The sequence below is a fragment of the Nostoc sp. DedSLP04 genome, assembly GCF_034530775.1.
Lineage (GTDB): Bacteria > Cyanobacteriota > Cyanobacteriia > Cyanobacteriales > Nostocaceae > Nostoc.
Map to the genome: position 1 here is coordinate 1 of NZ_JAVRCL010000054.1, position 57,671 is coordinate 57,671.

Sequence of the window (57,671 nt, forward strand, 5' to 3'; positions counted from 1 at the left end):
ATTTTTATTTCTGTATCATTTTTCCATAACTTTTGTTTTAAGGACATGTCTAATGATTAAGAGTCCAGAGAAACTTGCAGATACGACAATTCAGTTTTCGGCTCCTGTGAGAGCAAACTCGCCGGAACTCCAGCAGCTTTTTGATTTCATTGCTATAGGAGCAAGTGAGCGCGATCGCGATCGCATCCTTCCTTATAATGTGGTTGAATTAATCCGGCGTTCTCGGTTGGGTGCATTGCGAATCCCCGTAGCTGAAGGTGGTAGTGGTAGCACCGCACGCGAACTATTCGAGGTCGTGATTCGGCTGGGAGATGCCGATCCAAACGTCGCTCACATTGTACGGAATCATTTCTCTGTGACAGAGCGAATTTTGCGTTCTGAGCGCACTCAAAGGAATCAGCGATGGCTGAAAGCTGTGGTCGATGGCGCGATTATTGGACTTGCTACGACCGAATTAGAAGTCAAGCGATCTGGTGGTGGTCAAGTCGCGAATACAAAATTAACACCCGATGGCGACGGCTATCGGCTGAATGGAACCAAGTATTACAGCACTGGCAGCCTTTATGCAGACTTGATTTTCGTGCGTGTGCTAGTACCCGATGGCACTAAAGCGTTTATCCTCATTCCCACCAACCGCGAGGGGATTGACCTTGTGGATGACTGGGATGGCTTCGGACAAAGACTTACAGGTACAGGAACAACTACATTCACTAATGTACGTGTAGAGGCAGATGAAGTAATTTTTGAGACAGACACAGACAAAGACAACCTGCCATATAACATCGTTCCGCAACTATTCCTGACAGCAATCAACGCCGGCATTATTCGCAGCGTTCTGCGCGATGCTACAGCCCTCGTCCGTACCAGACCCCGGACTTTCTACCATGCCGTAAGCGAGCAGGCAACAGAAGATCCAATTATACAGCAAACTGTTGGACAGATTGCCGCTAATGCTTTTGCTGCCGAAGCGATCGTTTTAGCGGCAGCTGATGGTCTCGATCGCCTCCCTGCTGCCCAAGCTCAGGGTGAAGAGGCAGAAACGGCTGTGGCACTGGCAACTTCTTTGAGTGCAGCCAAAGCCAAATTGATTGTTGATGATTTGGCTCTACGTTCGGCCACCTTGCTGTTTGAAGTGGGTGGGGCTTCCACAACAAAGAAAAGCTCCAACTTCGATCGTCATTGGCGCAACGCCCGTACCTTATCCTCACACAACCCAAATCATTTTAAGGCTCGTGCGATCGGTGACTACGAGATTAACGGTACACCATTGCCGCAACGAGGATTTTTCTAATTTTGTTCAGACCCCTGACTTCTAACATCCGGGAAACGACTTTATAGACATCTTGCAAAAGCAACTTTTGCAAGATGTTGGGAAAAGGTTAAAGGTAAAGGGGAAATTCCATCGCTTTTCCCTTTACCCCCGCCCCTTATCCCCTTCTTGGGACCCCACCTTCCCCACAAATGCCAAGAAGTCTTATGAGTATGTATCAGAAATCGAGGATCTTGCAGCCAACCGAAACCGTTGAGAGTAACTATGAGTACAATTAACACTTAGCAACTAATGGTTTAATTAAATTAAAAGAAAACGAGTTTATTTTCTCACTACTTGAGTGTAGATTCACCTAAAAATACCTGCACTAAATTCTCATAGTCAAAGATAAAGAAATATTGATTAGATTTGAACAGTTCATCAAAAGGTGGTATCTTCTTTCTTAATACTACGGTAAATCAATCGGCTTAACGTATTTTACTCGTTATCGTCATAGATATGGCTGCTTAAACTCCTAAAAATTGATATCAAGGAGTCAATTGTGGTGAATTCTTTAAAAGAATATTGCTTACAGTACAAACAAAAATGTTCTGCCAGTAGAATCTTTGCGATCGCAACGTTTTTTCTTGGTTTGATAGTTTCTGGTTGCAGTCAACAAAAAGCTATCAATGTCGTAGCTAACTCAGATTCTTCTTCAAAAACTCTCACTACTAAAACTACAGAGAAAAACAATGTGATTCGCTTGGGCTACCAAAAAGGAGGGATTATTCCCATTGCACGACAGCGGGGTGAGTTAGAGCGTCAGTTAGTAGCCCAAAATATTAAAGTTGAATGGAGTGGGCCATTTGACCGTTGCGCTACGCTTTTAAGTTCTCTCAATGGTAATCGGGCAGATATTGGTGGATGTGGTGATATTCCTTCCATCTCTGGAATTGCTGCCAGACAACCTCTTTGTATTGGCTCTGTACAGCGTCCTAGTCCAGATTCTTTGAGTAGTGCTATCTTAGTTCGTGGCGATTCTCCCATTCAAAAACCGACTGATTTAGTCGGTAAAAAAGTTGCAGTTAATCAAGGTGGCGCGGGCGAATATCTGTTATTAAAAGTTTTGGAAAAAGAAAATATTCCTTCATATAAAGTTCAGCGAGTTTATCTATCACCAAATGACGCTGCACCTGCTCTATATCAAAATTCTGTTGATGCGTGGGCAGTTTGGGAACCTTATATTTCCATTGCCCAATTAGAGCATAAGGCGCGAAGAATTACCACTAAACACCCTGCTCCTACCTACGGCATTATGATTGTTCGTACTGATGCAGCTAAAGAAAATCCTGTAGCTGTGAAAGCTGCTCTTACTGCTTTGAGTGAGGATGGTGAGTGGTTAAATCAACATACTAATGCTGCATCAGATTTTCTAGTTAAAGAGCTAAAAGTCTCTGATGCGGTAGCCAAGCAGGTGACTAAAAATCGAGGCCCAGAGTCTTACGTATTTCCTAATACTGAAGATATCGTCAAGCTTCAGAAAACAGCTGACTGGTTACTAGAGCAAAAAATTATTCCGCAACGAGTAGATATTGCTACAGCAGTATGTCCGTTAGAAACTACCGCTGTTAGGTAGAAAAGATGACAATAATATACCCAAAAATAACGTGTCTATCAATTTGCAGCAAAATTTTTCCTTCTCTTTGGGTTGCTTGTTAGTAGCAACAACAGCTTGCTCAGAGGTTAAGTCTACCAGTCCGGCAACGATCGCTACTAATCCTAGTGCGTCCCAAGTCGCACTATCGAATACAACTCAACTGCATGTTGCTAAATTTAAAGGTGGCTGGGACTTAAATTTAAAGTTAGCTAAATTAGATAATTTCCCTTATCAAACTCAATTTACTGAGTTTACTGGGGGTAATTTGATGGTGCAGTCAATCAATGCTGGTGCGATTGACTTGGGTTCAGCTAGTGAAATTCCGCCGATTTTTGCGATTGAATCGAAAGCAGCTGTAAAAATTATTGCCACTCTCAAAGGGCCTACAGTTGCTCAAGTTGTACTCGTACCCAAAAACTCGACTGCCAAAACGATCGCTGACCTTAAAGGTAAGAAAGTGGGTTACGTTAAAGCTACAACTGCCCACTACTTCCTGATTAAGATGTTGGAAAAAGTCGGGCTAACGATGAAGGATATCAATGCAATTCCTTTATCGATACCCGATGGACTAGCCGCTTTTCGTAAAGGACAGCTTGATGCTTGGGCTACCTACGGTTACTCCATTCCCCAAGCCAAAAAAGAAGGGGCGCGGGTGCTGGAATCTGCAAAAGATATTTTGAGCGGTAACTTCGTAATTATTGCTTCACCGAATGCGATCGCCGATCCCCAAAAGAAAGTTGCGATCGCAGATTTTCTCTGTCGTTTGCAGAAATCCCAAAATTGGCGGGAATCTAATCTCAAGCAATGGTCGAAGAATTATGCAAAGACCATTGATGTTGATGAAGGCATCGTTTATCAAGATGCTAAACAAGGACTACAACAGCGTCGTCAAGAATTACTTCCTATTTCTGACGAAGCTATTGCTTCTCAGCAAAAGGTTGCTGATACCTTTTTTCAAGCGGGTGTAATTTCTACAAAAGTTGATGTTAAACAACTTTGGGACAGCAGTTTGAACCAAGATATCGCCAAATGCCAATAATTGCAGCAATAAGTAAAAAGCTAAATGTCAAAATCACCTGATTTTTAATCATGGTAAAAATGATGTTTCATGGAATAGAAAGAGAATTATTAAATGGAGTACCTTGGTTATTTGAGCAACAGTCTCAATTACCACATCATCTCCAATTAACAGATCGGCAAGAACATGAGATCCGTGATATTTGGGAATTACCACCACAAGAATCTCCTCATCGCGAGCCTGTTGTTAAGCAGGAGATAAAACAGTTTGGGATTTTTAGCAAACTAAAAAGTTTTTCTTTAAAGGCGATCGCCAATAAATAAAGATCAGCATTATCAGCCACTCAAACTAATAGAAAATTTCAACTAATTTGCAATGTGCAGTACACCTTTAGAGATGATTTATAAAGTAAAGCTTAAATTGTAGGGTGCGTTATAGCAACGCTTAACGCACCGACAGATATGATGCGTTACGGCTAATCCTGATTTTCTGAAACTCCCAAATCCTTACATAGCCGTAACACATCCTACTTAATATTTACTTTATAAATAGGCTCTTACCGGGGTAGCTTCTTTGTAAGAATTCAGGAATCAGAATTCAGAATAGTTAAAGAATCAGGAAAACATTTGATGACTCTCATTTCATCCTCAAATACCGACATGACAACAACGACTGACCTCGATTTTGCTGCACGTGAGGCGTTGCGCCTACTCGGCCCCGATCCCGAAAACTGGGTAAGCGATCGCTCAGACATTGACCACAATGTAACCATAGTAGGCGGTAGTGGCAGTGGCAGCACTTTTGCATTTGCCCTGCGGCGTGTCGGCATTGGCCGCGTGACAGTCATTGACGAAGCCCATGCAGGCGTGTGGCTGACGCGGGCGCGGATGAAAAAGCTACGCACACCGAAAAACCTGCCAGGGCCAGAACTGGGCATTCCGGCGCTGTCATTTCAAGCTTGGTACGAGGTGCGGCACGGTGTTGAGGCATACGCAGCCCTTGACCACATTCCCCGAGTGGCCTGGGCTGAGTATCTCAGCTGGTATTGACATTTTCTGGGCATTCCAGTTCGGTATCAGACGAAGTTGGTGCGGATTGAGCCGGACGCAGATTTCTTTCGTCTACACCTAGAAGTGAACGGTGTCGCCCAAGTGGAAACCACACGTAAAATTATCTTCGCCAATGGTGTAGCTGGCACTGGTGGCCCAAATATACCGCCTGTATTGGCATCTCTGCCACGCACCTTATATGCACATACTGCCGATGCAATCGACTTCAATAATCTGCGTGGTAAAACAGTAGCAGTGCTGGGTGCTGCGGCCTCGGCCTTTGATGCGGCAGGAGTGGCACTTGAATCAGGCGCTAAAGCAGTACATTTGTTTGCACGACGGCCAGCGATCGCATCTGTACCAGTGAATCGCGTGCGAGGTTATCCTGGCGCTTACTATAACTATCCACAACTACCTGATGCAGCTCGCTGGTTCCAAGCTTGGCGGTTTAATCAAGTTGGCTCTACACCACCACCAGATGCAATCGAGCGGGTAATAGCGTTCTCTAACTTCCACCTGCATCTATCCGCACCGTGGAAATCTGCTCACAACCAGGGGGATCGCATCGTCGCTCAGGTAAATGATCATGTTTTCGAGTTTGATTTTGCGATCGCTGGTACTGGCTACTTTGTTGACCCGACAAAGCGCCCGGAACTCGCAGAATTTGCACATCATATCGCACTTTGGCGCGATCGCTATGAAGCCCCAGCTGACCAACGTGACGAGCGACTCAGCACCCACCCTTACCTTGGCAGCGCCCATGAATACCAAGAGAAAGTACCTGGCAATGCCCCCTACCTGAAAGATATCCATGTGTTCAATCCTGCTGGCTTCGTCAGCTTCGGTCTGCCCATCGGCGACGTACCCAGCATCCGACGCGATGTGCCAGCAATAGTGGCCCGCATCAGCCATGACTTGTTCTTTGCTGACTGGTCATTACACGAAGCCCGGATCGCTAACGGCAACATTTCGCCGGACTTCGACACATTATTGTATGCAGACGCGGTATGGCAACAGCAAGCCAAGGTGGCAGTCAGCTAAATCTGCGTAGCGTTTATAATTCACGCCTAATATGAATTAAAACGCTCTGCACCGAATGGCACTAATGAAAAGCTATAAGCTTTACAGAATAAGGACTACAGCTTTAATGCTCTTGCTTATCGAGGATAATGTACAGTTGCCTAAAAAGTTTTTGGAAATAGAAAAAGCTTACTCGTCGATGAAATAATTTTTTTGAGACGAATAAGCCGAAAACATAATTACTACTGTGATACTGCGAGTACAAATTCTCAAGCATAAATTTAATCAAAGTCTGGGGCTATCTTTTAAAGAACTGTTAAGCTAATCAGCATTAAAGTTGCTCCCATCAGGGCGCTCATATTGCCCACCCCACAAGACATTGAGAAAATTGTCTGCTGCCAACAGCTACTTTCCCTCTAAAAGTAGTAATTACGAATTACGAATTACGAATTACGAATTATCTCAATGCTTCCACTTCTTCAGGAACCTTCATTTGGTCGAGAATTCCCCAGATTTCTTGTAACATCGGCTCTAACCCGGTGCGAGTAACTGCTGAAATCACAAAAACCGGCGCGTAGGAAAGATGATTAAGTTGGGTAGCTAATGCTTCCAAATCGACAGTTTCGCGATCGACTGCATCAATTTTATTCAGCGCCAAAATTTGCGGACGTTCTGCTAAACCCCGTCCATAAGCTTGTAATTCTTCCTTAATTGTGTTGTAATCTCTAATCACATCATCACTAGTAGCATCAATTAAGTGAAGTAATACTCGCGTGCGCTCAATATGGCGCAAGAAATCGTGTCCCAGTCCTGCACCTTGAGACGCGCCCTCAATTAGTCCGGGAATGTCGGCGAAAACAGTACCATCACCTGTAGGTTTTTGCACTACACCCAAATTTGGAATCAGGGTAGTGAAGGGGTAGTCTGCGATTTTCGGACGTGCTGCTGATAAAGATGAAATTAAAGTGGATTTACCAGCGTTTGGTAAGCCAATAATCCCCACTTCTGCCAAAAGTTTTAACTCTAGGCGCAACTGCTTTATTTCTCCTGGCAATCCTGGGAGGGCATATTCTGGGGCGCGGTTACGGTTGCTCAAGAAATGCTGATTTCCCAGTCCGCCTTTACCACCTTGGGCAATCAGCAAAGTTTGCTTAGGTTCAATTAAATCCCCCAGCAGTTCGCCAGTTTCAGCATCATAAATGGTTGTACCGCAGGGAACTTCGATAATTAAATCCTTTCCTGCTGCCCCAGTGCAGTTATTTGGCCCGCCACGAGTACCCTTTTCTGCCTGAAAGCGATGGTTATATCTGAAGTCCAGCAACGTTTGTAGGTTTTCTTCGGCAACGAAAAATACCGAACCACCTCGTCCCCCATTACCACCAGAGGGACCGCCAGTCGGCACGTATTTCTCTCGCCGGAAAGCGACAATACCATCGCCGCCCTTACCAGCTTCAACTTCAATTTTTGCTTGATCGATAAATTGCATCTTTCTAGAGTCCTGTTAGCGGATAGCTGGCGTTGAGCCAGTGCTGAGTTATAGGCGAGTTATAAATTATAAGTTTTAAAATCTTATTCCTCACTATTTACTTGTAACTCACACTCCCTACTCCCCCTGCTCCTTTTGCTCAAGATGTGGGAATATATAAAGAAAGTTGTACCTAACCGCCTACGTAGAGGTTTAAAGTGGATACCATTGCAATTCCTGCTCTGAATCGGCCAGTGGATGCCACGGTAGAAATTCCTGGTTCTAAAAGTCTTACCAATCGAGCGTTGCTTGTCGCAGCTTTGGCGCAAGGTGACTCCATTTTAGAAAATGCTTTATTTAGTGAAGACAGCGAGTATTTTGCTAAATGCGTAGAGCAATTGGGCATTCCCATTACTTTGAATCCTCAACTGGCACAAATTAAAGTGGCGGGAAGGGGAGGCGAAATTCCAGCTAAACAGGCAGATTTATTTGTGGGTTTGGCAGGTACAGCAGCACGGTTTATTTCGGCGCTGGTGGCACTGGGGAATGGTGAATATCGCCTAGATGGCGTTCCCCGGATGCGAGAACGACCGATGGGCGACTTGTTGACGGTACTACAAACGGGTGGAGCAACCATTAACTTTGAAGGAAACTCCGGGTTTATGCCTTACACCCTCTATAGCCAGGGATTCGCTGGCGGAAATTTTCGCTTGAAAGCCAACCAAACAAGTCAGCAACTTTCGGCATTGCTGATGATTGCGCCTTACGCTCAACAGGATACGATTTTTGAGGTTGAGGGTACGTTGGTTTCTCAGTCTTACATCAAAATGACCTGTCGTCTGATGGCAGACTTTGGGGTGGAGGTGATGCAAATCGGCGATAATCAGTTTCAGATTAAAGCAGGTCAACGTTACCAAGCTCGACATTACACTGTAGAACCCGATGCATCAAATGCTTCTTACTTTTTTGCCGCCGCCGCCGTCACGGGTGGACGGGTGCGGGTAAAACATTTGACCAAACAATCTTGTCAAGGTGATATTCTCTGGCTGAATGTTTTAGAACAAATGGGTTGCCAAATTAAGGATGCGGATGATTACACCGAAGTGACGGGGCCGAAGCAATTGCAAGGCATCGATATTGATATGAATGATATATCGGATCTAGTGCAAACATTAGGAGCGATCGCACCCTTTGCTAGTTCACCGATTACCATTCGGAACGTGGAACATATTCGATATAAAGAAACTGACCGAATTAAAGCTGTGGTGACAGAGTTACGGCGGCTAGGAGTTGAAGTTGAAGAATTTGCAGATAGACTGAAAATTGAGCCTGGCCCCATTACCCCAGCAGCAATTGAAACTTATCACGATCATCGAATGGCGATGGCTTTTGCTGTCACTGGCTTGAAGGTTCCAGGGATTGTAATTAAAGATCCTGGTTGCACAGCGAAGACTTTTCCAGATTACTTTACCCGATTTTTCCAAATGTTAGAGCAATAAGAGCTATTTTCGTTAAATGTATACCAATTCAATTAATGATTGCAACACATTTTTGGGTGAAGACGCGATGAATCGCGTCTCTACAAATGGTCTATTTGTCGCATTGTTTTTTTAATTGGTATTACTTTTTCAATGCCAGAGTTAAGCCATCTGCGATCGCTACTACACTAAGACTAACTCGCTGGTCTTGATGCAGTTTTTGATTAAAAGCACGAATTCTTTTCGTTCTATTATCTTGCACCTGGGGATCGGCAACCCTACCTGACCAGAGAACATTATCGATCGCAATCAATCCCCCCGGACGCACTAATTGCAGCGATCGCTCATAATAGCCATCATAGTTGCTCTTATCTGCATCAATGAAGGCAAAATCAAAAGTTTCTCCTTCTCCTGTTGTCAGTAACCGATCCAAAGTCTGCAAAGCTGGGGCAATGTGCAGTTGAATTTTATCTGCCATTCCTGCTTGTTGCCAATAACGTCTAGCGATCGTTGTAAATTCTTCACTGATATCACAGGCTACCACTTTACCGTCCGTCGGTAACGCCAATGCCACCACCAGGGAACTATAACCTGTAAATACCCCAATATCCAAGGTTTTCTTTGCTCCCAACAATTGCACCAGTAATGCCAAAAATTGCCCTTGTTCGGGAGCAATTTGCATTCTACCTATGGGATATTGGGCTGTTTCCTGTCTCAGTTGGGTTAAAATTTCCGGTTCTCGAAGAGAGACTGACAGTAAATAGTCGTGGAGGTTTTGTTCGAGTCCTAGTGTTTTAGTTGTCATGGGTATTGGGCATGGGGCATGGGGCATTGGGCATGGGGCATTGGGCATGGAGAATAGGGGATGATTTCATGTCCGCTTGATTGCTTATTAAACCCGAAGAACCCCACCCCGCCAAAGCTGTGCTTTGTCTCCCCTCCCCGCAGGCGGGGAGGGGTTGGGGGTGGGGTTCTTTTATTATGGGTAATTTGGCGGACATGATATGAGTCTTTGATACTCGTGGATGAGTCTTTGATACTCGTGGACGAATCTTTGATACTCGTGGATGAGTCTTTTTTACTCGTGGACGAGTCTTTTTCACTCGTGGATGAGTCTTTGATACTCGTGGACGAGTCTTTGATACTCGTGGATGAGTCTTTGATACTCGTGGACGAGTCTTTTTTACTCGTGGATGAGTCTTTGATACTCGTGGATGAGTCTTTGATACTCGTGAATGAGTCTTTTTTACTCGTGGACGAGTCTTTGATATTCGTAAATGATTTTTTAAAAGTCAAAATTATATTTAAATACAACTCAGTATGATAAACAAAGCGATGTCTACGACGGGCTGTGCCTACGCTCAGGATATTTTAAATCATGCCAAACCTTAAAGAAGATGATCGCGCTCTGCGCGAGGTGTTGACCCAAGCCAAAATCATCGCTATTGTAGGTCACTCTGATAAACGCGATCGCACCAGTTATCAAATCGCGCAATTTTTGCGACAAAAAGGCTATACAGTTTATGCCGTCAACCCGCGAATTAAAGAAATTGACGGTCAACCCAGTTATGCCGCACTCCAGGAATTACCCGAACCCGTGGATATTGTTAACGTATTTCGTCGTTGTGAGTACTTACCAGAAATTGTAGATGAAGCAATTTCCATCACTGCTAAAACTGTGTGGACACAACTGGGTATCTGGCATCAACCATCAGCACAAAAAGCTATAGATGCAGGACTCAATGTGGTTATGGATGCTTGTATCAAAATTGAATATCTGCGGCTGAGAGTAGGTTCAACAGAAAATGTCTATAGGACTCATATTTGATTTTTGAAAAAAACTCAGTACAGCTTTATTCCTTCTTCCCAGTCCCCAGTCCCTAGTCCCTACGATTAATTCAGAAATCAAATCAGATTGCTATAGTTTTTATGCGTACAGATAAGTCTAACAATCATTTAGATTGTAATTATTATGCAAAAAGCGATCGCACAAACCTTCTATAACAGTCCTAAATCATCCTTTGAAAATTATATCTCTCTTTCTTCTTTCTTTCCTTTGCGTCCTTAGCGTCCTTCTCTAACGAGACGCTGCTACGCGTTGGCGTCAGCCTCTCGTAGAGAAGGCGGTTCGTTTTCTAATCTATATTTTTCACAACTCAAATAGGATTGCTATATGTGTAGAGATATTGCATACCAAGTGTTTGTTTGAGTTACTTGCTTAAACCCTTCTAGAATAAAAACTATTGTAGGTAATTTTATTACTAAAGTTGTTTTTATTGTGGGAGGTTATGATGAGCCGTCCAATAATTCTTGGTATTGTCGGCGACAGCGCGGCTGGTAAAACAACACTAACGCGAGGAATCGCTCAGGTACTCGGCCCGGAAAATGTCACGCTCATTTGTACAGATGATTATCACCGTTACGATCGCCAACAACGTGCAGATATTGGCATCACTGCTCTCCACCCGGACTGCAACCATTTAGATATTATGCAGCAACATTTGTCGCTGCTACGCACAGGACAACCAATTCTCAAACCAGTTTACAGCCATAAAACCGGCACATTCGAGCCACCGCAGTATATTAAGCCGAATAAATTCGTAATCATTGAGGGATTACTCGGTTATTCTACTCGTGCCGCCCGTGACTCCTACGACGTGAAAGTTTATCTTGCACCCCCTGAAGAACTACGCACAAAATGGAAAGTCAAGCGGGATACCCAAAAGCGCGGCTACACAGATGAACAGGTGCTGGCAGAATTAGAAAAGCGCGAACCGGACTCAGCACAATTTATTCGTCCGCAGCGGCAATGGTCTGATATAGTCATTAGTTTCTATCCACCTACCGGGGAAGATGATGAAACCAATGGACATTTAAATGTGCGTTTGGTACTACGTCCGACAATTCCCCACCCAGATTTTACCCAGATTATCAACCCTGGCTATGGTAATTCTGACTCAGCAATCCGCTTGGGATTAGACAGGGATATGAGTAAGCCTGTGGATGTCTTAGAAGTTGATGGTCATGCAACCTTAGACCAGGTGAATAAGCTAGAGCATGTTATTTGTTCTGATATGCCCCATTTACGAAGTATTTGCGATCGCGAAAGTAATCCAGAACTGGGTAAAATTGCTGGTACAACTGGAGAAACACTGCAAAGTTACCCCCTGGCTTTGACTCAGTTGATCATTACCTACCATATGTTGAAAGCAACGCAAATTCATCAGTAATTAGCAAAAATGAAGGGGTTTAAATAGTTTGCGATCGCGTGTAGTATTGGACTGTTGAATTATGCGATGCCTACGGCGGTAAACTACGCACTATTAGTCTGTCAAGTTTAAATTGATGAGTAAACAAGTTCGTAGTAAGGACTAAAGTCTTTATTTTCTAAGCATTAAAATCCTTACTACAAACCCTCAAAACTATCTTGACAAAGTAATATAATTATGATTTTAAACTCAGATGCTCATAATTGTGACTTGACGGGGGCTTGCAGCAATTCAATATCTCTAATTTGAAGAATACCACTACTCTCAAATTGCACAATGATTTGGGTTTTGGCAGCATCTGCTTCTTTTTTAAAATAGGCACGCACTTTATAAGGCTGAAAATTTTCCTCTGGTGAAACTCCTCTACCCCATGAAGTTGTTCTCAGTCCGCCCGATTCTCGTGGTCTACCTACACCCAAACTCACTGCAATTGATTGTTCTGTGTTTAGCGCTTTCGCATTAAAGTGACAAGCAAGAACACACTCTTGAACATCGGGTTCTGCAATTTCAAACAAGATGACTTTTCGCAAAGGATCTGTACTATTAGTTAGAAAGCGCTGAGTATTATCATAAGCTTCAATTTGCCAACTTTCTCCGACAATTCCAATGCCTCCCTTTGTGACTATAGAATCGGCAAGTGTGAATCGACGAATCAGCACAAATGGCTCTGCGGGTTCGGGAATAGCGAGTGGTTTTTCTAGCTCCTTAAGGGTTTCCTTAGCTTTAGAGAGAATAAAATTTGTCAGATTGTTGAATAGCTCGTCAAACATAGCGTAGTTTACTGCCGTAGGCATCGCCCTAAATTATATTATTTTTAGTATTCCCTTTGAAATAGTAGCCTTTTGTCATATTTGGGCGTTCTTGTTCATCCGCTCATATCATGTCTGGATAATTAGTTATGATTTCCACAATCATTGCACCCCATCCCAGCCCCCACCCAAGCTCACGATTGTTACTTTACAGGCGCTTGCAGTAATTCAATATCTTTAATCTGAAGAATGCCACTACTCTCAAATTGCACACTGATTTGAACTTTGGCAGCATCTGTTTCTTTTTTAAAATGGGCACGCGCTTCGTAAGGTTTAAAATTTTCTGTTGGTGAAACTTCTGTAAACCATGAAGTTGTTGTCATTCCGCCCCACTGTCCCGTTCTCCGAAAACCTAAACTAACTTTAATTGCTTTTTCTGTGTCTAGCGCTTTCGCGTTAAATTGACAAGCAAAAACACACTCTTGGACATCGGGTTCTGCAATTTCAAACAAGATGACATTTCGCAAAGGATCGGTACTATTCGTAAAAAAGCTCTGATTATTATCGTCATAAGCTTCAATTTGCCAGCTTTCTCCGACAATTGCAATACATCCCTTTGTCACCGTAGAATCGGCAGGTGTGAATCGACGAATCAGCATAAATGGCTCTGCGGGTTCGGGAACGCCGAAGCGTTTTTGCAGATCGTTACCGACTTCTTGAATTTTAGAGTCAATAAAACCTTTGAGATTGTTGAATAAATCGTCGAACATAGCGATCGCCTATGACAGTAGGTACACCATTACACTTATTAAACTTAGTAACAAGTATATTTTCACTGAAAGTCTACTGTAGTTAGGGTAAAGCGAAAAACCTAATCATTAAACTCTTGACATCAACTTAGCAAATTGCTAAGTTTAAATAATTACGGTTTAACACTTGCAGGAACATTATTATGAGCTTTACTTTGAAAAAATTTATTTATTATGCATATTATTTCCAATACAGCACTAAAACTTTTTTATCAAAAGTATCCCGATGCTGAATCCAGTTTACGTGGTTGGAACAAAGTTGCAAAATTAGCCAAGTGGCAAAATATACTTGAAGTTCGCCAAGCTTTTAACTCTGCCGATCCAGTAGGTGAACTTACAGTTTTTAATATTCAAGGAAACAAGTATCGCCTTATTACCTATATTGACTATCAAAGTCAAAAAGTCTTTATTCGCAACGTATTAACTCATACAGAGTACGATACAGATAAATGGAAAAATGACCCTTGGTTTAAATAAACGTCCTACCTACATTGAACTGCTGCAAGCATTTCCTCCTCGTCCTATCAAGACTGAGGATGAGTTATTTGCTACCCAAAAAATTATTAATTCTTTGATAGATAGCGCTCCGTTAACATTGGATGAAAAAGATTATCTTAATATTTTAGGCACTCTAGTTTACGAGTTTGAACAAACGCAAGAGCCTGTGCCTGATATTTATGGGATAGATTTACTTCAGGTTTTGATAGAAGAAAATGGGCTACTTCAAAAAGATTTAGTACCCATTTTCAAAACAGAATCTATTATATCGGCCATATTGAAAAAGCAGCGTAAATTAACAACTAGACACATTGAAGAACTGGCGAAATTTTTTCATATTTCACCTGCTGCTTTCTTCCCAAATAGTCTTGAGTAACTTGTTATTGGTTGATTGTGGAAGTGCGATCGCCTACGGTGGGCGGGTAAAATTAAAGATTTTCTCAAATAAAGATGATTTTGAGAGCAAACGAGGGATAACTAAGGATAGTTCTATGTGTGGTGCTATTTTCTTAGTTTAATATGACCTATTGCCTCAGAATTGCCGATCTACCTACAAATGAGCGTCCGCGTGAGCGATTAATGACGCATGGTGCAAAAATTTTAGCCACAGCAGAGTTAATCGCAATTCTTCTAGGCACTGGTCAAGGGCCAGGAAAACTATCGGCTGTGGGTTTGGGACAATATATCTTGAGCGAACTAGGCAAACATCAACGCGATCCTTTGGCAACTCTCCGAGAAGTTAGCCCCGCAGAGTTAATGCAAATTTCTGGTGTTGGCCCAGCGAAGGCGACAAGTATCTTAGCAGCAATTGAATTGGGCAAACGCGCCTTTCAATCACGTCCCAATGATGGCACATTAATTGATAGCCCACTTGCTGCTGCTGCTACCCTCAGTCAAGATTTGATGTGGCAGGTACAAGAACGTTTTGCAGTGGTGTTATTAGATGTCAAGAATCGCTTGTTGGGTACGCAAGTAATTACCATTGGCACTGCAACCGAAACCCTAGCCTCTCCCCGTGATATCTTTCGAGAAGTTATTCGTCAAGGCGCAACGCGGGTAATAGTAGCCCACAACCATCCTTCTGGGAACCTTGAACCCAGCCAGGAAGATATAGAATTAACGCGTCAGTTATTAGCAGGGGCGCAGCTTTTGGGCATTCCAGTACTAGATCATCTGATTTTGGGCAATGGCAATCATCAAAGTTTACGAGAACTCACAACTTTGTGGGATGAGCATCCGCAAGGGGATTAGTGAAAAAGCAGGGGGGCAAAGGGGCAGGGGAGCAGGGGGAGAAAAACCATCTATAAAGATTCTTGCTCTCAACCCTAGTGAGAAAACGAGCAAGGGTGTTTTTGCCCATAATTTTACTGCGTTTGTACCTTCTCCCCTGCCCCCTGTCCCCTACCTTAATTATTTACGCCGACCTACTTATTACTTACTTTCCTGCATACTTCTGACTAGTTTAGTCACTAGCTTTCTGGGAGTAAATCTTACAGATTCAGCAAGCAGCTTATTTTTAATTCCAGGAACGACAACAGTTTTGTTTTCAAATAGACCACGATAGCCGATTTCGGCTACTGTTTCCGCAGTCATAATTTTTTGACCGCTTACCAACTTGGAGTCTTCCATTGCGGCTCTTTGCTGAAAACCAGATTCGGTAGGCCCTGGACAAAGCGCCGTTACAGAAACGCCTGTACCTTCTAATTCATTTGCGATCGCTTCTGAAAATGATAAGACATAAGCTTTACTAGCGTAGTATACTGCCATCAACGGCCCTGGTTGAAAAGCAGCAGTGGAAGCCAGGTTTAATATTTTTCCAGACCCCCGTTTAACCATGCCTTTGAGAAATAACTTGGTTAAATGTGTCAGACATAATATATTGACTTGTAGCAATTGCATTTCAGCATTCAGGTCAATTTCGTTAAATAATCCGTAGGTAGCAAATCCTGCATTGTTCACCAGCACATCAATATTAATCGATGCTTGTTCTAGCTCCGTGAAAATTTCTTCTGGGGCTGATGGGTTAGATAAATCCTTGGAAATAACTTTGACATCAATGCCAAATTTATTTTTAAATTCATCGGCAATTTTATTCAGCTTTTCCAGGCTTCTAGCTACCAACACAAGATTGTAACCATCCTGAGCAAATAATTTCACGAATTCATAACCGATACCGCCAGATGCACCAGTAATAAGAGCCGTTTGTTTGCGATTGGTCTGCATAATTTTTCCTTTTGTTATTTGTTATTTGTTATTTGTCATTTGTCATTTGTCATTTGTTATTTATTATTCTCCCCTGCTCCCCTGCTCCTCTGCTCTCCTGCTCCCCTGCCTCCCCTGCCTCTTTCATTGCCATTGGGAAATTTCCAAGCGAACTGCTGCATTTGTTCCTAAGATTTTTTGACCGCGTTCAGGTAAAGAAACATACGCAACATATATATCTGGACTAGATTCTGAAGTCGGATTTAATTTTGTTACTGGCTCTTTGTCTTCAGAATTCCAACTGTATTTAGCCTCATAAGTGCTATTTGATTCGGCAACATCAGTAATTAGATAGTCAGACCACAAAGGTACTTGGTCGAGATGATGGTCACGTAACCAATTCGTCTCTTGTTTTGTAAAGGAATGCAGCGCTAAACGCAGGGCATATCTACAGGTATTATCATCATTGACTGAGTTTTTTGGAATTAAGAAAGCTGTAAATAGCGGAATAGGTTTATCTGTTCGGGTTAACTCTTGTGTAATTGGGCAATAATGAGCGATCGCTTGCTCATATATAGGAATAGGAAGACCACGCAAAGCTACTCTAGTTTCCAGTTGATAAAAGTTCTTGTCCAGGTCTTGTAACTCAACATTGCTCAGAGACAGTTTCACCTGAATATCACCAAACAAAAATCGTTGTAGGTTTTGATAACCTTCTTCGGAGTTCAATATGCCATAACGTCCACCATGAGAGCGATGAACATAAGCACGATGAGATCCAAGGATATAAGCTTTATCAATCTGAACTAGACCATCACTTTTCACCCCAACAAGATTGCGTGAAAGACCAAAAGCTTCTTCATAATCATGTGCATTCGTGCCGATTAGAGAAAAAACGCGGCTTGGCGAAAATGCATTATCTATACTTTGTAATTGTTGTAGCTGAAAGTTATCGGGTAACTCAGCCGTTGGCTTAATATTAGGTGTTAAATACTGGTACATCCGTTGAGGGCCAAAGTCATCAGAATTATTCAATTGAAACCTGTCCCTGAGATTTTCAATTAAGCCACCCCCGACCTCAAAATAAATACCACCATGAGGTGTAGCGTAGGTAAAGAATTTGTCAATATGATCGGCAGCTTGCTCGCCTTGTTCTGGATAAATCTTTTCAATCAAGCTGCGACAAACAAGACCTCCCATCGAGTGGGCAACCAGATAAATTTTGTCCGCACCTGTCGTTTTTTTGACATTCTGGATCAAGTCTCTTAAACCCTGAGCTATTTGCTCCATTTCCTGCCGAACGACACTTGATGAGCCAAAACTAGGTGTAGATATATCATAAAATCTATAGATCCAAATAGTTTGATGAAGTCGATCGGACAATCTTTTAATCTGATTGCTTACATTCTGATTGTCAACAATCGGTTGATAACCATGATCGGTCATTAGCCGCAGCAAGGGACTCTCGAAAAAAAACTTCTGGGGATTTTCCTTCTCATCTACTCGAATATGGGTTGAACCACTATTGAATCCATAAAACGGATCGTTGACTGTTTGCTCAACGTCTTTTTCTGTACCTGCATATCCACGAACGAAGACGATTGGTAAATACGCCATATATATCCTTGCTATTTAATCAATATTTTTTCTCGTTCCCAGATTTAACCTGGAAACGAGTGCAGAATATCAAGACAAGTTGTCTTAGTACAACATTTTATTAATTCGTAGCGAATTCTCTGCGTTTAAAACACTACGATTTTACACGAAAGCTGTACTTAGAAAGTTTTCACGAACTCAATTAGGGCTTTCTTATCTTCATCTGGGAGATTTGAGCCAAAATAATGACCCTCATCTTCTACAAAATCAGGAGATTTGTTGGCTCTTAAAAGTACACGTGCCAACTTACCCTTAATTCCACCCTCCGGTTTCAAGTCTTGAAAAAGGCTGCCGAGATTCAGAGATGTAATCGCCTCTCTCATATTGATGCTTGCTAGCAAATTCACAGGCGTACCTTTAGGAACAGGAAGCCTAAATCTCGGATTCGGATCTCCTGGAGGAAGCTCTAATTTGGTATCTTTAGATGTCCTGCTGATAATTCCCTCACGCTTTTCAGGCCACAGCAGCTTTTCCATCGCATCCGTATAGGCTTCTACACGTCCTTTCACTGAAGGATCTTCGTTGTAAAGTCCTAGTGTGTTGTTGTGCAGAAGTGGTGCTGTTGCCCAAATGCTCACTAGTGAGGGTGTACGGTAATATCCCAAACCGCCATCAGGTATCTTAAATTCGATGGGTTTTTTCTGATCGAAGGGGTTGTACAGTGTCAAAGTACCTGGTGAAGGGAGTTCTTTGAACGTCTTCGATGAGAACTGATCCCAAATATGCCCTTTAGAGGCATTTGTTCCTAGCGATCGCGCTGCATTGGTTCCAATTAAAGTAACTGGATAACGCTGGTCATCAGACAAGAAGTTGTGGTCGAGGAAATTACTACTGAGTACAGACTCTTCGTACCATTTTTGAGCCTGTTCGGGGTCAGCAGCGATCGCAGCCGATGGCTTTTTGCTGGAATGGCAACCAGCACAAGTACTGGCAAAAACCAGCTTCCCACGTTTGAGAACTTCCTCATCTTTAGTCAAGAACTGTTCGCCACCTGGTGCATCTTTCAGGTGCATCGGCTTGATGGTTTTTAAGAATGCTTCGGCATCAGCCATGCGTGCTTCTGTCTGTCTCCAGCCTTCGCACTCTTTGCGCGCCTTTTCAATATCAAAAGGTTTTTGGGGAGTTCTGCCTAATAAAGGCTCATGAAGACTTGTCCAGTAATCGCCGCACATCCCAATGTTGACGTAGACGCGTAGTGAGGCATTTGCCACTCCTGTAGAGTCCGCACCATCCTTGAGAATATGATTAACATCCTTGGTTGAACCATCGTTCATCACCTCTGGATATTTGGGGCGATCGCCTAAATTAAAAATGGCATTAATCGCATTCGGATTATTGATGTGATCGGTGGCAATCCGAGAAGTATCAGAGGTACCAGGTTTTTGAGAATCGAGTACTTGCTTAACAAAACTATTTTCTCCAACGCTGGATGCAAATAATTTATTTTCTTTAATGTACTGATTACCCAATGCTGCTACCAGGTTTTCCCATTTTGGATGTTCCTTGTCTTTGGGTGGATTGAGGGGATCTAACGCTACGTGACAGATGGCGCAGGACTGCCCGATTACGTATGGAGGCTCAATTTGTGAAGTTTTGGCATATTCAACAGGGTTCCATTTTGTCGAGTCGAAGTTGGGGTTTTGGAACTTACGCAACCCAATAACGCCAGTTGAGAGCGGATCTTTACATTTATCTAGCCACAAACCATATTCATCTGGTGCTGTCGCCTTTTCACATCCAGGATCGTTAATTGCACCATAACGTTGCAATCGCTCGTCATGCACGCGCGAGTCAATCAGCTTTAGCAGGTCAACACCACCATGCGTTCGCTTCGCTAAATCGCGATAGTACTTAGAATTACCGCCAGTCCATAAGTACCAAGTGCAACGACCCCGTTTCTCGGCATCTGTCAAATTCTCCTTTGTGTACTCTGGGAGATAACCGATACCCTCGCAGTTATCAGGGTATTTAGATACACCCGTATCCGAATACTCGGTACTTATGGATGTAGGTATTTCACTATACTCATCAGCTAGAGCTGTAGGCGTTCCATAAAAACCGCAGACTATAAACATAGTCGCGAATAGGAGGAGCAGACAGCCCTTAAAAATTAGACTTGTCTTTTTCATAAAACTCTCTGGTCATAACACCTAAACCTTTCCCACTGCACCTCACGTTTGCAGAGGTACACTAATGCTTCATCACCAATTTCCCATTTTCCAGATTTAGTCTTGGGATATTTTGATGATTAATGTACCCTACTGAGGTTCGTTATATATGAAGTTACTACACAAATTTGCAAAACGTCATTAATAAACTTTTATACATTTCTAAATCAAAAATTTAAAAATTTGTAAATTTACAATGGTCTTCAATAACCAATTTGCTATGGTTATATCGATTTCCTACCTACTTGGTTAGGTTTGTAACAAATTGTGAGCAGCTAATTTTAGCTACTTTTAAGGTTGCCTTAACCTTTTAAGAAAAATAAAAGACGGAAATTTTCACTTTTTTTAAGAATTGCTCTGTAAATACCGATAGGTTTACAAATTGCAAAAGTCTTTATATAACTGTAAAAACCAATAAGGATAAATATCCATGCTGAAACTGGTTAAGTAAATTTAAGTAACAAAAACTTAATACTTAGCGATCGCATCCGAAAACCTCCACTGTAGATTTGTAGACATAAAAAACTGCTCTCCCAGAGACCTAAAAAATAGTTCTCTGGCGAGACTGTTAGTGCTACGAATAATTTTGACACCTAATTTTATTGCCGAAACAATAGATAAAGACAGAGAAACACATGGAAAACGATATTATATTTGAGCCATTGAGATTCCGTAATCTCACAGTAAAAAATCGGGTATTTCGCTCTAGTATTTCTGGCAGATGGGATAACTATGATGGTTCAGGTACTCAAGCCCGAATCAACTGGGAAGAAAAGTTTGCTCGTGGTGGTGTAGGAGCGATTATTAGTTCCTTTGTCCCAGTCGCCATTCGGGGAAGAATTATGCCCAATTACGCCACCATTAACTGTGATGAGCGCATTCCTTTTTGGCGAAAAGTAGGAGAAAGAGTCCACGAATATGACTGTAAATTTATTTTGCAATTAAGTCATTCGGGGCGACAGCAAGATATTGGTGGTGTAGAAAACTTAGGAAAAAAAGCCTTAAGTTCCACTAGCCAAACTGAGCCATTCCACGGCTTTTTGTGTCAAGCGATGACACTAGCAGAAATTAAAGAAACAATCCAATACTTCGCCGATGGCGCTAGACGTGCCCGTGAAGCAGGTTTAGACGGAGTAGAATTGCACAGTGCTAATGGATATCTTTTTAATCAATTTCTCAGTTCTGGAATTAACGACCGTCAAGATGAATATGGTGGTTCATTAGAGAATCGAGCGCGGTTTTTGCTAGATGTAATTAGAGCAATCCGCAAAGAAGTAGGCAACGATTTTCATCTACAATTCAAAATTAGTGCCGTTGACTATAACAACGCCGTCACCTTTTGGGAAAAACGAGGTAATACCATAGAAGATTCCATCCAAGTTTGTCAATGGGCAGAAGAAGCTGGGGCTGATGCCGTGCATGTGTCAACTGGTAGCTTATTTCCTCACCCACTCAATCCCATTGGTGATTTTAATTTTGATATCATTACTAAAACTTATGATTCCATGTTGTCAAGTGGCGTAGAAACTACACGCAACTACATTTTATTTCGCAAAGCATTTTTGCATCCAATTTTCAATTTTTTATGGAATCGTGTGAAAAAACAATTGCCTCCTCAAGCATTTAGTGGTAATGATGTAAAAGATCCTAAAATCAAACAGCTACTAATAGAGAATCAAGGCAGAAACTTACTAGATTCCAGAGAAATTAAAAAGCACGTTAATATTCCCGTATTATGTACAGGTGGTTTACAGCAAGCTTCTTATATTCGTCAGGCAATTGACGAGCATTATTGTGATGGCGTGACAATGGCTCGTACCCTAATTGCTAATAATGACCTAGTTAAATCTTTTCAAGCAGGTAAAGACCTGGCAGATAAACCCTGTACTTATTGCAATAAATGTCTGCTGAATGTCATTGAAAATCCCTTGGGTTGTTACGAGCAAGATCGCTTCAATAGCTATGAAGAGATGATGGAAGAAGTAATGTCAGTCTTTCATGAAACTCAGTTTGCAAATTTATCTAGATAAAAAAGCGATGCGGATCGCATCGACAATTTCGCTTAAAAATAATCTTGACAAAATGGGGAGTGTTTCATGACTGAACAAACAAACCCTACCCTACTTCCAACCTCAATCAAAGGAATCTTCCAGCGGATTTGGGTTGTAATTGTAGGTATTGTAGCAGTAGCAGTATTTTTCCTTTGGCCTGTTTTATCTAACTCCCCAGTGGATTATGCTGATATTGAAAACCATTTTAAATATGGTTCAATCGGCAGCGAACCGGTCAATGGCATCCCTTACTGGATTTGGAAAGTTTTACCAGAATTATTCCCAGATAAATTACCTGGAAAAGGTTATACTTCTTTAGGATTTATCAAAGAACCTGACAAAGATTTACCTATAGGTTTTTCGCAAAGGCGAGTCTTTATCGATAGAGTTAGCTTGAATTGTGCTGTATGTCATACAGGAACGCTGCGAAATACTCCCAATAGCGAACATCAAGTCATCACGGCAATGCCTGCAAATGTAGTTAATTTGCAGGGATATATCAAATTCTTATCAGCAGTTGGTGTAGATGAGCGCTTTACTGCTAACCGGATGTTGCCAGAAATTGAAAAAATCAGTGGTGGTATTAATCCCATTGAAAAATTACTTTATCGCTTCATTGCAATTCCTCAAACTAGAGATGCACTAATTAATCAGGCATCTCGACTTAAATTCGTTGAAAAACAACCAGATTGGGGCCCAGGAAGAGTAGATACTTTTAATCCTTATAAAGCAATTCAATTTCATTTCCCAATGGATAAGTTGCGTGAGGATGAACTGATTGGTACTTCTGATTTCCCTTCCGTTTGGAATCAAAAACCCCGTGAGGGATTGCAGTTACATTGGGATGGTAATAACACTTCCGTTGATGAACGAAATAAGAGTGCAGCTTTAGGCGCTGGAGTCACACCCACAACGATTGATTTGCCTCGAATTCAGAGAGTTGCTGATTGGTTATGGGAACTACCACCACCAAAATATCCCTACGAAGTTAACGAAACTATAGCAGCAAAGGGAGAACAGCTTTTTGAAAGTAATTGTGCTAGTTGTCACGCTTTTGGTGGTGCATATACAGGCAAAGTTGTCCCAATTCAAGAAATTGGTACAGACCCTCATCGTCTTGACTCATATACCTACAAAACGATGTCTAACCAAAATACTCTGTATACAGGGTATCCGTGGCGCTTTAAGAATTTCCGCAAGACTAATGGCTATGCAAATATGCCCCTTGATGGTGTTTGGTTACGCGGCCCTTATTTGCACAATGGCTCAGTTCCCACCTTACGGGATTTACTAGAAACACCAGAAAATAGACCTAAAGAATTCTATCGTGGCTACGATGTGATTGACAGAGCAAAAGTTGGCTTTGTATCTGATGTCGGTGTAGAAAACGGTAAGCAATACTTTAAGTTCGATACCACAAAACCTGGAAATAGTAACAGTGGTCATTTATATGGAACCGATCTTCCTACAGAAGATAAAAATGCCCTAGTTGAGTACATGAAAAAGCTTTAAAAGGAGAAAAAATGAATAATTACGCTAAATGGTTTAGTCGCGTTACTTGGGTTGGCATTATTGTTAATATGCTTTTTGTCATTCCTTCTTGCTTCTTTCCAGAATTAATGCTGACGTTCCTTCAAATGCATATACCAGAGCCAATTATCTGGGTTCGTGCTGCGGGAATGCTGTTGTTTATTATTAGTGCATTTTATATTCCTGGGGCACTTGACCCGTACCGATATCAGGCAACTGCCTGGATATCAATATTTCCTTCAAGAGCTTTTGGATCGACATTTTTCATTTGTGCAGTACTTTTCTTTGGGCAAGATAAAGGATTTTTATCCATTGCTTTTGTAGACCTGTTTTTCGGATTAGCGGAACTAATTCTTCTGACCCTAGCAATGCGTAGCAAAATGCAATCGCTGCAATTTCAGTGAAGCAATTATCCTAATTTTATCCCTAGTCTAGTGTAGATATATTTCTACACTACAAACAGATTCTTCTGCAAAGGAGCAAAAGAGTGCCATGACAATACTCAAAAATAAAATAGGTAGGGTAATCACAAGCATCGTTTTAATTGTGGTTCTTTTAGCTGGTGTAGTTGGGTATGTGGGATGGTACAACCTTTTTCGAGAGGTTCCCACATATTATGAATCGTCTGAAGAACACTTTAAATATGGTTCTATTGGCACAGAAGAAGCGCAAGGTGTTCCCTATTGGATTTGGCTGGTACTACCACGAATATTCCCTGATAAATTACCAGGGCCAGGTGGTTATACTTCCTTGGGAATCACATGGGAAGAGGGTAAAGAAATGCCAGTTGGGTTTACGAAAAAAACCATTGGCTTCCCTCGCGTCGGTATAACTTGCGCTGTTTGCCATACTGCTACCTATAGAAAAACAGAGAAAGATAAACCCACAATTGTGGCTGCTGCTCCTGCTAATAAGTTTGATTCGCAAGGCTATTTACGATTTTTGAGTGCAACTGCTGGCGATGCCAGATTTACAGCAGATTATATCCTTGACGAAATCAAATATAATTACAACCTTTCTTGGTTAGAAAATTTACTTTATCGCTATGTGCTAATTCCTCAAACTAAGAAAGCACTGCTGCAACAAAAAGAAGACTATAGTTGGACAGATTTTCGTCCTAACTGGGGCCCTGGTCGAATTGACCCTTTTAATCCAGTTAAATTCAATACTTTAAAGTTGCCCAAAGATAACACTATTGGCAACTCTGATATGATGCCTCTTTGGAATCAAAAGATGCACAAAGGGTTTGCACTCCATTGGGATGGCTTAGAAACTTCAATAACAGAAACTGTTCAAACTGGAGCAATTGGTGATGGTGCTACTAAAAAATCACTTCCTGTAGCCGATTTACAACGAGTAGAAGATTTTATTCAAGAACTACCACCTCCTAAATATCCATTTGCGATTGATGAGCAAGTGGCTACAAAAGGAAGTCAAATTTTTGCTAATACTTGTGCATCTTGTCACGCTTTTGGTGGGGAAAGAACGGGTACTGTTATTCCTGTGGAAGAAGTGGGAACTGACCGCCATCGGTTAGATATGTGGACGCAAGAAGGAGCGGATACTTACAATCATTTTGGTGATGGCTACCCTTGGGACTTTAAAAACTTACGCAAAACTAATGGGTATGTATCTGTTTCCCTAGATGGATTATGGTTAAGAGCGCCATATTTACATAATGGTTCAGTCCCATCTCTACAAGATTTGTTCGAGAAACCAGAGAATCGTCCTCAAGTTTTCTATCGGGGATATGATGTCTACGATCCGAAAAAAGTTGGTTTTATTACTGAGGGAGATGAAGCCAAAGCTATAGGTTTTAAATACGATACCAAGGTAACTGCTAATTCAAATCAGGGACATATTTATGGTACTGATTTATCTGATGAGAATAAAAAAGCTTTGATTGAGTATCTGAAAACTCTGTAATGAAGTTTGTTTGCTAAATCCTGACGTTAATCATTTACTAGCAACCGCTCAAAAATAGAATTGGAGATCATCGTGAAACCATATTTACCACAAAAAGATCCTGATGTTAATGTCCGAATCAATTGGCTAGATAAAAATCGAGAAGAGTACAAATTTAATTACGATTATCTAGCTCCCCTACCAGTCATTGATAAAGTTCCTCATAAAGAAATATTCTCGGCGGAATATACTGCTAAACGTTTGGCAAGTATGGCAACTCTTGCACCAAATATGCTAGCTGCTAAAGCCAGAAACTTCTTAGACCCACTAGATGAATTGGAAGAATATGAAGAACTTTTGTCACTCCTACCAAAACCTGATGTCATAAAAAATTACAAAACAGACTCTTGTTTTGCAGAACAACGACTCTCTGGAGCGAACCCATTAGCTATCCAAAAAATTGATGTATTACCTGAAAATTTTGCTGTCACAGATGCACATTTTCAGAAGGTTGCAGGTACACAATTTACTTTGGAAAAAGCACTTAAGGAAGGCAAGCTGTATTTCTTAGATTATCCTTTGTTATCTGATATTAAAGGTGGTGTCTACGAGAATGTTAAAAAGTACCTTCCCAAGCCACAAGCTCTATTTTACTGGCAAAGTAATGATAGTCCTAATGGTGGTTCTCTAGTACCTGTTGCTATCCAGATTAATCATGACTCTGGTGCAAAAAGCGTAATTTATACACCAGATGACCCCCATTTAGATTGGTTTTTGGCAAAAACCTGCGTTCAAATTGCTGATGGCAACCATCAAGAATTGGGTAGTCATTTTGCCTATACTCATGCAGTTATGGCTCCGTTCGCGATTGTCACTGCGCGGCAACTAGCAGAAAATCATCCCATCGCTTTACTGTTAAAACCCCACTTCCGTTTCATGCTATTTGATAACGATTTGGGACGCACTCAGTTTTTGCAACCTGGAGGCCCGGTTGATGAGTTTATGGCAGGTTCATTGGCGGAATCTCTTGGATTTGTGGCGAAGGTTTATGGAGAATGGAGCGTGGAAAAATTTACCTTCCCTCGGTTAATAAAAAGTCGTCAAACAGACGATCCAGAAATTTTACCGCACTTTCCTTTCCGGGACGATGGCATATTAATATGGAATGCCGTCGAAAAGTTTGTGGCTGAATACTTGCAACTTTATTACCAAACCTCACAGGATATCAGTGACGACTATGAGTTGCAAAATTGGGCTAGAGAATTAGTAGCTCAAGATGGTGGTAGAGTCAAGGGAATGCCAGCCAAGATTGAGACTCTAGAACAACTTATTGAAATCATCAGTGTGGTAGTATTCACTTGCGCTCCTCTACACTCTGCTTTGAATTTTTCTCAGTACGAATATATGGCTTTTGTACCCAATATGCCCTATGCAGCCTACCACCCAATTCCAGAAACTAAAGGTGTAGATTTGGAAACTATCATGAAGATACTTCCTCCTTTTAAACAAGCTGCCGATCAGGTGATGTGGACTGAGATTTTAACATCGTACCACTATGACAAATTGGGTTTTTATGATGAGGAGTTTGCCGATCCATTGGCGCAGGAAATTGTGGTGCAATTTCAACAGAATTTGCACGAAATAGAACGGCAAATAGATATTAGAAATCAAACTCGTCCCATACCTTACAACTACTTCAAGCCTTCGGAAATTATTAATAGCATTAATACTTGAATTAGTTTTACTAAAAAAGAGGAATCACAATGTCAAATCAGAAAGTAACCGTCACCGCTCGATTAAAAGTGAAGCCAGGTTTAGAAGACAATTTTAAGCAGGAATTTCAACCTGTAATAGCTCTTACACTTGCAGAAGAAGGTTGTATTAATTACGATTTGCACCAATCTGCTGACGACCCATCTTTGTTTCTGTTGCATGAAAACTGGGTCAGCCAGGAAATTTTAGCTCAACATCTACAGCAGCCGTATATTAAAGCTTTGAACGAAAAGTCAGAACAATTTTTAGTTGAACCACCTGAAGTCAGGTTATGGCAGCAGATTGCGAACAATTAATTCCTAGCTGGTGATAATAATGACATCAAGGGTGTTATTGTATGGTGCAACTGGCTATGCTGGAAAACTCATTGCTGAATCTGCTAAAAATAACGGACTGGAATTAATTTTAGCTGGACGCAATCAAAGTTCACTAGCAGCTGTAGCCAATGAATTAAGTTTGAACTTTCGGGTTTTTGGCTTAGACGATCCGCAGGCGATCGCTCGCTCTCTTGAGGATATAATTGCTGTCATCAACTGCTCTGGGCCTTTCTCCAAAACCTCAAAGCCATTTGTCGATGCCTGTCTGCAAACTAAAACTCACTATTTAGACATAGCTGGCGAAGTACCTGAATTTCAGGCGCTACAAGCACGAGATACTGAGGCTAAAAATGCAGGGATAATGCTTCTCCCTGGTGTGGGATTTGGTGTTGTCCCTACTGATTGTGTAGCTGCTTACCTGAAACAGAAGTTAGCAGCTGCAACGCGACTGATTTTAATCTATGAAACAGTGGGCGGTGTATCTCAGGGAACTGCAAATACAGTACTGCCAACTTTACATCATATCGGGGTAGTCCGAGAAGCAGGTAAGCTCATTCCATCTCGCCCAGCATCGAAAAGACGTAAAGTTGATTTTGGTTATGGGCCCGAGACAGCAGTAACAAACCCTTGGCGTGCTGATATTATCACTGCTTTCCAAACTACGGGTATTCCCAATATTGAAGTTTATACCGTATTTCCTAATCCTGTGGGTTTCCTGATGGAGTCGAGCCAGAATTTGGAATGGTTATTTAACTCGTTTCTATTCCAAAGTGCTTTAGCAAGTTTAATTAAAACTCTACCTACTGGGCCAACGGCAGCAGAACGAGCCAAGGGGCAAGTTCGAGTAATTGGTATTGCTGAGGATGAAACTGGTCAACAAGTAACTGCAAAGCTTTTAGGGCCGGAAGCATACGATTTTACGGCGTTGGCGGCTGTAACAGTGAGCAAACGTGTGATTCAAGGCGAAGTTAAAGTAGGATTCCAGACTCCTGCATCTGTATATGGGGCAGATTTTGTCCTTGAAATTCCGGGAGTTATCGGGTTTCAGTAAAGATACAACAGAAAGCTGGGTTTTTTAGGCTTGATAGCGAAAAAACCTGGCTTTTTTTTTCTGACTTTGTGCATTTATTTTAAACCGTTTTGTTCACAAGGTTAGTGGAGAAAGTGCGAGGTCTTCTCTACGAGAGGCTTTGCCAACGATGGGTGGTTCCTGAGCGCAGCCGAAGGACTGCGCCTACGCTTTGACTCTGGGTTTGCTGGTAAGATTGCCGAGCTATGGTAGTGAGTACTGGCTCGTTCTATTCTGAACCCACACCCTGAACTTGCTAATTTGGCATGAATGAAGAGAGAATCTATCAGTCAAGTCAAATTAACTCTCTAAAACGCAATAGTGGATGTTACCGAATTAGTCAAAGTTTCAATTATTCTTTTGGTTGTGGCTACAGGTGTAGCTTTGCTGTCCCGGCGGTTGGGAATCCCTTATGTTACGGGTTTAGTAATAGCAGGTTTGCCCATCACTGAGTTATTGTCTCGTCGGATTGGTTTAAGTCCAACCCTTGTTTTGGATCTTTTCTTACCAATTCTGATCTTTGAAGCTGGTATTAATACAGATGTCAGCCGCTTACGCAGTACCTTTAAACCAATTGCCTTACTAGCCGGGCCAGGGGCTGTGATTTCCAGTGCGATTATTGCCATCCTGTTGAAATTTGGGCTGGGACTGGGTTGGATACCTGCGTTATTTGTCGGAGTAATTCTGGCAAACACTGATACTGTTTCCATGATTGCTGTATTTAAGGAGATACCAGTACCCTCGCGGCTTTCCACCATTGTTGAAGGAGAAACTTTATTCAATGACGCTGCTGCCCTTGTTTCCTTCAACTTGATCGTGCAAGTATATTCAACAGGCTCACTCACATTTGTAGAGGGAATCCAACAGCTGCTATTTATCTCACTAGGAGGCTGCGTTGTCGGGTTAGTCTTGGGCTACTTGAGTATACCTGTATTTGCCCGTTTAGATGATGCCCTTGGCAGTCTTTTGCTGACAGTCGCAGTTGCATTAGGAACTTTTCAGGCTGGGCAATTTCTCGGTGTATCAGGGCCTGTGGCTGTAGTTGTTGCTGGATTGATTTTCGGGAATTTTGGGCTTTCTCGGAATACTTCTGCTTCTAGCCGCATCACTTTATTGAGTTTTTGGGAATATGCTAGTTTTACTGTCAACACCTTTATTTTTCTGTTGATTGGTGTAGAAATAAATTTGGTAACACTCTGGAAAACTTTACCTGCAATTCTACTTGCAGTTTTGGCTTTTCAAGTCGGGCGAGTTCTTACAGTTTATCCGCTACTAGCATTAGTTCGTTGGATTGACCGTCCAATTCCGCTGCGCTGGCAACATTTACTGTTTTTAGGCAACATCAAAGGTTCACTCTCAATGGCTCTGGCATTGAGTTTACCTACAACACTGCCAGGGCGAGAAGTTTTGATAGCTATAGTCTTCGGCTGTGTGCTGGTGTCGTTAGTGGGACAGGGTTTAAGTTTGCCTTGGGTGGTAAAACGCTTAAAGTTATCTAAATTTTCTGAAGTTCAGCAACAGGTTGAAGAGTTGCAAGCCCAGCTGATGACGGGTAAGGCGGCACAAGATGAATTAGATAGCCTATTGAAATCAGGGGTATTACCAAAAGCTGTTTATGAAGAGATGCGTTCAGCTTATCAGGTACGAATTGCCGGTGCAGAAAAAATACTGCGGGAACTATATAATCGTCGCCCTGATGAGGTGGAAGGTAGAAGTGGCAAGAGCAGTAAACTTGAAGCTATTCGCCGACGTTTACTCTTGGCAGAAAAAGGAGCGCTCAATGAAGCAATGCGGAAGCGAATTCTCTCAGAAGAAATTGTGCGTGGGCGGATACAAACTCTTGATGAACAATTGTTGAAATTAGAGGATGATTAAATATAGGGCATTGGGCATGGGGCATTGGGCATGGGGCATTGGGCATGGGGGATAGTCTGAGCTTCGTTGATGAACCTCTGAGCTTTGTCGCTGAACCTCTGAGCTTCGTTGATGAACCTCTGAGCTTCGTTGATGAACCTCTGAGCTTCGTTGATGAACCTCTGAGCTTTGTCGCTGAACCTTTGAGCTTTGTTGATGAACCTTTGAGCTTCGTTGATGAACCTCTGAGCTTTGTCGCTGAACCTTTGAGCTTCGTTGATGAACCTTTGAGCTTTGGCTGATTAGGATTCTGTTGCCTCCAGCTAAAGATTGAGTCAGAGACTCAATGAATGCATTCCCATGCTCCGCATGGGAACGAGGAAATGATAAATTAGCTTTTTAAAATTTCTATTTTAAAGGCGATCGCTTATCGTTATTTTGACTTTTAATTACCCTACTAGGACTGATAAAAGAAATTCCTTGTTGAAAGTCAGTACCAATCATGACTGCCTCTACTATCGGTTCGGATATTTCTGTTTGGGCTACCCACTCGACAATGAAGTTTGCACCTAAACCTCCACTGGTGTCATTTCTATTGATAAAAAAATCTGTCGAAGCTAGGGCATCAAGTTGAATAGGGCGCTCTAAATACTGTTTAACTAGTTTCCCTTCTGAGTTATAGTAGCGCACAGAAGTAATAACGATCGGATTAGTCAAATCTGTATTCCGAATACTAAGCGTAACTGCTAACTCAAAAATCTCTTGGCGATTGTGATGATAGATATGAGAGTAGACCGGAACATAAAGAGTTTCACCGCTGGCTATCTTAAAATTCTTATCCAGCGTCACTGTTTTTTGCAATGGGGCTGCTGGAATGGCATCGGGTTGTGATTTGGGTGTTGATTGACAAGATACAAGAAAAATAAGAGCGATCGCTAAAATAATATATCTATACAGCTTCATCAAAACTCACCATTTTTTTATTATCGTAAATCAAGGGGTTTAAGAACCCAACCATTAGACGTAGCGCAGAGGCAAAGTGGCTCCGACTCCAGTCAGTTTCTGTAAATAGACGACGCGGTAGGAGCGCAAGGCCTTGCGCCCCTACAACAGATGTAGTTCAAATATATGAAAACTGCTGTAAATCCCCGTCTGAGAGGATGTCTGAAAACTTTTTAGTGTTGTATTCGAGACTTATAGATCCCCCTAAATCCCCCTTAAAAAGGGGGACTTTTAGAAGTTTCCCCCATTTTTCAAGGGGGGCTAGGGGGGATCGGACGAAATATTTAATACTTCTCAGACATCCTCTGAAAATGTCTTGAATTTTGAATTTTGAATACTTCGGCTACGCTCAGTACAAGTTTTGAATTTTGAATTGTTAAATGTGTAGCTAACCCTACCTAATAAACAGTTTAAGTAGGAACTGTGCTCAACATTTTTGTTCAATAAAATCAATGACTTGATGTAAGCATCTTGGTTTAGTCACAATCAGCACAGTTGAATGAGGTTCCAGTATTGTACTGCCGTTAGGAATCATCAAATCTTCGTGGGGATGAGATTGATAGCCAATAATTAGCGAACCAGTAGGAAATTGGGGATCTTGAGCAATTTCGGCAACGCTACGACCAGCAACATAGCAATTGTTGGGGATGGAAAGTTTCAGAACCTCAATCTGTCCCTGCTCAAAATGCATCATTGATTCTACTTGTGGATACTCAATGGCGTTCACCATTGTTGCAACTGATAGTTCAACAGTACTGATAATATGGTTGGCTCCAGCTATCCGCAATGGTTCGACAAAATCGGGGTGGCGCATCCGGCTCAAAATATGGGTGACGCCGTAGTGTTTAGCAAGAGTTACCATTGCCAAGTTTAAGGCATCACTTCTGAGAACTGCTGCCAAGGAACCGGCTTTGCGAATCCCAGCTTCTAACAATACTTCTGTACTCACAGCACTGCCTTCAAAAGCCATTGCTCCCACTTGTTCGCGGGCGTAGCGGCAAGCGATAGGGTCAATGTCAATTACAGCAACAGTATGCCCTAGTTCTACCAGTTTTTGCGCCAAACTTAAGCCGACTAAGCCTGCTCCACCGATGAGTACGTACATGATTCCTGATATTCTTTGAATTTTTACTTCAGTTTACAGGTTAACAAATTGTCATTTGTCATTTGTCATTTGTCATTAGTTATTGGGCATTAATTCTACTTCTACAGCGATTGGAGGATTTTTAATTGTAATTTTTGAATTGGTATTTTTCGAGTAACTCTTTAACTTGAGCGGACACTAAAGGATGTGGATCTTTTTGTAACTGGGGGAGGATTTGCAGGAGAACGCGATATGAAACCATATTTAAATATGCGATCGCAGCTTCTCTGACAAAGCCAGTAGGATGACGCAAGCTCACTAGTATCTCAGAACTGGTCAGTCGGATGCGTGTCACTTGAGCATAATGGAAACAGCAAGCTAGACACCAGTCAGAAAGGAAATTACCTAACATCAGCAATCTGTGGAGGCGATCGCTAACTACCATGTTCTCATATTCTACGATCTTGGCTTCGACAAGATATTGCAATTTTTCTGCCTGTGGTCGATTATCTAAAATATTCAGCAATAAAGATTTTGAAGATAAAGTTACGGTATGCTCTAAGATTTCTAAGCCCCGCGCTAAGTTTACCACTGAGAGCGATCGCAGATTGAAGGATGCTGCCTGCATCTTTTCTGGCGAGTAAAGCAGTTTCAGTAATAGTAGCAGCCGCTCTTTCACATCCAATTCCAATTCTAGAAGGGCGCGTTGCAATAATTCCGAGACAATTACAATCCTCTGATTGGATTGATAATTTTCTTTTTGGTCTAATGTTTGGAAGTCGATATATGCAGCGTAAATTTCACCTAAAAATTTTAATTCCTGCTTAATTAAATTTTCTACCCGACTTTCATAAAATCGATCTACTAAACCTTTAATTCCTGGTTGTTTGTGGATTTTTAGTAAGCTGCGGAGAATATGATCCCTAGTAGTACCCCAGGATATTTCCAAGTTTTCCCATAAAGTCTCCAATGCTTGCTGAGTTCCTACTTGAGCAATAGTGCGCCAAGCATACATCCGCACTACTTCTGGTTTGTAAATATTGGTAGCCAACCGCAACAGCATTTCTAAAGCTTCATTTTCTAGCCGCACTAGGGCTGACATGGCTGTGCTGCGGGTTGATTTGTAATAAAGGGCTGCAATCAGTGCTGAATAGTACTCTTCTAAATGGGTGGCTGAAATCATTTCTAATACGGCACAGCGCACCCGTAATGACTCATCTTGTAATAAATTCGGGATATGAATCCGCAATGCCTGCAAATAAACTGCTTCTCTGAGCGCTCTGACTCCATTCATCCGTTCCCGTTCTTGCTTATGAGTCAGCATCCGGCGCATGGTTTGGGTAGCTGCTACCTTTTGCATGGGCGTTCCCTGGCGTAAGACTAAAGCGGCGGCGGTGGCGCGGATGAGTGAGTTTTGCCTGGGGTGTAAATATTCTTCTAAGAGGCTTAAATTAGGATTTGGTTCAGCCAGCCAAACGTAACGCAGCGCTAAGGCAAAAACTTCGGGGTTCGTTTCTTGAGATTCTTCTAACAGAGGACGGATGGCGGCTAGATAAACCGGATTTACACCTCCCATCAGCATCACTTCCAAACTTTGGCGCTGCAAATCTGGGGTTAACTTCACTAGTAGCGGGGCTAAAACTTCCGCCGCTCCTTGAGAGTCAATTTGAGCTAAAAGTTCAATGCAAGAGCGCTTATCAGCCTCACTACCTTTTTCTGCTAAAGCTTTGACTACACCCTGTTTGAAAAATCGCAAGCCGACATTGCTTGCACTCAAGTGACCCCGCGCTACACTCAAGACTAACAGTTCCACATAGCGCGATCGCAATTCCCAAACTACTTTTAAACAAGTGCCAGCTATCAGCATGGTTTCTGCTACCAACACCCATTTTTGCAGTGATTCGGGTACAAACCGCCCACAAAACAAGATAGTCACAAAAATTAGCGCTCCTGTCAAACCTGTGGCGATCGCTTCGGCGGTTCCACCAGATAAAGTCTGCATTCGGCTGCGAATTCCCTCTGGAATCGGTTGGTACAGGATGGGGCCGCTACTCATCACAAAGGTGTAGCGCAGAAGTTCATCAAAGAATTTGACAATTATCAAACCCCAGAAAAAGCTTTGCGATTGTATGGCTGGAATTAAATGCAGCAATACCAGCACTCCTGGGAGTGAAAAGCCGACGGTGATTGGTAAAAGTGTCGCAGTAAAAAATACTCCCATGCGTTCGATGAGTCGGCTGGAAAAAAACCATTGCAACAACAACTCACACAGTCCCAACATCCCACCAAAAAGACCCAAAAAACTCGCAAGTTCTCGGTCGCTCAAATTGGATTGGAGTTCGCGTAGATACTGAAAATCTATTAACAACCCAATAACTTGCAATAGTCCCACAAAAGCAAACAACTGCCAGACGTAGCGCTTCAGAGGACTTTTAATGAAACGCTCTCGTGAAACTTGTTGTTCAGGAGCTAGTCTTTGTGGGGTTTCAGGAAAAGCTGCTCGATAATGATGAGTTAAATAGAATAGAATTCCCGATCCTAATAAAATCACCATACAGGCGATGAGGATGATCTTATTCAGCGTGGTGTATTGCACTAGCCAAGGCAAACTAAAGCCACTGATCACATCTGCTACTAAAAGCCCACTACTCACCAGTGGGTAAGTCCGTTTAATCTCCCGAATATTAAATATTTGATTGGCGACAATGGAGGTGTTGAGGTCATTGACCACATAAAGTGCATCTACCCATAGCCGCAGCAGAAATGCCGAAATCACTGCTAGGTAGGAAAAATGCGATCCCCAACGTAATACAATTAATAAAACTAATGGCATCAACATACAAGGTGCGATCGCCACAATTACCCGACGTAAGGGAAAAATCTTTTGCAGCCAAGAGTATAAAAAAACCAGTCCAGCACTCATTGCTGCACTAGCAATATACATCCAAGGCAGTAGATGAGTCCCATATTCATCCAAAAACAGCGCCACCGTACTGTCTTCTGCCCACCGCAATCCTACAGATACAATTGTGTAAAAAAGAAACATTATCTGGGTTCGTTCGCTCTCCTCTGGTCGGAGATTCACCCACTGTAGTAGTCGTGGTAAAGCAACTTTATTTGCAGCCAACCAGTGATTTTTCAGTTCCATGCAGTTTTATTTTCTGGTAGTATCACCGCGCAATGGGCATTGGGCATTGGGCATGGGAAAGAGGACTTGGGGACAAGGAGAATTGGGGACAAGGGGAAAGACTTGTTGGTAGTTCTAAACTTTTGTCACCTTGTCACCTTGTCCCCTCTGCTCCCCTGCCCCTCTGCCTCCTCATCCCCTGGAAATAGCAAAAGTCCTGAGCAACTGAGTATTATGTTTCCCACTCAGGGTTCAGGACTATCGATTTTAGATAAATTTAAACGCTTTCGTAAGACTGCACAGCTAACTATGCGCCCAAAGCGTATATTGCATTCAAATAAAAGATGAAAAAATCCCCCGACTTCTAGCCAGGGGATTTTCAAACTTGGTCTATTAAACAGTTAGAGAATTATTTTTTAGGCGATATGAGCATCATCATGTTTCGTCCTTCTTTTTTAGGCGCTTGTTGAAGCTCACCAAAAGGCTCCAAATCCGTTGCCATTCGCTTGAGCAAATCTTCTGCTAGGTCGCTGTGTTGAATTTCTCGACCCCGGAACATCACAGTTGCTTTGACTTTATCGCCATCTTTCAAAAAGCGCTCTGCTTGCTTAACACGCACATTGTAGTCGTGTTCTTCTATTTTGTAGCGCATCTTAACTTCTTTGACATCAGCCGTGTGCTGCTTTTTCCGGGCTTCCCGCGCCTTTTTCTCCTGTTCAAACTTGTATTTCCCGTAGTCCATAATCCGACAAACCGGCGGGTCAGCTTTATCGCTGATTAGCACCAAATCTAGCTCTTTTTCTTCTGCTAGTTGTAGTGCTTCCTGTGGGAGCATAATTCCCAGTTGGGCACCGTCAGTGTCAATGACCCGAATTTTCGGGAAGCGAATTCGTTCGTTAATTTGGGGCAGATCGCGAGTTCTTTTCTTCTCAATCACAGCCATTATGATTTGTAGGAGCTCTTAAATGAAGGATTTAGTGTGGTCTAAATTGCTATGCCTCAGAGGCAAAATACAGAAGTAACTCAGGACTGAAAACATAGTCTCCAGTTCTAGGGTAACTAATCTATAAAATAGTTGCCTCGTTGTATTTGTCATTTTACTCAGTCTGAGAGAATTTCTCTGCAATAGTTAATCTAAATTAGACAACCCAGACTCATATTAAATATTATTACAATTATTTAGCAAGACTTTTTGCGATCGCGTAACCGCCTTTTCCGGTGGCGATCGCATTGAGCAACATCATCAGGACTAGCCCCTGAGCGTTTTCTGAAAGAGAGTCCAGTATTGGTGTTGTGGGCTTTTAGAGAAAGCATTATCTCCCCAAACCCAAATCTTTGATGAAAACCTACTGTACAACGAGAATATAGTTGGATACTCAGAGTGGCTAAAAGCTTTGATTTTCCGTTTGATATCGAACAGGCTTGAAAAAATAAAGTTGGAAACTCTAATCCAATTTGTCTTCTATCTGGCCTTTGCTGCAAATAATAAAGTTGGAAACTGTCACATAAGTATAAGTACTCATCTATGTCAGGCAATTGAGCTTTTAGCTGAGAAGATAAAGCGCGATCGCACTCACTGTATATCTACAATAGAAAATTTCTTCCCATCACTATCATCTGGTTCAAATTCTCAAAGCTCACCAGTTGAACAATTCAATGCCTTGGCAATCTCCTTTAACTGTTCTGGTGTTAATCTTGCTTGGCATTTAGTCAAACTTACCAAGTCTGCACAATTGAAAACCAACCTAACTTTTTACATTTGCTGAATTAACTGCGGTTTTTTTGAGTTTTTCTATCCGGCGTTGCAGAACCTCTACACGTCCTGAATCTCCAAGGAAAATATAGCCTACTTTTGCTTGGATATAATGCTCCAACGCTTGCTTAGGGTCATTAATCGCAGCATATATCTGTCCTAAACTATACTGAGCTAGTGTCCAATCTTCCATATCTTCTAATCCTTGAACTGAGTCGAGCGCTTTGAGATAATTGGCTTCTGCTAAACGGACAAGCCCAGTTTGCCAGTACAGATCCCCTAGAGTACGGTAAATCAGAGGGTATTGCTTTCCTTGTTGAATCAAAGATTCTAAAAGTGCGATCGCTTCGCTAGTTAAGCTATAGGTTTTGTAGGTATTAGCAGACAATTTATAGGCTGAAATAACAGATTCAGGCAAAACATAGTTACCGTAAAAATTCGCCAAACTTAAAGCAGATGCTTCGTTACTTAAAGGTGTAGGAGAAATTTTGGCAGCTTGCGCTTTTACTAAAGCGGCTTCGGATTGACGTAAGATAATAAACTCTAGGTTAGAAGCCTTTTGCTGACGATTGGGGGCAATATCTTCCTGAGAAGATTTTCCCGTATTAGTGCGTACAATCACAGAATAAGGTATCCCAGCCTCTAAAGGCTTTCCAGCATAAATTACCTGATTTGTTTTGGTTTTGGTTCTCCACATTAAACCTTTTGGCCCTGTTACCTCAACGCTGTATTCTGTAACTCCAGATACTGGGTTCCAGCGGAGTAGGGGAGTAGCATTCAGCAATAGAGCATGGCGGGGAGTAATTAGATAGGGAATAGAAGCATCAACTCCACCCAATGTTTCCACAGCTTGAGAACCTCTGGACTCTCCATTTGCCCAGTTAATACAAAGCGAACCCATACCTGATACTACCCCTGCTCTCACCAGCAAAGGGTTACTGACTCCCGGACATTGGAGATAAACTCTAGCTCCTTTGTCAGGAAAAATTTGATCACCTTGATATAACTCCGTTGCAGGGCGAACAGGGAGCCAATCTGTTCGTTTTTCGCGTTGGACTCTCACTTTACCTTTGCCAGCAACAGATTGGATGCGGGCAGTTTGGGCCATAACAGATAATGGCAGGGTGATGATTGCCAATACTAGTGCCAAGACTGTAAATTTTGGTGTTTTCCCGTGATGAATCATTTATCTGTCTCCTGGGGTGTTAAGCGCTTTTGAGCGATCGCAGCCCATTCATCTTGTTCGGGAATGGTAATGTTGGCATACTGATTGCAAGTTTTCCACTCTGTAAGTGCTGCTTTTTTATCTTTCTGAGCTTCCATTACTTGTGCTAAGAGGCAATGAGGAGCAGCAATTTCATAATTTTCTAGCTTCACAGTAGATTTTAAGTTGATTGCTTCTAATAACTTGGCTTCTGCATCTGGGTAGTTTCCTTGCTTGACTCTTGCCCAACCAAGATTTTTGAGAACTGCATATTTAGTTTTCGCATCCAAAGGTTGTTTTTTATCTGTATCTAATGCTTTGAGTAATAAAGAAACCGCAGCAGTATATTCTTTTTTCATAATGTTGAGTCGTGCCAAATTATTGGTAGCCGCAGGAATACCACCTTGAATCGCTAGTTGATATTGGGGGCGAGCTTGATCTATCAGTTGTAAGTCTTCGTAAAGTAAACCTAATTGAAAATGTGCTTGAGCATCATCGGCATTGAGTTGAATTGCTCGTTTAAATTGTTCTTCAGCACTACTCCAATCACCGTTTCTACGGCTTTCAATTCCAGGATTTGTATAAAAATTTGTGCCAATTTGTGGTAAGGATTGGCGAAGAATCAAGAAGATACATACTACTATCAGAGAACCTAATGCACCTAGCTCATGCCAATACTTTTCTGGGATATTAATCGCTTTGAGAAAGCTTTTGAGGGCTTCTTGTCCCGCTTTTGTCAGTGCGCCGCCTGCTACAAGGAGGGTGAGGACGCTTTGGGCACTGACTGTAAAGGCTCCAAAGGAATCGGGGCCACCTGTGAGAAAGCGGGGAGCAATATCACCCATTAAGCCGAGGGAAACAGTGAGGAAGCTAACAGAAAAAGCACTCCATAGCCAATCGAGGCGATCGCTCCAGGGTGTTGTGGGAGCTTTGAGAAACCACCACCAATAAGTTTCTTTGGGACTAAAGCTGGCTCGCCAATTAGCAGATTGGGTAAAAGGTGCGATCGCTCCTGCTTGTTTTCTCAAGGTTTTATCAAGGTGGCTAAGTTTTTCTAAGCTTTCGCCAGAAGGAGGGGCTAATTCTGGTGAGTTTTTGATGATTTCTAGTACAGCCTGTACGCGATCGCGCTTAGTCAGCACTTCCGATACAAGAGCAGGAATAGATTGATTCTCAACCACAGTTATATTTACAGGTGTTATTGACGATACCACATCTGGTGAATTACCTGTGTTTGGTGTCTTAGCTTCTACAGTTGAATGCAACTTGGTATCAGCAGGCTGTTCGGTATCCTCAGATTTAGGGTCAGTAACAGCAGATGGCGTTGCTAGCTTTGTCGCTTGCCTCAATCTTTGTAAAACAGTAGCATACTGTTCAATTGCCTGTTCTAGGGTTGTTGCCGAGATGTTTGATTGGGGCATATCTATAACCCATTGCCAATGAGGATGAACGGTGCCCAGTAGTAGGGATGGCTGAGATTGCGAGATATGGGTGCAGATTGTCCGCTTGTTCCCGCTGTAAACTTCACGCTACTTCTCTGACCCTGGGTATCAATGCTTAGGTTTTTACCTGTGATCATAGCGATCTGAGCTTGCCGGAGTGCTTCAGCTTTGGTCATCTTGCCAGTAGAAAGATTTTGATAAAATTGTTGCATCAATTGGCTGGTGCTGGCATCATTTACTAGCCAAAGGGAAGCAATCACCGCCTTAGCTCCATTGGTGAGAAAATAAAAGCTAATGCCAGACATCTCAATCCCATCAGCATCTACCCCACCTAGAGCAGTTTCACAGGCAGAAAGCACTACTAAATGGGTATCTTTCATATAATTTTGCAGATTTTGAATTTGTTCCACCGTCAATTTATCCCCAGTGCCGGAGAGAAGAAAGGAATTTTCCGGTCGACCAGCTTCAAATTTGCCGTGAGTGGCGATGTGTAGTATCTTATTGCCTGTTAGATGATCTCGCAAAGCTCGGAAATCGAAAGCTTCGTTGAGGAACTCCAAACCCGGAAAAATACCAACCTGTTCATTTCCTGACTGCTGAACAATCGCATCTAATTCTTGTGGCACATTGGACAAGGGATTAAACCCCGAAAACCCTTTAGATACACCCATTGCCAGAATATGGGTGTCTTGTTTGTTCGGGGGAAGGCGATCGCTAACATCGGTTAACCCTGCATTGATAACCGTTGAAATCCCATAGCGTTGAATCAAATATTGCTGCCCATCAAACAGGGCTGCCATCGGAATATAGCGGGTAGAACGGTCAAGGGCAAACACCAAATGCTGCACAGTCTTGTCCTTGAGTTCGCTTTCTAGAGGTTTAATGAGCCAGTCATACAGTTGTTGGCTGGTAGCTTTCACCGCAGCCAGATCGCTAGAACTGGATAGTTGGGTTCTAAACTGAGCAACAGTTTTCCAGAGTTGCTCTTGACTAACAGGTGTTTCAAAACTGCGGAAAACTACTCCTTTTTCCCCTCCCCTAGCCGCCAGAAGGATACGGATTTTGTCTTTTAATACCAGAGGATAAATTAATACAGTGCCTGGTTCAGCCGTGAGGATTTTGCCGGCAGTATTGCTCATTTGGGCGGGTTCAAGGAGGGCAGGGTCATCAGCCAGTCTGTGTTGTAGGGTTTTCCGAAAGGCGTTAGAATCCTGATTGAATTTTGTGGTCAGGGCATCGAGTTGGTCGCGCAGTTGGCTCAGTTCACTACATTTTTGCTGTTCGCATTCGTAAACTTTTGCACCAAAAGCAATGAGAGTGCCATATTTACTGAGGATGTCTTCTTCAATACGGGCTAAGGCTATGCCTGTAGTTTCGCCTCCGGCTCTAGCATTGCGGGTAAAATCGCGTAATTCTTGGATTTTTAACAGTTCTAAAACTTGTTGAGCTTCTAAAATGCGTCCTTGAGACAGCAGCAGGTCAGCAAAGTGGCGATAAGCGCCAGCAATGGTTTGGGTGTAGGATTTTTGGAGGTCGCGGGAGAGGGTGTGGATATCTTGGCGGTATATATTCCAGCAATTACAATTAACAAACTAGCTTCATAGCTAAGGTTTTTTTCTGAATGGGCTATTAGCCTTGCTTGGTATAGGTAAATAAGGGCTTGTTTGGTTTTTCCAGCATTAAAGTAGGCACCAGCAATGGTGCTAAGAATATCTTTTAAATTTATTGGTATGTTTGGATCTATAGTAAGTAAATCTACAGACCCTGGAGCCTTTGATTCCTGGACTTTCCATAAACCCATTATTGTTTCATTCATTGTTTCTAGTCGGTATTCGGAAGCATTTAATAGGGGCAAAGCTTTCTTTAGGTACTCAAGAGACTTCTGATTTTCATCTATTGAGTTATAAACTGCTGCTAACCCGATTAGTGCCTCGGCTTCTCTGGATTGGTCTTTTATCGCTTGGGCGATTGATAGTGCTTTGTTTAGAAAAGTAAGTGCTTGTTCTGGTTTTCTGCTGACAAAGTTGAAACCAACGGCAAACATAATTAAATTTTTTATGTCCTCCTGACGTTGCTCTAAAGGAAGTTTTTGTTCATAGCCCCCAGAATGGTATTCCAAAAATTGCTCCATAGTGAGCGAAATCACACCTTGATTTTCAGTTTGTGAAGCAGTATTAGAAGCTGACAATATCTGCTTGTAGTAATTGATTGCTTGTTGAGGTTTGCCTAAAGTACCGTAAATTTGAGCAATAGTACCAAGAACTGGAGCTTCATCAGAGTGATTATTATCTTCTCTATAAAACGTTAATGATTTATTTAAAAATAAAAGTGCTTGCTGATAATTGCTTAACTTTAAATAGCTATCTCCGATAATTGCTAAAACTTTTGCCTCCGCGCTTTTAGAGCGATTTTTTGTAGTTCTATATACTTGTAATGCTTGCTTACCGTATTCAATTGCTTGCTGATATTCTTCTAAATTGTCATGATAAACATAGGCGATCTTTTCAAGAGTGCCGGCTTCTGTTATGCTATCGTTTAATCTCCGAGCTACCTCTAGCTTTTGTTTGTAGTATTGAAGGGCTGTTTGTAAATCTTCTTTTTGTTCATAGAAATAGCCAATTATTTCAAGAGCATAAGATTCCCAAAGGCGATCGCCTAATGCTTGCCAAACTGATAATGCTTGCTTGAGGTAGTCAATTTCTTTATCGTAGTCTTTTAGACTATCATATATGTAGGCAATATTTCGGAGAAGGTAAGCTTCCCTGTAGCGATCGCCTAGCTGTCGATAAAGCTGTATAGCTTGCTGATAGTATTCAATCGTTTTCTGCGGTTCGCTTTTTATTGGTTTATCAGAAGAATCATCCGCCGAACCATAACAATCACCAATTCGACTAAGCGTGTAGGCTTCCTGCTCTCGATTGCCTAACTCCTGCCAAAGTTGTAGAGCTTGAGTATAATATTGAATCCTTTTATGCTTGTAAAAATTAAATTTGTAATAATAGTAAATATCACCTAGCTGGGTAAGTGTAGCTGCTTGTGCTTTTTTATTACCCTCTGCTCGATCGAGTTCCAACCCTTGTTGATACAAATTCTGTGCGTCTTCATTGAGTTTATCTGCTTCTTCTGATCTAGTCCAATCAGAGGGACCTGTTGGTTTGCTCCATCTCTGACGACTCTTAATAAAAGCATTTTTAGCCGCCAATCTAATTTTGTCTGAAGGAATAGTATTTCGCAGTTCTTCAATGCTCACATCGTAGCGTCCAAGAGTTTTTGATTCTGGTACAGAGCGCACCTCTAAACGGTAGTTTGCGGCGGCATCAGTTAATAAAACTATTTCTTCTTCATCACTTTCACTCCAATCTGAATTTATTATGTAAGCAAAGAAACTATCATTAACTTCTTTGATTTGTTTGCCATCTTCACCAAACAACTTTATGACCAAATCAACGCTGCGTTCCTTAACAACAATTTTTATATACTTACCTGTTTGTAGTTTTAACTGATAGCTATGAGCCTCATTAGGATGAATTTCTCTTGCAATTGGCTTACCTGCTTCAAGCTGCGACTCATCTTGATTCTTCTGTACAGGCTTACTTTCAATTACGCTGGTTTGTGCTACTTTGCTTAGAACGCTGATATGCTTATTATTAATCTCTGGTGAACTAAAAGCGATCGCTCTACTATTATTTGTACCCGCAATTAAAGAGGGCATTGTTAAGATAAACAAACCGAATATGCTTGTATATTTTAAATTTGACATAGGTATATAAATACTTTTAGAAGATAATAATTTATGGAAGGTGACTTTAATCACAACCTAAATAGGACTGCTATATATTCCCTATAATCCATTGCCAATGAGAATAAATGGTGCCCAGTAGTAGGGATGACTGAGATCGCGGGAAATGGTTGCAGCTTGTCCGCTATTACCTGGTGTCAATCTCACACTGCTTCGGTCTTTGGTGTCGCTATTTTGGTTCTTACCTACAATCATCATGAGTTGTGCTTGCCGCAGAGCTTCTGTTTTGGTTATCTTACCAGTAGCTAGATTTTGATAAAAATATCGCATTAATTGGCTGGTACTGGCATCATTGACTAGCCACAGAGAAGCAATCACAGATTTAGCGCCACTGGTAAGAAAGTAGTAGCTCAGGCCAGACACCTCAATGCCTTCTTTGTCTTCTCCACCCCGCGCTGTTTCACAAGCAGATAGCACCACCAGATGAATTCCGCCTAAATCAGTTAAGTTTTTCACTTCGGGAATCTTAAAGGAATTACCATCTCCCAAAAGTAGAAAAGAATCGTCTGGGTTTTGAGAGATAAATTGAGCGTGGGTAGCAATATGCAAAATCCGATGATCAATCAGATATTTAAAAGCATCTTTGGTAAAATCTTTGTTGATCAGGGACAAACCTGGATAAATCCCATTGGGATTGGTCTGACTACGGATAATGCCATTAATTTCATCTTTAACATTGGGGAGTGATTTGAAGTTGCCAAACTGCTCAGATAATCCTAAAGCCAGTACAGGATCGTTTTCAATTTTTGGCGAAAGACGATCGCTCGTGTCGGTTAACCCCGCAGTCAAAATCGTAGAAATATTGAAAGATTCAATTAAATATTTTTTGCCGTCGAACAGCGCAGCCATTGGGATGTAGCGGGTGGAACGGTCAAGGGAAAACACCAAATTCTGAATATTATTAGTGTCTAATTCGGCTCGTAAAGGTGCAACTAGCCATTGGTAAAGTTTTTGGCTGACTTTTTGTAACTCTTTGACATCCCCTGGCTGTTCCAGCAATTGCCGAAACTCCACAACTGTTGTAGCCAGTTCTTTGCGTCCTACTGGTACAAGTTTGCTATTAAAAACAACCCCCTGCTTCCCGGCTTGAGTTCCCCAAACCAGCCAGAGTTTATCTTCCAGCACCAAGGGATAAATTAACACCGTCTTCGGTTGGGATTGAACTATTTTTTGGGCTGCAACTGTGAGTTCCTCTTGCTGAATCTGAGCCGGATCTCTTTGGCGTTGTTGCTTGGCTAAAGCTCTGAGTTTGTCTGCTTCTTTGTTAAATTCTGCATTGGCTTGATCTCGTAAAGCTCGCAGTTGATCGTGTTCTGGGCAATAGGGGGGTTTACGTTCGCATTCAGTTAGTTTTAGCCCCAAATTCACCAGATTATTGAAGGGCGGAATTACACGGGATTCCACTGGAGTTAGGGAACTTCCCTGAGTTTCACCACCTGCTCTAGTATCTCTGGTATAGTCTCGCAGTTCCTGAATTTTTAATAGTTCCAAGACTTGTTGGGCTTCGAGAACTCGTCCTTGGGAGAGTAACAAGTCAGCTAAACGGCGATAGCTACCTGCCACAGTTTGAGTATATGACTCTTGCTGCTCACGGGGTAATTTGCGGATATCTTGCCGGATATTTTCACGCACATTCACCGATTGTTTGTAGAAGACAATGGCTAATTCTGATTGCTTCTGTTTTTCTAGTGTTGAGCCAATGTTAGCTAGAGTAAGCCCTTCTCCTTCACGATCGCCGATATCGCGAGAAATCACCAGAGACTGCTGGTAGAATTCTATCGCCTTGGCATATTGCCCTAGGGAATAGTGAGCACTGCCCAGATTATTCAGCAAGGCGGATTCGCCATTGCGGTCGCCGATATCACGAGAAATCACCAGAGACTGCTGGTAGAACTCTATCGCCTTAGTATATTGCCCTAGGGAATTGTAAGCATTGCCCAGATTTCCCAGCGACTTGGATTCACCATTGCGATCGCCGATATCGCGTTTAATCACCAGAGACTGCTGGTAGAATTCTATTGCCTTGGCATATTGCCCTAGGGAATAGTGAGCACTGCCCAGATTACTCAGGGTAGCTCCTTCCCCATTGCGATCGCCGATATCGCGAGAAATCACAAGAGACTGTTGATAGAACTCTATGGCTTTGGAATATTGCCCTAGGTAATCGTAAGCAATGCCCAGATTTCCCAGCGACTTGGATTCGCCATTGCGATCGCCAATATCGCGAGAAATCACCAGAGACTGCTGGTAGAACTCTATCGCCTTAGTATATTGCCCTAGGGAATCGTAAACAATGCCCAGACCTATTAGCGAGTTGGATTCGCCATTGCGATCGCCGATATCGCGAGAAATAACCAGAGACTGCTGAAAGAACTTTATAGTTAGGGCATATTGCCCTAGTGAATCGTAAGCATTGCCCAAACCTATCAGCGAGTTGGATTCGCCATTGCGATCGCCGATATCGCGAGAAATAACCAGAGACTGCTGGAAGAACTCTATCGCCTTGGCATATTCTCCTTGGGAATTGTAAGCATTGCCCAGATTATTCAGCGACTTGGATTCGCCATTGCGATCACCGATATCGCGAGAAATCACAAGAGACTGCTGGAAGAACTCTATAGCTTTGGCGTATTGCCCTAGGGAATTGTAAGCATTGCCTAGATTTCCCAGCGAGTTGGATTCGCCATTGCGATCGCCGATATCGCGAGAAATAACCAGAGACTGCTGGAAGAACTCTATCGCCTTGGCATATTCTCCTTGGGAATTGTAAGCATTGCCCAGATTATTCAGCGACTTGGATTTGCCATTGCGATCTCTTAGTTCTTGATAAATCGCTAATGCCTGTTGCCAAGTATAGATCGCCGCTTTGTACTGGCTACGTTTAAATTGCTGATTTCCTTGCTGCAAAAGCCTGTCTGCTTCTGCTTTCCGGTCTTGGCTGGTCTGTGCTTGTGCTGTAATAGAGACAAGCTCACTGGGAATCGGCAGCAGTGAGGGAATCAGCACTAGCAACGGCGGTGTGAACAACCTTACTAGTCTGACTCGCAAGGACATTACAATTTAAAGTAGGGAAATTACTGAATATTTTGCTTTTAGCATATCGCAATTAGCAATCATAAAGTTGAGATACTGCTTAATTCTTGACGATGAAAGTAACAAGGCTGCATACTGTAGCCTTTTTGACAATTTTTGTGTAACTTCTGTACAAATCTTTTAACTTTTGACTTCCGCCGTGCTGTACTAGCCCTTTCAATCGGTTTTGTATCCCTCATTCACGAGTATCAAAGGCTCGTTCATGAATATCAAAGGCTTGTTCGCGAATATCAAAGGCTTGTTCACGAATATCAAAGACTCATTCATGAATATCAAAGACTCATTCATGAATATCAAAGGCTTGTGCACGAATATCAAAGACTCATTCATGAATATAAAAGGCTCATTAATGAGGGTTTTTGGATGTTGGGTTAACCTGCGGGAAGCCTCTCTCCGTCTACGTTCCTCAACCCAGCCTACGAAAAATGAAATTTGGATTTTTTACGGTGAGCTATACTTGTAGCAATTTTTAATTGTGTGAAGTCCAGTCCTTTGTAGGGGCACAACAATGCTCATACGTGTCAATTTAAGCTGAGATGTATACAGCGTAAGTCTTTGGCGTTTTCTCTCTTAGCACCATAAACTTTTGATCCCCCCTAACCTCCCTTTTTAAGGGGGGAATTAGAATCTTAGCCCCCTTTTTAAGGCAGGGCTGTTTCATTCCATTTCAGACAGGATTTGTCAAGATGGTTAGCGAAAAAATTGTAAGTAAGCGTGACGATAAGATGAACATTTAAGCACTTAAATATCAGTAAAACAGTTTATTTTCTCGGCACGCTAGTAACAAAATAACCAATTTTTAATTGCTAGAACTCTTGATTTTCAAAGCTCTTTGGGGAATGAAACAGCCCTGCTTTTTAAGGGGGTTGGGGGATCAAATATCTTGATCAACAAAGCCTTTCACGTTAAGTTGATACCAATGAACAATGTTGTGCCCTCATCCGTGTACCTCACTCCCTAGCAACTCCCTATAATCACAACCCATTGCCAATTAAAATAAATGGTGCCCAGTAGTAAGGGTGACTGAGATTAAGAGAAATGGGTGCAGATTGTCCGCTATTTCCTGGTGTTAATCTCACACTACTTCGCTTTTTGCTGTCGCTGCTTTGGTTCTTACCTGTAATCATGGCAATCTGAGCCTCGCGGATAGCTTCAGCTTTAGTTATTTTTCCTGATTTGAGCCGCGTATATAAAGTATTCATCAAAGTTTGAGTACCACCATCATTGACTTCCCAGAGAGAAGCAATCGAAGCTCTAACTCCTGTACGTTGGAGTTGGTAGCCAAAACCCAGGATTTCCAAACCAGTACCCAGTTCTCCACCCAGCGCTGTTTGGCAGGCACTCAGTACCACCAGAGTCACATTTGGCAACTTCCACTCTTCAATTTCTTTGAGGTTAATTCGAGTACCGTCACCCATGAGGATAAAAGAATCTTCCGGCGCGCCTTTAACAAAAACAGCATGGGTTGCCATGTGAACAATGCTGTAATTTTTAATTTGGGATAAGATAGCATCCCGGTTAAAAGCTTTGTCAAACAGTTTGGTAGTGTTAGGAATTGCTGCACCTAATCCCTCAACTTCCGTCTTAGCAAAGCGTAGTCCTTGAAAGTCGTAGGTTTGCCCTGCTACCTGAACACTATAACTACCTTGTGTAAATGCTCCTGCCAAAACACGAGGAGCGTTAGTAGGTTCAGGCTCAAGTTTAGTCAATGCTAAAGCAGTGAGGTAGTTGATTTGATAGCGTTCGGTCAGCCATTGCTTACCGTCATACAGTGCAGCTAGGGGAATGTAGCGCATTTGACCGTCAGGTGCATAGATGATTGATTGTACATCTGCTTGTTGAAGGTCAGCTTCAATGGGCTTAATCAATTGGTCATAAAGCTTTTGGGAGGATTGCTTAACCTCAGAGTTGGGATCTTGCAAATCTTGACGGAAAGTTTGAATCATTTTTTCTAGTTCCGTCCGCTTTATTGCTACTGAACGACGAATTGGTGGTTTACCAGGGGGTAACAGCACTAATTCCAGGCGATCGTCCAAAACCAAGGTATAGAATAGGGCGATGCGTTTTCCTAAGCGCTGCAATCGGGTTTGCAGGTCTTGATAAGCGGGTAAAGTAAGATTTTGCTGTGGGGCAGTTTGTTGTATTTGTTGCGATAAAGCTACTACAGTAGGACTTTTGAGAAACTCACTCATTTGTTGGTTAGTTTGCGCCTGGATTTTTTCAAGTTCCTGAAGGCGTTGCTGTTGAGTAGGAGTGCTATTTTGCAGTTTGCGGAGATCGGCGAGTTCAGCACCAAGGCGAATGGCTGTCTCTTGAATCGCTGTATAATCTTGTAAGATTTTCTGCTCTTGGGGTAATAGCTCAATTCCCTTTACAGTTCTCTCATTACCTTGTACGTTGCGTAAAAAGTCTTGAAGTTCTTGAACTTTGAGCAAGTCTAGAATTTGCAATGCTTCCATTACTCGATTTTTTTCGAGTAAGAGTGAAGCCAAACCGCGATAGTTTTGAGCAGCAATATTTTTAGTGTAGGATGCCTGCTGTTCGCGGGGTAATATGCGAATATCCTGCCGGATGCTCTCTTGCACATTGACTGATTGCTTGTAAAATGCAATGGCTAATTCTGGCTGGTTATGTTCTTCAAATATTGAGCCAATCTTAATGAGAGCAAGCCTTTCTCCTTCAGGATTGCCGATATCGCGAAAAATAACCAGAGACTTCTGATATAGATCAATCGCCTTCGTGTATTGCCCTAAAATATGGTAACTACTGCCGAAATTAATCAGGGAAACAGCTTCACCATCGCGATCGCCGATTTGGTGTTGAATGTTCAGAGACTGCTGATAAAAGTCAATCGCCTTCGCGTATTGCCCCACATCTGAGTTAGCATTGCCTAAATTCACCAGCGATTTGGCTTCACCATTGCGATCGCCGATTTGGCGTTGAATGCTCAGAGACTGCTGATAGAAGTCAATCGCTTTCGTGTATTGCCCCAGTTTACGGTAAGCAATGCCCAGATTCATCAGCGAATTACCTTCACCATTGCGATCGCCGATTTGGCGTTGAATGCTCAGAGACTGCTGATAAAAGTCAATCGCTTTCGGGTATTGCCCTAGTAATTTGGAAGCATTGCCCAGATTATTTAGGAAAACAGCTTCACCATTGCGATCGCCAATATCGTGAACAATAACCAAAGACTGCTGGTAGAAGTCAATCGCCTTCGCGTATTTTCCTAGTGATTGATAAACATTGCCCAGATTCCCCAAAGATTTGGCTTCACCATTGCGATCGCCAATTTTGCGTTTAATAGTCAGAGATTGCTCGTAGAACTCAATCGCCTTAGAGTATTGCCCCAAGTTATGGTAAGCGCTGCCTACATTCATCAGCGAATTGCCTTCACCATTGCGATCGCCGATGTCGCGAAAAATAGCTAAAGATTGCTCGTGGAACTCAATCGTCTTAGAGTATTGCCCCAGGTAATAGTAAGCACTGCCCAGGTTTCCCAAGGAATTGGCTTCACCCTTGTGATCGCCAATTTTGCGTTTAATAGCGACAGACTGCTCAAAGAAGTCAATTGCCTTCGTGTATTGCCCTAAATAACCGTAAACAATGCCCAGATTCCCCAGCGATTTGGCTTCACCTTTGTAATCGCCGATATTGCGAAAAATAGTCAAAGATTGCTGATAGAAGTTAATTGCATTGGGGTATTGCCCCAAAGAATCGTAAGCAATGCCTAAACTCATCAGCGAAGAAGCTTGACCATTAAAATCTCTAAGTTCTTGATAGATCGCTAACGCCTGTTGCCAAGACTGGATTGCAGCTTGGTATTGGCTACGTTGCACCTGCTGATTTCCTTGCTGTAATAGCTTACCTGCTTCTATTTTGCGGTCTTGATTCGTCTGTGCTTGTACGGTTGTGCAGAGCAAAGAACTGGGAATCGGCAACACATAGAGAATAAATACCAGCAGCAGAGGCGAGATGAGCCAGCTAACTAGTCTTAGTCGCAAGGACATTACAATTTAAATTAGTGAGATTACTTATGATTTTGCTTCTAGTATACCGTAAGTATTATGAGAGCGATCATCAGGTTGAGATAGTGCATTGATTCTTTACTTTGTCAGGCAATAATTTCAAACGTAATGGATAACGCCGCCATCTGTTGAACATCAAACTGGCGAATATTTGTTTTCGTTTCACCGCGACTCCCGCCAGCAAGATCATCTAGTAAACTAGCGATCGCATCTTCTGCTTTTTCAGCCACCTGACTACTACTTCTTTTTTCGCTCCTTTGTTCCATTATCAATGCCTGTAGCGGTTTTAAAGCTTTGTCAATTGGTACTGTACTCGCCACAATCAACACTTCTACAATCCCCAAGGGTTTACCAAAAGACAGCTTTCCTTCTGCTTCACTTGGGATTTGAAGTGTCTGCCCTGCTGAAACAAGTGCAGCATTCTTGCCTTCACTCAAGGGAAACAAAATATCAATATCCCCATCAGGACTAAAGATTAATACTCCTATATGCAAATCACGGCTTTCTCGGTTTTCCACAGAGATTTGTACAGGTTTGTCAACCTCAATCTGAGCAATCGACTGAGTTTGAGATTTGACCTTTAGCGGAATTTTTGGAGATGGACTTTTACCCCCACGCACTGTAAACGACTCTGCCAGCAAAGACTGAGTGTTAGCACCTGCAAGACTAGCAACAATGTTTAACCGAGATGAACTGGCATTGAGTGTTAGTTTCATCAATCGGGCTGCTAACAATAATTTAAATTTCGTCTGTAGCCGATTGACTGCTTCATTAATACTTTCATCTGTTGCCCCAAATGAACCAGGAATCGGCTCAAATCCCACCGAGAACAAACCAACACTATTTACAGATGGTAAATCTGCGATCGCTCTTTTCTCAAACTCCTGGCGGTAACGAGGTAGCATTCTACCCAAGATGTAATGTACTTCCTGTTCTAGCAAAGGTGCTACTTCAATCCGGGAGAGCGATCGCAATGCCTGTTTTGCTGCTTCACTGTTGAGTGATTTATCTAACCCAATCCGTAGTTTGAGATTACTAGGAATTGCCCGAATTTGTTCTTGCAAGGCAGTTCCAGGAGAGATTTTGACCGCCGAATTAGTTTGAAGTAAGCCAGTTGCATTCAGGCGATCGCGTGACTCTATTTTTACAGTCCCTTGTGCTTGTCCCCGATCGTCCACAATAGTAAATATTGCCCCTTTACCCAAAGCTTCCAAAACTTGGGGTTCTGCACCAGTTAATAGCAGTTTTACAGTCTTTCCTATGATTTCTGTAATCACAGCCTCTGCTGCTGGTTTCTGCATCGGGGCAAAATACATCAGCTGCTGATCATCATTGCTACCGGATTTTACCTCAATATCCGGCTTTTGCCCACGAGAATTTTGTATAGTTTTCAGAAACTGCTCAGTTTTCGCAGCAGCAGCCACGACTACTTTACCCATCGCCTGATTACTCGTTTGCTGCCAAAGCTGTCGAGTCAACGAGTATGTAAACACACCTGCATGAACATCACGAGCAAATGCTGCATCAGCTGCTTCCTGATTGCGCTGGGCAGCGAAAATTGCTGCACCGTTAACAATATTTTTTCTACGTCGGGCAATCCATTCTTCCTGAGATAGCTTCAAATCAGTCAGCCAGCGCTGCTGATATGCCAATTCTTCTTGACTAGCTGCCAATCGCGTGATTCTTTCGCCTCGCAATTCTACATGACCGGGGCGCGATCTGATAATCAAATTCCCCCGTACTCCACCGCCAGAGTAGCAACTATCGAGAATGAATGTAGCGTTTTTAGTTTTGCGCCCAAGTGCTTCCCGCAGCAGAAAAATAGTGCCTGCGGTAATATCATTAACTTCACCACCTTTCTGGGGATAGCCATCAGGTAAATCTGCGTCAACTGGGACAATGGTTCCGTTGAGATTATCTTTGAATACCTGATTTGGGTCAATCACATTCGAGCCATGTCCTGAGTAGTGAAAGACTACTACATCATCTGGCGACTTAACCCATTGAATTAGGTGCTGCTCAAATTTATCTAGAATATTTTGACGAGTTGCTTGGCGATCGCTCAACACCAGAATATCATCTGGATGAAACCCAAAGCGATGAATCAACAGTTCTCGCTGAAGATCCACATCATTTACTGCCCCCTTTAACTGATACCACAATCCTTGTGTCTTTAAGTCTTGGGCACTCGTCCCAGGATAGTCATTAATGCCCACTAACAGCGCTCGTTTCCGGCGTGTATCCTGTGCGAGAACCTCGCCGTAATTCCAAGCCGCTTGCTGCATACTCAGTTGATTGATACCCAGAATTGTTAGGGATGCACCTAGCGATTGTAGAAACTGACGACGCTTAATGGAAGACATACTTCACTCTCTCAAACCTAAATTAAGGATTAAAATACAGATTGCCATACTCTCTAGTACAACTTGGCGGAAATAAACAGACCATTTCTAAAAGCTCAAAGCCAGAAAGGACAGTGCTTTTGACTTTTTTACCCTGAGCGCAGCCGAAGGGCGACTTTTGACTTACGCGTAGCGATACTAGTCTCCCAAACTGGCAATACATTAGGTAAAATCTTCAGTAATCTCCCCCATTTTAACTGTAATGTCCTTGCATCTCAGATTAGTTAGCTGGATCGCGCCAACTCTGTTACTGGTGCTTTTCCCCTATCTGCTGGCCATTCCCAGTTACATACTCTCTACTTCAGCACAAGCACAGACTAGCCAAGACCCCAAAGCAGAAGCAGACAAACTTTTTCAACAAGGAATTCAACAGTTTAATACAAGTCAATTTGAGGCAGCGTTTCAGTCTTGGCAACAAGCACTCAAACTCTATCAAAAAATCAAAGACCGCCAAAGCGAGGGAGCCGCTCTAGGCAATCTCGGACTTGCTTACCTATCTTTGGGCAACTATGCCAAAGCCATTGAGTATGAACAACAATACTTAGCGATCGCCAGAGAAATCAAAGACCGCCAAAGCGAGGGAGCCGCTCTAGGCAATCTCGGAATTGCTTATTTATATTTGGGCAACTATGCCAAAACCATTGAGTATGAACAACAACACTTAACGATCGCGCGAGAAATCAAAGACCGCCAAAGTGAGGGTAAGGCTCTGGGTAATCTCGGACTTGCTTACCTATCTTTGGGCAACTATGCCAAAGCCATTGAGTATGAACAACAATACTTAGCGATCGCCAGAGAAATCAAAGACCGCCAAAGCGAGGGAGCCGCTCTAGGCAATCTCGGACTTGCTTACCTATCTTTGGGCAACTATGCCAAAGCCATTGAATATGAACAACAATACTTAGCGATCGCGCGGGAAATCAAAGATCGCCAAAGCGAGGGTAAGGCTCTGGGCAATCTCGGACTTGCTTATTTATATTTGGGCAAATATGCCAAAGCAATTGAGTATGGAGAGCAATGGTTAGCGATCGCGCGAGAAATCAAAGATCGCCAAAGCGAGGGAGTCGCTCTGGGCAATCTTGGACTTGCTTACTTGTCTTTGGGCAAATATGCTAAAGCAATTGAGTATGAAGAGCAAGGGTTAGCGATCGCGCGAGAAATCAAAGATCGCCAAAGCGAGGGAGTCGCTCTGGGCAATCTCGGAATTGCTTACCTATCTTTGGGCAACTATGCCAAAGCCATTGAGTATGAACAAAAATTGTTAGCGATCGCCAGAGAAATCAAAGACCGGCAAAGCGAGAGTAAGGCTCTGGGCAATCTCAGACTTGCTTACCTATCTTTGGGCAAATATGCCAAAGTCATTGAGTATGGAGAGCAATGGTTAGTGATCGCTAGAGAAATCAAAGACCGCCAAAACGAGGGTATGGCTCTGGGCAGTCTCGGACTTGCTTACCAATTTTTGGGCAACTATGCCAAAGCCATTGAGTATGAAGAGCAAGGGTTAGCGATCGCCAGAGAAATCAAAAATCGCCAAAGCGAGGGAGTCGCTCTGGGCCATCTTGGACTTGCTTACCAATTTTTGGGCAAATATGCCAAAGCCATTGAGTATGGAGAGCAATGGTTAGCGATCGCCAGAGAAATCAAAGACCGCCAAAACGAGGGAGTCGCTCTGGGCAGTCTCGGACTTGCTTACCGATCTTTGGGCAACTATGCCAAAGCTATTGAGTATGGAGAGCAATACTTAGCGATCGCGCGAGAAATCAAAGACCGCCGAAGTGAGGGAGTCGCCCTGAGCAGTCTCGGACTTGCTTACCGATCTTTGGGCAACTATGTCAAAGCCATTGAGTATGAAGAGCAAGGGTTAGCGATCGCCAGAGAAATCAAAGACCGCCAAAGCGAGGCAGTCGCTCTCAATAATATTGGCTTGTCACTAGAAAAACAGCAGCAATCAGAATTAGCCATTGTCTTTTACAAGCAATCAGTCAATGTGCAAGAGAGCATCCGTAACGAGATTCGCACATTACCCCGTGAGCAACAAGAGTCATACACCCAAACCGTAGCAGATACCTATCGCCGTTTAGCTGACTTGCTGCTTTCTCAAGGAAGACTACTAGAAGCTCAACAAGTTCTCGAACTCCTGAAAATCCAAGAATTGCGAGACTTTACCCGCAATGCTAGAGCAGGTGGTGAAACCTCTGGGATTGCTTTAGCCCGCATCGAAGAAGAAATCCTGAAAAAATATGGCACTCTCATCGTCTTTGGACAACAGGTTTATGAATGCGAGCAGAAAAAATGTAGCACCCTCAGCCAACTACGAGATCAACTTGATGTCTTAACCCAAAAATTCCAGCAAGACACTAATGCTTTTCGTAAAACCCTCCAAGACCGACTCGCCAAAGACCCCGCACTCCTTGAACCTGAACAACTCCGCACTACTGCTGCCAAAATTGTCACTGCTGAACCAGGTACAATCCTAATTTATCCCCTAGTTTTGAAAGACAAAATTCGGATTCTCCTAGCTAGTAGAGCTGGAGAAAAAGGCGTGGTTTTCCGCAGCTTTGAAACACCTGTCAACCAACAGCAACTCTGGAAAACGGTAAACCAATTCAGAACCCAACTGTCCAGTCCTGAAGATGAGACAGCCGTTAAAGCCACAAGTCAGCAATTATATAACTGGCTGCTCCAACCTTTAGAGAAAGAAATTAAAGATAAAAATATCCATCATTTAGTCTTTTCTCTTGACCGTTCCACCCGCTACATTCCAATGGCAGCCCTATTCGATGGGCAACAATATTTAATAGAGCGTTATGCAGTTTCCACAATTCTGAATGCAGGCTTAACAAATGTCAAAGAGCGCTTACCCCACAACAAGCAACAGATTCGCGTCTTAGCAATGGGAGTCTCTAAAGCTTTTCCGGGATTTAATGCCTTATCAAATGTCCCTGATGAATTAGCCACAATCATTCAGAAGTCGGGAAAAGCAGAACAGGGCATTTTCCCTGGCTTAGAGTTTCTTAATGAAAAGTTTACTTTTAGCTCTTTACGAGACAATCTCACAGGTAATAAAGTATTGCACCTTGCTACCCACGGTAAATTTGAATCTGGTCGTCCAGAAAATTCTTTCCTCCTTTCTGGTATCGGTGATAAATTAACTGTTGATAAAATTCAAACACTAGGCAATTACATGGCAGATACTCATTTAGTAGTACTTTCCGCTTGCGAAACTGCTTTGGGTGGAGTAGATGCTGATGGCTTAGAAATGTCTGGTATGAGTTTTTACTTTCTTACTAACGGCGCTAAGGCGGTGATTGCTTCACTTTGGCTCGTCAACGATGCCAGCACCAGCCAATTAATGCAGCAATTTTACCAGAATCTCTCTACAGGTCAGATGACCAAAACAGAAGCTTTACGTCAAGCGCAACTCACCATGCTCAAAAGCAACAGCCAAGGCAATAATAGCAATCGTAGTAGCGTTAATTATAAATTGGGGCAAGGTGAACAATCTATTTCCCGTAATCTTAGCCATCCCTACTACTGGGCACCATTCATCCTCATTGGCAATGGATGGTAGAGTAAATGGCTAGCAAGAATAATATGCAATGTTGCTATGTGGAGCTATATAAGTGCGATCGCTACTAACTTAACTTGCTATCCAAGAGCTTATTCATACACAAAACCCTTCGTATCTACAAAATGAAGAAGAGTTTTGCAACGAGTATTTTATACCTGATGGTTAATTTCAAGTAGTTTGGTCTTGTTTCTCCGACGCTACATTGAAAATTAGTGTAAAACTCATTCCTGGAATCAGTCGGTGTAAAACTTGTAGATGAGCTTCCGCATCACTGCGGCGACGAAAACGGGCTAAAATCCGGTGCTGCATATTAGGTAAAAGCCTGATAACACACCAAGGACTGAGCTTTTCGGAGTAAGTCATAAAATTCTCTAGGTCGT

The 57,671-nt window shown here is 42.4% G+C and carries 43 protein-coding genes; 23 read left to right on the forward strand and 20 right to left on the reverse strand.

What is annotated here, in order from left to right; all coding sequences use genetic code 11:
- Positions 1 to 52 precede the first annotated feature (52 nt).
- The 6 genes from RMX89_RS25410 (at position 53) to RMX89_RS25435 (ending at position 6,014) form a co-directional block, all read left to right on the forward strand.
- Positions 53 to 1,291: an acyl-CoA dehydrogenase family protein gene (locus RMX89_RS25410; protein WP_322690902.1), complete on the forward strand. Its 1,239-nt coding sequence runs from the start codon at positions 53 to 55 to the stop codon at positions 1,289 to 1,291.
- Between the two features lie 520 nt (positions 1,292 to 1,811).
- A complete protein-coding gene (locus RMX89_RS25415; protein ID WP_322690903.1) occupies positions 1,812 to 2,885 on the forward strand; it encodes an aliphatic sulfonate ABC transporter substrate-binding protein in 1,074 nt (357 codons plus the stop codon).
- Between the two features lie 31 nt (positions 2,886 to 2,916).
- Entirely contained in the window at positions 2,917 to 3,945 is a 1,029-nt protein-coding gene (locus tag RMX89_RS25420) for an ABC transporter substrate-binding protein (protein WP_322690904.1), read from the forward strand.
- 50 nt (positions 3,946 to 3,995) lie between these two features.
- Positions 3,996 to 4,247, forward strand: a complete 252-nt coding sequence (locus RMX89_RS25425) for a hypothetical protein (RefSeq protein WP_322690905.1) — start codon at positions 3,996 to 3,998, stop codon at positions 4,245 to 4,247.
- Between the two features lie 336 nt (positions 4,248 to 4,583).
- On the forward strand, positions 4,584 to 4,973 hold the full coding sequence (locus tag RMX89_RS25430; RefSeq protein WP_322690906.1) for an FAD/NAD(P)-binding protein: 390 nt from the start codon (positions 4,584 to 4,586) through the stop codon (positions 4,971 to 4,973).
- Positions 4,974 to 5,012: 39 nt separating this feature from the next.
- Entirely contained in the window at positions 5,013 to 6,014 is a 1,002-nt protein-coding gene (locus RMX89_RS25435; protein WP_322690907.1) for a hypothetical protein, read from the forward strand.
- A gap of 436 nt (positions 6,015 to 6,450) precedes the next feature.
- Here the strand turns inward: RMX89_RS25435 and obgE are convergent, their stop codons facing one another.
- Positions 6,451 to 7,479: a GTPase ObgE gene (obgE, locus tag RMX89_RS25440; RefSeq protein WP_322690908.1), complete on the reverse strand. Its 1,029-nt coding sequence runs from the start codon at positions 7,477 to 7,479 to the stop codon at positions 6,451 to 6,453.
- A 197-nt stretch (positions 7,480 to 7,676) separates the two neighbouring features.
- Here obgE and aroA point away from each other — a divergent pair, with 197 nt between their 5' ends.
- Positions 7,677 to 8,957, forward strand: coding sequence for a 3-phosphoshikimate 1-carboxyvinyltransferase (gene aroA, locus RMX89_RS25445; protein ID WP_322690909.1), 1,281 nt, complete (start codon positions 7,677 to 7,679; stop codon positions 8,955 to 8,957).
- Positions 8,958 to 9,078: 121 nt separating this feature from the next.
- Here the strand turns inward: aroA and RMX89_RS25450 are convergent, their stop codons facing one another.
- Positions 9,079 to 9,741: a class I SAM-dependent methyltransferase gene (locus RMX89_RS25450; protein WP_322690935.1), complete on the reverse strand. Its 663-nt coding sequence runs from the start codon at positions 9,739 to 9,741 to the stop codon at positions 9,079 to 9,081.
- 573 nt (positions 9,742 to 10,314) lie between these two features.
- Between RMX89_RS25450 and RMX89_RS25455 the strand changes: the two genes are divergently transcribed.
- Both RMX89_RS25455 and RMX89_RS25460 read left to right on the forward strand, forming a co-directional pair.
- Positions 10,315 to 10,764 (forward strand): CoA-binding protein, encoded by a 450-nt coding sequence (locus RMX89_RS25455; protein ID WP_322690910.1) that lies wholly within the window; start codon positions 10,315 to 10,317, stop codon positions 10,762 to 10,764.
- Positions 10,765 to 11,227: 463 nt separating this feature from the next.
- Positions 11,228 to 12,166, forward strand: a complete 939-nt coding sequence (locus tag RMX89_RS25460; protein WP_322686628.1) for a phosphoribulokinase — start codon at positions 11,228 to 11,230, stop codon at positions 12,164 to 12,166.
- 236 nt (positions 12,167 to 12,402) lie between these two features.
- On the opposite strand, the gene RMX89_RS25465 is transcribed toward RMX89_RS25460, so the two are convergent.
- Complete coding sequence (locus tag RMX89_RS25465) at positions 12,403 to 12,999, reverse strand: hypothetical protein (protein ID WP_322690911.1); 597 nt, start codon at positions 12,997 to 12,999, stop codon at positions 12,403 to 12,405.
- A gap of 158 nt (positions 13,000 to 13,157) precedes the next feature.
- On the reverse strand, positions 13,158 to 13,724 hold the full coding sequence (locus RMX89_RS25470; protein ID WP_322690912.1) for a hypothetical protein: 567 nt from the start codon (positions 13,722 to 13,724) through the stop codon (positions 13,158 to 13,160).
- Between the two features lie 213 nt (positions 13,725 to 13,937).
- Between RMX89_RS25470 and RMX89_RS25475 the strand changes: the two genes are divergently transcribed.
- Genes RMX89_RS25475 through radC form a run of 4 tightly spaced genes read left to right on the forward strand, consistent with a single transcriptional unit; the run spans position 13,938 to position 15,512 of the window.
- Entirely contained in the window at positions 13,938 to 14,240 is a 303-nt protein-coding gene (locus tag RMX89_RS25475) for a type II toxin-antitoxin system HigB family toxin (protein WP_094352981.1), read from the forward strand.
- A complete protein-coding gene (locus RMX89_RS25480; RefSeq protein WP_322690913.1) occupies positions 14,221 to 14,637 on the forward strand; it encodes a transcriptional regulator in 417 nt (138 codons plus the stop codon). Before RMX89_RS25475 ends, RMX89_RS25480 begins: the two co-directional genes overlap by 20 nt.
- Positions 14,630 to 14,779, forward strand: a complete 150-nt coding sequence (locus RMX89_RS25485; RefSeq protein WP_322690914.1) for a hypothetical protein — start codon at positions 14,630 to 14,632, stop codon at positions 14,777 to 14,779. Before RMX89_RS25480 ends, RMX89_RS25485 begins: the two co-directional genes overlap by 8 nt.
- Position 14,780: 1 nt before the next feature.
- Complete coding sequence (gene radC / locus RMX89_RS25490) at positions 14,781 to 15,512, forward strand: RadC family protein (protein WP_322673166.1); 732 nt, start codon at positions 14,781 to 14,783, stop codon at positions 15,510 to 15,512.
- Between the two features lie 180 nt (positions 15,513 to 15,692).
- Here the strand turns inward: radC and RMX89_RS25495 are convergent, their stop codons facing one another.
- The 3 genes from RMX89_RS25495 to RMX89_RS25505 all read right to left on the reverse strand — a co-directional run bounded on the left by RMX89_RS25495 (position 15,693) and on the right by RMX89_RS25505 (position 20,194).
- On the reverse strand, positions 15,693 to 16,484 hold the full coding sequence (locus RMX89_RS25495) for an SDR family oxidoreductase (protein ID WP_322673168.1): 792 nt from the start codon (positions 16,482 to 16,484) through the stop codon (positions 15,693 to 15,695).
- Between the two features lie 123 nt (positions 16,485 to 16,607).
- Positions 16,608 to 18,080 (reverse strand): lipase family alpha/beta hydrolase, encoded by a 1,473-nt coding sequence (locus RMX89_RS25500; protein ID WP_322690915.1) that lies wholly within the window; start codon positions 18,078 to 18,080, stop codon positions 16,608 to 16,610.
- A gap of 158 nt (positions 18,081 to 18,238) precedes the next feature.
- Entirely contained in the window at positions 18,239 to 20,194 is a 1,956-nt protein-coding gene (locus RMX89_RS25505; RefSeq protein ID WP_322690916.1) for a hypothetical protein, read from the reverse strand.
- 728 nt (positions 20,195 to 20,922) lie between these two features.
- On the opposite strand from RMX89_RS25505, the gene RMX89_RS25510 reads away from it, so the two are divergent.
- The 9 genes from RMX89_RS25510 (at position 20,923) to RMX89_RS25550 (ending at position 31,088) form a co-directional block, all read left to right on the forward strand.
- Complete coding sequence (locus tag RMX89_RS25510; RefSeq protein WP_322690917.1) at positions 20,923 to 22,317, forward strand: NADH:flavin oxidoreductase; 1,395 nt, start codon at positions 20,923 to 20,925, stop codon at positions 22,315 to 22,317.
- Positions 22,318 to 22,383: 66 nt separating this feature from the next.
- Positions 22,384 to 23,850 (forward strand): c-type cytochrome, encoded by a 1,467-nt coding sequence (locus tag RMX89_RS25515; protein ID WP_322673172.1) that lies wholly within the window; start codon positions 22,384 to 22,386, stop codon positions 23,848 to 23,850.
- Between the two features lie 11 nt (positions 23,851 to 23,861).
- Positions 23,862 to 24,272, forward strand: a complete 411-nt coding sequence (locus RMX89_RS25520) for a hypothetical protein (RefSeq protein WP_322686530.1) — start codon at positions 23,862 to 23,864, stop codon at positions 24,270 to 24,272.
- 88 nt (positions 24,273 to 24,360) lie between these two features.
- The gene (locus tag RMX89_RS25525; protein ID WP_322690918.1) at positions 24,361 to 25,794 is read left to right on the forward strand and encodes a c-type cytochrome; all 1,434 of its coding nucleotides are present in this window, start codon (positions 24,361 to 24,363) and stop codon (positions 25,792 to 25,794) included.
- Positions 25,795 to 25,866: 72 nt separating this feature from the next.
- Entirely contained in the window at positions 25,867 to 27,507 is a 1,641-nt protein-coding gene (locus RMX89_RS25530; RefSeq protein ID WP_322690919.1) for a lipoxygenase family protein, read from the forward strand.
- 29 nt (positions 27,508 to 27,536) lie between these two features.
- Entirely contained in the window at positions 27,537 to 27,842 is a 306-nt protein-coding gene (locus RMX89_RS25535) for a putative quinol monooxygenase (protein ID WP_322673176.1), read from the forward strand.
- Between the two features lie 19 nt (positions 27,843 to 27,861).
- A complete protein-coding gene (locus tag RMX89_RS25540; protein WP_322690920.1) occupies positions 27,862 to 28,914 on the forward strand; it encodes a saccharopine dehydrogenase family protein in 1,053 nt (350 codons plus the stop codon).
- 339 nt (positions 28,915 to 29,253) lie between these two features.
- Positions 29,254 to 30,807 (forward strand): cation:proton antiporter, encoded by a 1,554-nt coding sequence (locus tag RMX89_RS25545; protein ID WP_322690921.1) that lies wholly within the window; start codon positions 29,254 to 29,256, stop codon positions 30,805 to 30,807.
- A gap of 44 nt (positions 30,808 to 30,851) precedes the next feature.
- Positions 30,852 to 31,088, forward strand: coding sequence for a hypothetical protein (locus tag RMX89_RS25550; protein WP_322690922.1), 237 nt, complete (start codon positions 30,852 to 30,854; stop codon positions 31,086 to 31,088).
- A 106-nt stretch (positions 31,089 to 31,194) separates the two neighbouring features.
- On the opposite strand, the gene RMX89_RS25555 is transcribed toward RMX89_RS25550, so the two are convergent.
- The 12 genes from RMX89_RS25555 to RMX89_RS25610 form a co-directional block, all read right to left on the reverse strand.
- On the reverse strand, positions 31,195 to 31,749 hold the full coding sequence (locus RMX89_RS25555; protein WP_322690923.1) for a DUF3124 domain-containing protein: 555 nt from the start codon (positions 31,747 to 31,749) through the stop codon (positions 31,195 to 31,197).
- 466 nt (positions 31,750 to 32,215) lie between these two features.
- Positions 32,216 to 32,893 carry a TrkA family potassium uptake protein gene (locus tag RMX89_RS25560; protein WP_322686536.1) on the reverse strand — a complete coding sequence of 226 codons (678 nt, stop codon included), beginning with the start codon at positions 32,891 to 32,893 and terminating at the stop codon, positions 32,216 to 32,218.
- A 121-nt stretch (positions 32,894 to 33,014) separates the two neighbouring features.
- Complete coding sequence (locus RMX89_RS25565) at positions 33,015 to 36,020, reverse strand: MFS transporter (protein WP_322690924.1); 3,006 nt, start codon at positions 36,018 to 36,020, stop codon at positions 33,015 to 33,017.
- 388 nt (positions 36,021 to 36,408) lie between these two features.
- Positions 36,409 to 36,942: a translation initiation factor IF-3 gene (gene infC, locus RMX89_RS25570; RefSeq protein WP_322673183.1), complete on the reverse strand. Its 534-nt coding sequence runs from the start codon at positions 36,940 to 36,942 to the stop codon at positions 36,409 to 36,411.
- 236 nt (positions 36,943 to 37,178) lie between these two features.
- A complete protein-coding gene (locus RMX89_RS25575) occupies positions 37,179 to 37,313 on the reverse strand; it encodes a hypothetical protein (RefSeq protein ID WP_322686538.1) in 135 nt (44 codons plus the stop codon).
- Between the two features lie 431 nt (positions 37,314 to 37,744).
- Positions 37,745 to 38,938: a tetratricopeptide repeat protein gene (locus RMX89_RS25580; protein ID WP_322690925.1), complete on the reverse strand. Its 1,194-nt coding sequence runs from the start codon at positions 38,936 to 38,938 to the stop codon at positions 37,745 to 37,747.
- Positions 38,935 to 40,377, reverse strand: a complete 1,443-nt coding sequence (locus RMX89_RS25585) for a tetratricopeptide repeat protein (RefSeq protein WP_322690926.1) — start codon at positions 40,375 to 40,377, stop codon at positions 38,935 to 38,937. The genes RMX89_RS25580 and RMX89_RS25585 overlap by 4 nt, the downstream gene beginning before the upstream one ends.
- A 2-nt stretch (positions 40,378 to 40,379) precedes the next feature.
- Positions 40,380 to 41,537 carry a CHAT domain-containing protein gene (locus RMX89_RS25590; RefSeq protein ID WP_322690927.1) on the reverse strand — a complete coding sequence of 386 codons (1,158 nt, stop codon included), beginning with the start codon at positions 41,535 to 41,537 and terminating at the stop codon, positions 40,380 to 40,382.
- A 311-nt stretch (positions 41,538 to 41,848) separates the two neighbouring features.
- A complete protein-coding gene (locus RMX89_RS25595) occupies positions 41,849 to 44,110 on the reverse strand; it encodes a tetratricopeptide repeat protein (RefSeq protein WP_322690928.1) in 2,262 nt (753 codons plus the stop codon).
- A gap of 129 nt (positions 44,111 to 44,239) precedes the next feature.
- Entirely contained in the window at positions 44,240 to 47,251 is a 3,012-nt protein-coding gene (locus tag RMX89_RS25600) for a CHAT domain-containing protein (RefSeq protein ID WP_322690929.1), read from the reverse strand.
- 1,013 nt (positions 47,252 to 48,264) lie between these two features.
- A complete protein-coding gene (locus RMX89_RS25605; protein ID WP_322690930.1) occupies positions 48,265 to 51,300 on the reverse strand; it encodes a CHAT domain-containing protein in 3,036 nt (1,011 codons plus the stop codon).
- Between the two features lie 104 nt (positions 51,301 to 51,404).
- Positions 51,405 to 53,681 (reverse strand): caspase family protein, encoded by a 2,277-nt coding sequence (locus tag RMX89_RS25610; RefSeq protein ID WP_322690931.1) that lies wholly within the window; start codon positions 53,679 to 53,681, stop codon positions 51,405 to 51,407.
- 241 nt (positions 53,682 to 53,922) lie between these two features.
- Here RMX89_RS25610 and RMX89_RS25615 point away from each other — a divergent pair, with 241 nt between their 5' ends.
- Positions 53,923 to 57,291: a CHAT domain-containing protein gene (locus tag RMX89_RS25615; protein ID WP_322690932.1), complete on the forward strand. Its 3,369-nt coding sequence runs from the start codon at positions 53,923 to 53,925 to the stop codon at positions 57,289 to 57,291.
- A gap of 168 nt (positions 57,292 to 57,459) precedes the next feature.
- Here RMX89_RS25615 and RMX89_RS25620 read toward each other — a convergent pair whose 3' ends face one another.
- The gene (locus RMX89_RS25620) at positions 57,460 to 57,654 is read right to left on the reverse strand and encodes a hypothetical protein (protein WP_322690933.1); all 195 of its coding nucleotides are present in this window, start codon (positions 57,652 to 57,654) and stop codon (positions 57,460 to 57,462) included.
- Positions 57,655 to 57,671: the final 17 nt, after the last annotated feature.

What these genes read in the sequence shown, in the direction of transcription:
- obgE (WP_322690908.1), bottom strand. Translation starts at nt 7,479, where the DNA reads ATGCAATTTATCGATCAAGCAAAAATTGAAGTTGAAGCTGGTAAGGGC.
- RMX89_RS25520 (WP_322686530.1), top strand. Translation starts at nt 23,862, where the DNA reads ATGAATAATTACGCTAAATGGTTTAGTCGCGTTACTTGGGTTGGCATT.
- RMX89_RS25595 (WP_322690928.1), bottom strand. Translation starts at nt 44,110, where the DNA reads ATGCCCTCTTTAATTGCGGGTACAAATAATAGTAGAGCGATCGCTTTT.
- RMX89_RS25580 (WP_322690925.1), bottom strand. Translation starts at nt 38,938, where the DNA reads ATGATTCATCACGGGAAAACACCAAAATTTACAGTCTTGGCACTAGTA.
- RMX89_RS25480 (WP_322690913.1), top strand. Translation starts at nt 14,221, where the DNA reads ATGACCCTTGGTTTAAATAAACGTCCTACCTACATTGAACTGCTGCAA.
- RMX89_RS25585 (WP_322690926.1), bottom strand. Translation starts at nt 40,377, where the DNA reads ATGCCCCAATCAAACATCTCGGCAACAACCCTAGAACAGGCAATTGAA.
- RMX89_RS25500 (WP_322690915.1), bottom strand. Translation starts at nt 18,080, where the DNA reads ATGGCGTATTTACCAATCGTCTTCGTTCGTGGATATGCAGGTACAGAA.
- RMX89_RS25470 (WP_322690912.1), bottom strand. Translation starts at nt 13,724, where the DNA reads ATGTTCGACGATTTATTCAACAATCTCAAAGGTTTTATTGACTCTAAA.
- RMX89_RS25525 (WP_322690918.1), top strand. Translation starts at nt 24,361, where the DNA reads ATGACAATACTCAAAAATAAAATAGGTAGGGTAATCACAAGCATCGTT.
- RMX89_RS25515 (WP_322673172.1), top strand. Translation starts at nt 22,384, where the DNA reads ATGACTGAACAAACAAACCCTACCCTACTTCCAACCTCAATCAAAGGA.
- RMX89_RS25495 (WP_322673168.1), bottom strand. Translation starts at nt 16,484, where the DNA reads ATGCAGACCAATCGCAAACAAACGGCTCTTATTACTGGTGCATCTGGC.
- RMX89_RS25605 (WP_322690930.1), bottom strand. Translation starts at nt 51,300, where the DNA reads ATGTCCTTGCGACTAAGACTAGTTAGCTGGCTCATCTCGCCTCTGCTG.
- RMX89_RS25540 (WP_322690920.1), top strand. Translation starts at nt 27,862, where the DNA reads ATGACATCAAGGGTGTTATTGTATGGTGCAACTGGCTATGCTGGAAAA.
- RMX89_RS25475 (WP_094352981.1), top strand. Translation starts at nt 13,938, where the DNA reads ATGCATATTATTTCCAATACAGCACTAAAACTTTTTTATCAAAAGTAT.
- RMX89_RS25465 (WP_322690911.1), bottom strand. Translation starts at nt 12,999, where the DNA reads ATGCCTACGGCAGTAAACTACGCTATGTTTGACGAGCTATTCAACAAT.
- RMX89_RS25565 (WP_322690924.1), bottom strand. Translation starts at nt 36,020, where the DNA reads ATGGAACTGAAAAATCACTGGTTGGCTGCAAATAAAGTTGCTTTACCA.
- RMX89_RS25555 (WP_322690923.1), bottom strand. Translation starts at nt 31,749, where the DNA reads ATGAAGCTGTATAGATATATTATTTTAGCGATCGCTCTTATTTTTCTT.
- RMX89_RS25450 (WP_322690935.1), bottom strand. Translation starts at nt 9,741, where the DNA reads ATGACAACTAAAACACTAGGACTCGAACAAAACCTCCACGACTATTTA.
- RMX89_RS25610 (WP_322690931.1), bottom strand. Translation starts at nt 53,681, where the DNA reads ATGTCTTCCATTAAGCGTCGTCAGTTTCTACAATCGCTAGGTGCATCC.
- RMX89_RS25575 (WP_322686538.1), bottom strand. Translation starts at nt 37,313, where the DNA reads ATGCTTTCTCTAAAAGCCCACAACACCAATACTGGACTCTCTTTCAGA.
- RMX89_RS25600 (WP_322690929.1), bottom strand. Translation starts at nt 47,251, where the DNA reads ATGTCCTTGCGAGTCAGACTAGTAAGGTTGTTCACACCGCCGTTGCTA.
- radC (WP_322673166.1), top strand. Translation starts at nt 14,781, where the DNA reads ATGACCTATTGCCTCAGAATTGCCGATCTACCTACAAATGAGCGTCCG.
- RMX89_RS25410 (WP_322690902.1), top strand. Translation starts at nt 53, where the DNA reads ATGATTAAGAGTCCAGAGAAACTTGCAGATACGACAATTCAGTTTTCG.
- RMX89_RS25510 (WP_322690917.1), top strand. Translation starts at nt 20,923, where the DNA reads ATGGAAAACGATATTATATTTGAGCCATTGAGATTCCGTAATCTCACA.
- RMX89_RS25535 (WP_322673176.1), top strand. Translation starts at nt 27,537, where the DNA reads ATGTCAAATCAGAAAGTAACCGTCACCGCTCGATTAAAAGTGAAGCCA.
- RMX89_RS25505 (WP_322690916.1), bottom strand. Translation starts at nt 20,194, where the DNA reads ATGTTTATAGTCTGCGGTTTTTATGGAACGCCTACAGCTCTAGCTGAT.
- RMX89_RS25550 (WP_322690922.1), top strand. Translation starts at nt 30,852, where the DNA reads ATGGGGGATAGTCTGAGCTTCGTTGATGAACCTCTGAGCTTTGTCGCT.
- RMX89_RS25455 (WP_322690910.1), top strand. Translation starts at nt 10,315, where the DNA reads ATGCCAAACCTTAAAGAAGATGATCGCGCTCTGCGCGAGGTGTTGACC.
- infC (WP_322673183.1), bottom strand. Translation starts at nt 36,942, where the DNA reads ATGGCTGTGATTGAGAAGAAAAGAACTCGCGATCTGCCCCAAATTAAC.
- RMX89_RS25620 (WP_322690933.1), bottom strand. Translation starts at nt 57,654, where the DNA reads ATGACTTACTCCGAAAAGCTCAGTCCTTGGTGTGTTATCAGGCTTTTA.
- RMX89_RS25430 (WP_322690906.1), top strand. Translation starts at nt 4,584, where the DNA reads ATGACAACAACGACTGACCTCGATTTTGCTGCACGTGAGGCGTTGCGC.
- RMX89_RS25425 (WP_322690905.1), top strand. Translation starts at nt 3,996, where the DNA reads ATGGTAAAAATGATGTTTCATGGAATAGAAAGAGAATTATTAAATGGA.
- RMX89_RS25615 (WP_322690932.1), top strand. Translation starts at nt 53,923, where the DNA reads ATGTCCTTGCATCTCAGATTAGTTAGCTGGATCGCGCCAACTCTGTTA.
- RMX89_RS25590 (WP_322690927.1), bottom strand. Translation starts at nt 41,537, where the DNA reads ATGAGCAATACTGCCGGCAAAATCCTCACGGCTGAACCAGGCACTGTA.
- RMX89_RS25560 (WP_322686536.1), bottom strand. Translation starts at nt 32,893, where the DNA reads ATGTACGTACTCATCGGTGGAGCAGGCTTAGTCGGCTTAAGTTTGGCG.
- RMX89_RS25460 (WP_322686628.1), top strand. Translation starts at nt 11,228, where the DNA reads ATGAGCCGTCCAATAATTCTTGGTATTGTCGGCGACAGCGCGGCTGGT.